61 protein-coding genes, 1 tRNA gene and 2 pseudogenes (1 of these 64 only partly in view) are annotated in these 53598 nt (G+C 60.4%); 34 read left to right on the forward strand and 30 right to left on the reverse strand.

Going from position 1 to position 53598, the window contains the following annotated elements; all coding sequences use genetic code 11:
- Positions 1–146 precede the first annotated feature (146 nt).
- The 3 genes from GIW28_RS10545 to hepT all read left to right on the forward strand — a co-directional run bounded on the left by GIW28_RS10545 (position 147) and on the right by hepT (position 1190).
- Positions 147–236, forward strand: a tRNA-Ser gene (locus GIW28_RS10545).
- A gap of 119 nt (positions 237–355) precedes the next feature.
- Positions 356–751 (forward strand): type VII toxin-antitoxin system MntA family adenylyltransferase antitoxin, encoded by a 396-nt coding sequence (gene mntA, locus GIW28_RS10550; protein WP_017137341.1) that lies wholly within the window; start codon positions 356–358, stop codon positions 749–751.
- A complete protein-coding gene (gene hepT, locus GIW28_RS10555) occupies positions 741–1190 on the forward strand; it encodes a type VII toxin-antitoxin system HepT family RNase toxin (RefSeq protein WP_017137342.1) in 450 nt (149 codons plus the stop codon). Before mntA ends, hepT begins: the two co-directional genes overlap by 11 nt.
- 69 nt (positions 1191–1259) lie before the next feature.
- Here the strand turns inward: hepT and GIW28_RS10560 are convergent, their stop codons facing one another.
- The 4 genes from GIW28_RS10560 to GIW28_RS10575 form a co-directional block, all read right to left on the reverse strand.
- Positions 1260–1547, reverse strand: a complete 288-nt coding sequence (locus GIW28_RS10560) for a type II toxin-antitoxin system RelE family toxin (RefSeq protein ID WP_177032610.1) — start codon at positions 1545–1547, stop codon at positions 1260–1262.
- A complete protein-coding gene (locus tag GIW28_RS10565) occupies positions 1537–1776 on the reverse strand; it encodes a type II toxin-antitoxin system RelB/DinJ family antitoxin (protein ID WP_026013721.1) in 240 nt (79 codons plus the stop codon). Before GIW28_RS10565 ends, GIW28_RS10560 begins: the two co-directional genes overlap by 11 nt.
- A 425-nt stretch (positions 1777–2201) precedes the next feature.
- Positions 2202–3428 carry an MFS transporter gene (locus GIW28_RS10570; protein WP_017137346.1) on the reverse strand — a complete coding sequence of 409 codons (1227 nt, stop codon included), beginning with the start codon at positions 3426–3428 and terminating at the stop codon, positions 2202–2204.
- 367 nt (positions 3429–3795) lie between these two features.
- Positions 3796–4668, reverse strand: a complete 873-nt coding sequence (locus tag GIW28_RS10575; RefSeq protein ID WP_236446336.1) for a DUF6216 family protein — start codon at positions 4666–4668, stop codon at positions 3796–3798.
- 276 nt (positions 4669–4944) lie between these two features.
- Here GIW28_RS10575 and GIW28_RS10580 point away from each other — a divergent pair, with 276 nt between their 5' ends.
- From GIW28_RS10580 to GIW28_RS30780, 6 genes and pseudogenes are all read left to right on the forward strand, one after another.
- The gene (locus GIW28_RS10580) at positions 4945–5199 is read left to right on the forward strand and encodes a hypothetical protein (RefSeq protein WP_236446334.1); all 255 of its coding nucleotides are present in this window, start codon (positions 4945–4947) and stop codon (positions 5197–5199) included.
- 143 nt (positions 5200–5342) lie between these two features.
- Complete coding sequence (locus GIW28_RS10585; protein ID WP_099548644.1) at positions 5343–5894, forward strand: cytochrome b; 552 nt, start codon at positions 5343–5345, stop codon at positions 5892–5894.
- A 40-nt stretch (positions 5895–5934) separates the two neighbouring features.
- The gene (locus GIW28_RS10590) at positions 5935–6486 is read left to right on the forward strand and encodes a tetratricopeptide repeat protein (RefSeq protein ID WP_017137350.1); all 552 of its coding nucleotides are present in this window, start codon (positions 5935–5937) and stop codon (positions 6484–6486) included.
- A 60-nt stretch (positions 6487–6546) separates the two neighbouring features.
- Complete coding sequence (locus GIW28_RS10595; protein WP_099548645.1) at positions 6547–7044, forward strand: RNA polymerase sigma factor; 498 nt, start codon at positions 6547–6549, stop codon at positions 7042–7044.
- Entirely contained in the window at positions 7041–7808 is a 768-nt protein-coding gene (locus GIW28_RS10600) for an anti-sigma factor family protein (RefSeq protein WP_236446332.1), read from the forward strand. Before GIW28_RS10595 ends, GIW28_RS10600 begins: the two co-directional genes overlap by 4 nt.
- A gap of 20 nt (positions 7809–7828) precedes the next feature.
- A pseudogene (locus GIW28_RS30780) lies at positions 7829–8064 on the forward strand (histone deacetylase family protein); the annotation flags it as partial.
- Between the two features lie 92 nt (positions 8065–8156).
- Here the strand turns inward: GIW28_RS30780 and GIW28_RS10610 are convergent.
- Genes GIW28_RS10610 through GIW28_RS10620 form a run of 3 tightly spaced genes read right to left on the reverse strand, consistent with a single transcriptional unit; the run spans position 8157 to position 9813 of the window.
- Entirely contained in the window at positions 8157–9035 is an 879-nt protein-coding gene (locus tag GIW28_RS10610; RefSeq protein ID WP_017137354.1) for a hypothetical protein, read from the reverse strand.
- 50 nt (positions 9036–9085) lie between these two features.
- Positions 9086–9400 carry a type II toxin-antitoxin system RelE/ParE family toxin gene (locus tag GIW28_RS10615; protein WP_177032608.1) on the reverse strand — a complete coding sequence of 105 codons (315 nt, stop codon included), beginning with the start codon at positions 9398–9400 and terminating at the stop codon, positions 9086–9088.
- The gene (locus tag GIW28_RS10620) at positions 9397–9813 is read right to left on the reverse strand and encodes a ribbon-helix-helix domain-containing protein (RefSeq protein ID WP_017137356.1); all 417 of its coding nucleotides are present in this window, start codon (positions 9811–9813) and stop codon (positions 9397–9399) included. The genes GIW28_RS10615 and GIW28_RS10620 overlap by 4 nt, the downstream gene beginning before the upstream one ends.
- Before the next feature lie 210 nt (positions 9814–10023).
- Between GIW28_RS10620 and GIW28_RS10625 the strand changes: the two genes are divergently transcribed.
- Positions 10024–10926: a LysR family transcriptional regulator gene (locus GIW28_RS10625; protein WP_017137357.1), complete on the forward strand. Its 903-nt coding sequence runs from the start codon at positions 10024–10026 to the stop codon at positions 10924–10926.
- Here GIW28_RS10625 and GIW28_RS10630 read toward each other — a convergent pair.
- Both GIW28_RS10630 and GIW28_RS10635 read right to left on the reverse strand, forming a co-directional pair.
- Positions 10918–11676, reverse strand: a complete 759-nt coding sequence (locus GIW28_RS10630) for a substrate-binding domain-containing protein (protein ID WP_017137358.1) — start codon at positions 11674–11676, stop codon at positions 10918–10920. The genes GIW28_RS10625 and GIW28_RS10630 overlap by 9 nt on opposite strands.
- A complete protein-coding gene (locus GIW28_RS10635) occupies positions 11676–12980 on the reverse strand; it encodes an MFS transporter (RefSeq protein ID WP_017137359.1) in 1305 nt (434 codons plus the stop codon). The genes GIW28_RS10630 and GIW28_RS10635 overlap by 1 nt, the downstream gene beginning before the upstream one ends.
- Positions 12981–13177: 197 nt before the next feature.
- Between GIW28_RS10635 and GIW28_RS10640 the strand changes: the two genes are divergently transcribed.
- Positions 13178–13324 carry a hypothetical protein gene (locus tag GIW28_RS10640; protein WP_017137360.1) on the forward strand — a complete coding sequence of 49 codons (147 nt, stop codon included), beginning with the start codon at positions 13178–13180 and terminating at the stop codon, positions 13322–13324.
- Between the two features lie 125 nt (positions 13325–13449).
- Here the strand turns inward: GIW28_RS10640 and GIW28_RS10645 are convergent, their stop codons facing one another.
- Positions 13450–13842, reverse strand: a complete 393-nt coding sequence (locus GIW28_RS10645) for a VOC family protein (protein ID WP_017137361.1) — start codon at positions 13840–13842, stop codon at positions 13450–13452.
- Positions 13843–13873: 31 nt separating this feature from the next.
- A complete protein-coding gene (locus tag GIW28_RS10650) occupies positions 13874–14053 on the reverse strand; it encodes a hypothetical protein (RefSeq protein ID WP_017137362.1) in 180 nt (59 codons plus the stop codon).
- A gap of 129 nt (positions 14054–14182) precedes the next feature.
- On the opposite strand from GIW28_RS10650, the gene GIW28_RS10655 reads away from it, so the two are divergent.
- The 3 genes from GIW28_RS10655 to GIW28_RS10665 all read left to right on the forward strand — a co-directional run bounded on the left by GIW28_RS10655 (position 14183) and on the right by GIW28_RS10665 (position 16762).
- Positions 14183–15118 carry a LysR substrate-binding domain-containing protein gene (locus GIW28_RS10655; protein WP_017137363.1) on the forward strand — a complete coding sequence of 312 codons (936 nt, stop codon included), beginning with the start codon at positions 14183–14185 and terminating at the stop codon, positions 15116–15118.
- Between the two features lie 25 nt (positions 15119–15143).
- Positions 15144–16331 (forward strand): low temperature requirement protein A, encoded by a 1188-nt coding sequence (locus GIW28_RS10660; RefSeq protein WP_017137364.1) that lies wholly within the window; start codon positions 15144–15146, stop codon positions 16329–16331.
- A gap of 68 nt (positions 16332–16399) precedes the next feature.
- Positions 16400–16762 carry a 5-carboxymethyl-2-hydroxymuconate Delta-isomerase gene (locus GIW28_RS10665; protein WP_099548650.1) on the forward strand — a complete coding sequence of 121 codons (363 nt, stop codon included), beginning with the start codon at positions 16400–16402 and terminating at the stop codon, positions 16760–16762.
- Between the two features lie 3 nt (positions 16763–16765).
- On the opposite strand, the gene GIW28_RS10670 is transcribed toward GIW28_RS10665, so the two are convergent.
- From GIW28_RS10670 to GIW28_RS10680, 3 genes are all read right to left on the reverse strand, one after another.
- Positions 16766–17701: a LysR family transcriptional regulator gene (locus GIW28_RS10670; RefSeq protein ID WP_176991233.1), complete on the reverse strand. Its 936-nt coding sequence runs from the start codon at positions 17699–17701 to the stop codon at positions 16766–16768.
- Positions 17702–18075: 374 nt separating this feature from the next.
- Positions 18076–19518, reverse strand: a complete 1443-nt coding sequence (locus tag GIW28_RS10675; RefSeq protein WP_236447730.1) for an aldehyde dehydrogenase family protein — start codon at positions 19516–19518, stop codon at positions 18076–18078.
- Positions 19515–21140 (reverse strand): 5-guanidino-2-oxopentanoate decarboxylase, encoded by a 1626-nt coding sequence (locus GIW28_RS10680; RefSeq protein WP_236447731.1) that lies wholly within the window; start codon positions 21138–21140, stop codon positions 19515–19517. The genes GIW28_RS10675 and GIW28_RS10680 overlap by 4 nt, the downstream gene beginning before the upstream one ends.
- Positions 21141–21251: 111 nt before the next feature.
- Here GIW28_RS10680 and GIW28_RS10685 point away from each other — a divergent pair, with 111 nt between their 5' ends.
- Entirely contained in the window at positions 21252–22124 is an 873-nt protein-coding gene (locus GIW28_RS10685; protein ID WP_236447732.1) for a LysR substrate-binding domain-containing protein, read from the forward strand.
- Positions 22125–22374: 250 nt separating this feature from the next.
- Here GIW28_RS10685 and GIW28_RS10690 read toward each other — a convergent pair whose 3' ends face one another.
- Both GIW28_RS10690 and GIW28_RS10695 read right to left on the reverse strand, forming a co-directional pair.
- Positions 22375–22989 carry an NAD(P)-dependent oxidoreductase gene (locus tag GIW28_RS10690; RefSeq protein ID WP_169985526.1) on the reverse strand — a complete coding sequence of 205 codons (615 nt, stop codon included), beginning with the start codon at positions 22987–22989 and terminating at the stop codon, positions 22375–22377.
- Between the two features lie 33 nt (positions 22990–23022).
- A complete protein-coding gene (locus GIW28_RS10695; RefSeq protein ID WP_176991229.1) occupies positions 23023–23889 on the reverse strand; it encodes an MBL fold metallo-hydrolase in 867 nt (288 codons plus the stop codon).
- Positions 23890–23993: 104 nt separating this feature from the next.
- Here GIW28_RS10695 and GIW28_RS10700 point away from each other — a divergent pair, with 104 nt between their 5' ends.
- Together GIW28_RS10700 and GIW28_RS10705 are read left to right on the forward strand one after the other, a co-directional pair.
- Positions 23994–24899, forward strand: coding sequence for a LysR family transcriptional regulator (locus tag GIW28_RS10700; RefSeq protein WP_236446835.1), 906 nt, complete (start codon positions 23994–23996; stop codon positions 24897–24899).
- A gap of 99 nt (positions 24900–24998) precedes the next feature.
- The gene (locus GIW28_RS10705; protein ID WP_167353682.1) at positions 24999–25175 is read left to right on the forward strand and encodes a hypothetical protein; all 177 of its coding nucleotides are present in this window, start codon (positions 24999–25001) and stop codon (positions 25173–25175) included.
- Positions 25176–25234: 59 nt separating this feature from the next.
- Here GIW28_RS10705 and GIW28_RS10710 read toward each other — a convergent pair whose 3' ends face one another.
- Positions 25235–26110 (reverse strand): helix-turn-helix domain-containing protein, encoded by an 876-nt coding sequence (locus GIW28_RS10710; RefSeq protein WP_017137374.1) that lies wholly within the window; start codon positions 26108–26110, stop codon positions 25235–25237.
- Between the two features lie 190 nt (positions 26111–26300).
- Here GIW28_RS10710 and pobA point away from each other — a divergent pair, with 190 nt between their 5' ends.
- Both pobA and GIW28_RS10720 read left to right on the forward strand, forming a co-directional pair.
- Positions 26301–27485 carry a 4-hydroxybenzoate 3-monooxygenase gene (gene pobA, locus GIW28_RS10715; protein WP_171045816.1) on the forward strand — a complete coding sequence of 395 codons (1185 nt, stop codon included), beginning with the start codon at positions 26301–26303 and terminating at the stop codon, positions 27483–27485.
- Positions 27486–27552: 67 nt separating this feature from the next.
- Positions 27553–29070: an MDR family MFS transporter gene (locus GIW28_RS10720; protein ID WP_169985528.1), complete on the forward strand. Its 1518-nt coding sequence runs from the start codon at positions 27553–27555 to the stop codon at positions 29068–29070.
- Positions 29071–29141: 71 nt separating this feature from the next.
- Here GIW28_RS10720 and GIW28_RS10725 read toward each other — a convergent pair whose 3' ends face one another.
- Positions 29142–29978: a cache domain-containing protein gene (locus GIW28_RS10725; protein ID WP_017137378.1), complete on the reverse strand. Its 837-nt coding sequence runs from the start codon at positions 29976–29978 to the stop codon at positions 29142–29144.
- Positions 29979–30028: 50 nt separating this feature from the next.
- A complete protein-coding gene (locus GIW28_RS10730) occupies positions 30029–30793 on the reverse strand; it encodes a transporter substrate-binding domain-containing protein (protein WP_186618444.1) in 765 nt (254 codons plus the stop codon).
- A 333-nt stretch (positions 30794–31126) separates the two neighbouring features.
- On the opposite strand from GIW28_RS10730, the gene GIW28_RS10735 reads away from it, so the two are divergent.
- From GIW28_RS10735 to GIW28_RS10755, 5 genes are all read left to right on the forward strand, one after another.
- A complete protein-coding gene (locus tag GIW28_RS10735; protein ID WP_169985532.1) occupies positions 31127–32497 on the forward strand; it encodes a glutamine synthetase family protein in 1371 nt (456 codons plus the stop codon).
- A gap of 240 nt (positions 32498–32737) precedes the next feature.
- Complete coding sequence (locus GIW28_RS10740; protein ID WP_017137381.1) at positions 32738–33337, forward strand: class I SAM-dependent methyltransferase; 600 nt, start codon at positions 32738–32740, stop codon at positions 33335–33337.
- Between the two features lie 122 nt (positions 33338–33459).
- The gene (rnd, locus tag GIW28_RS10745) at positions 33460–34593 is read left to right on the forward strand and encodes a ribonuclease D (protein ID WP_017137382.1); all 1134 of its coding nucleotides are present in this window, start codon (positions 33460–33462) and stop codon (positions 34591–34593) included.
- The gene (locus GIW28_RS10750) at positions 34590–34883 is read left to right on the forward strand and encodes a YcgL domain-containing protein (protein ID WP_017137383.1); all 294 of its coding nucleotides are present in this window, start codon (positions 34590–34592) and stop codon (positions 34881–34883) included. Before rnd ends, GIW28_RS10750 begins: the two co-directional genes overlap by 4 nt.
- A 108-nt stretch (positions 34884–34991) precedes the next feature.
- Positions 34992–35924, forward strand: a complete 933-nt coding sequence (locus GIW28_RS10755; protein WP_236446839.1) for a D-2-hydroxyacid dehydrogenase — start codon at positions 34992–34994, stop codon at positions 35922–35924.
- A 152-nt stretch (positions 35925–36076) separates the two neighbouring features.
- On the opposite strand, the gene GIW28_RS10760 is transcribed toward GIW28_RS10755, so the two are convergent.
- Positions 36077–36661 (reverse strand): nitroreductase family protein, encoded by a 585-nt coding sequence (locus tag GIW28_RS10760; protein WP_017137385.1) that lies wholly within the window; start codon positions 36659–36661, stop codon positions 36077–36079.
- Between the two features lie 153 nt (positions 36662–36814).
- Here GIW28_RS10760 and GIW28_RS10765 point away from each other — a divergent pair, with 153 nt between their 5' ends.
- The gene (locus GIW28_RS10765; protein ID WP_017137386.1) at positions 36815–37264 is read left to right on the forward strand and encodes a YcgN family cysteine cluster protein; all 450 of its coding nucleotides are present in this window, start codon (positions 36815–36817) and stop codon (positions 37262–37264) included.
- 13 nt (positions 37265–37277) lie between these two features.
- Complete coding sequence (locus GIW28_RS10770; protein WP_017137387.1) at positions 37278–38498, forward strand: hypothetical protein; 1221 nt, start codon at positions 37278–37280, stop codon at positions 38496–38498.
- A 55-nt stretch (positions 38499–38553) separates the two neighbouring features.
- On the opposite strand, the gene GIW28_RS10775 is transcribed toward GIW28_RS10770, so the two are convergent.
- The 3 genes from GIW28_RS10775 to GIW28_RS10785 form a co-directional block, all read right to left on the reverse strand.
- Positions 38554–38895 carry a YgaP family membrane protein gene (locus GIW28_RS10775; protein WP_017137388.1) on the reverse strand — a complete coding sequence of 114 codons (342 nt, stop codon included), beginning with the start codon at positions 38893–38895 and terminating at the stop codon, positions 38554–38556.
- Positions 38896–38962: 67 nt separating this feature from the next.
- Positions 38963–39430 (reverse strand): RNA methyltransferase, encoded by a 468-nt coding sequence (locus GIW28_RS10780; RefSeq protein WP_003189607.1) that lies wholly within the window; start codon positions 39428–39430, stop codon positions 38963–38965.
- A gap of 162 nt (positions 39431–39592) precedes the next feature.
- The gene (locus GIW28_RS10785) at positions 39593–39967 is read right to left on the reverse strand and encodes a YajD family HNH nuclease (RefSeq protein ID WP_003210675.1); all 375 of its coding nucleotides are present in this window, start codon (positions 39965–39967) and stop codon (positions 39593–39595) included.
- Positions 39968–40118: 151 nt separating this feature from the next.
- Here GIW28_RS10785 and GIW28_RS10790 point away from each other — a divergent pair, with 151 nt between their 5' ends.
- Positions 40119–41039: a ParB/Srx family N-terminal domain-containing protein gene (locus tag GIW28_RS10790; RefSeq protein WP_099548661.1), complete on the forward strand. Its 921-nt coding sequence runs from the start codon at positions 40119–40121 to the stop codon at positions 41037–41039.
- Between the two features lie 204 nt (positions 41040–41243).
- Here the strand turns inward: GIW28_RS10790 and GIW28_RS10795 are convergent, their stop codons facing one another.
- Positions 41244–41930, reverse strand: a complete 687-nt coding sequence (locus tag GIW28_RS10795) for a spermidine synthase (protein ID WP_099548662.1) — start codon at positions 41928–41930, stop codon at positions 41244–41246.
- 78 nt (positions 41931–42008) lie between these two features.
- Here GIW28_RS10795 and GIW28_RS10800 point away from each other — a divergent pair, with 78 nt between their 5' ends.
- Entirely contained in the window at positions 42009–42293 is a 285-nt protein-coding gene (locus tag GIW28_RS10800; protein ID WP_026013726.1) for a hypothetical protein, read from the forward strand.
- Here GIW28_RS10800 and GIW28_RS10805 read toward each other — a convergent pair.
- A complete protein-coding gene (locus GIW28_RS10805) occupies positions 42290–42763 on the reverse strand; it encodes a cyclic nucleotide-binding domain-containing protein (protein ID WP_017137392.1) in 474 nt (157 codons plus the stop codon). The two genes, GIW28_RS10800 and GIW28_RS10805, sit on opposite strands and share 4 nt — an antisense overlap.
- 70 nt (positions 42764–42833) lie before the next feature.
- Positions 42834–44876 carry a S9 family peptidase gene (locus GIW28_RS10810; RefSeq protein ID WP_170040555.1) on the reverse strand — a complete coding sequence of 681 codons (2043 nt, stop codon included), beginning with the start codon at positions 44874–44876 and terminating at the stop codon, positions 42834–42836.
- Positions 44877–44897: 21 nt separating this feature from the next.
- Here GIW28_RS10810 and GIW28_RS10815 point away from each other — a divergent pair, with 21 nt between their 5' ends.
- The 3 genes from GIW28_RS10815 to GIW28_RS10825 are packed head-to-tail and all read left to right on the forward strand — an operon-like array spanning position 44898 to position 46795.
- Entirely contained in the window at positions 44898–45434 is a 537-nt protein-coding gene (locus GIW28_RS10815; protein WP_236446843.1) for an MFS transporter, read from the forward strand.
- Positions 45435–45464: 30 nt separating this feature from the next.
- A complete protein-coding gene (locus GIW28_RS10820; protein ID WP_017137395.1) occupies positions 45465–46241 on the forward strand; it encodes a class II glutamine amidotransferase in 777 nt (258 codons plus the stop codon).
- An 11-nt stretch (positions 46242–46252) separates the two neighbouring features.
- Positions 46253–46795 carry a DUF2937 family protein gene (locus GIW28_RS10825; RefSeq protein ID WP_099548664.1) on the forward strand — a complete coding sequence of 181 codons (543 nt, stop codon included), beginning with the start codon at positions 46253–46255 and terminating at the stop codon, positions 46793–46795.
- Positions 46796–46828: 33 nt separating this feature from the next.
- Here the strand turns inward: GIW28_RS10825 and GIW28_RS10830 are convergent.
- Positions 46829–47742 (reverse strand): annotated as a pseudogene (locus tag GIW28_RS10830) (LysR family transcriptional regulator).
- Between the two features lie 175 nt (positions 47743–47917).
- Between GIW28_RS10830 and GIW28_RS10835 the strand changes: the two are divergent.
- The 3 genes from GIW28_RS10835 to GIW28_RS10845 are packed head-to-tail and all read left to right on the forward strand — an operon-like array spanning position 47918 to position 50270.
- Positions 47918–48658 (forward strand): 5-oxoprolinase subunit PxpA, encoded by a 741-nt coding sequence (locus tag GIW28_RS10835; protein WP_017137398.1) that lies wholly within the window; start codon positions 47918–47920, stop codon positions 48656–48658.
- On the forward strand, positions 48655–49359 hold the full coding sequence (gene pxpB, locus GIW28_RS10840; RefSeq protein ID WP_169985545.1) for a 5-oxoprolinase subunit PxpB: 705 nt from the start codon (positions 48655–48657) through the stop codon (positions 49357–49359). The genes GIW28_RS10835 and pxpB overlap by 4 nt, the downstream gene beginning before the upstream one ends.
- Positions 49356–50270, forward strand: coding sequence for a biotin-dependent carboxyltransferase family protein (locus GIW28_RS10845; protein ID WP_236446845.1), 915 nt, complete (start codon positions 49356–49358; stop codon positions 50268–50270). The genes pxpB and GIW28_RS10845 overlap by 4 nt, the downstream gene beginning before the upstream one ends.
- 106 nt (positions 50271–50376) lie before the next feature.
- Here the strand turns inward: GIW28_RS10845 and GIW28_RS10850 are convergent, their stop codons facing one another.
- The 3 genes from GIW28_RS10850 to GIW28_RS10860 form a co-directional block, all read right to left on the reverse strand.
- The gene (locus GIW28_RS10850; protein ID WP_138816246.1) at positions 50377–51555 is read right to left on the reverse strand and encodes a vWA domain-containing protein; all 1179 of its coding nucleotides are present in this window, start codon (positions 51553–51555) and stop codon (positions 50377–50379) included.
- Positions 51555–52400, reverse strand: a complete 846-nt coding sequence (locus GIW28_RS10855) for an AAA family ATPase (RefSeq protein ID WP_017137402.1) — start codon at positions 52398–52400, stop codon at positions 51555–51557. Before GIW28_RS10855 ends, GIW28_RS10850 begins: the two co-directional genes overlap by 1 nt.
- Positions 52401–52638: 238 nt before the next feature.
- Positions 52639–53598, reverse strand: partial view of a DUF748 domain-containing protein gene (locus GIW28_RS10860; RefSeq protein WP_017137403.1) — the 3' portion only. It continues 117 nt past the right edge of the window; 960 of the gene's 1077 nt are visible here — the last part of the coding sequence; the start codon falls outside the window, past its right edge — the gene reads right to left on this strand; it ends in the stop codon at positions 52639–52641.

The following is a 53598-nucleotide window of genomic DNA, read 5'->3' on the forward strand; positions in this document are numbered from 1 at the left end:
GGCCTCGGTGACGTCATCGAAGCCTACGAAGAAGTCGCCAACCGTCTCGGCGTACCGCTGTAACCGACGCAAGCATCTGATAGCACGGAAAAAAATCGCTTTTTTGGTTTGCTTTCGCGAAACACACTGTTATGATGCGCGCCGTTGGAGAGATGCCAGAGTGGCCGAATGGGACGGATTCGAAATCCGTTGTACCTTCACCGGTACCTAGGGTTCGAATCCCTATCTCTCCGCCATTATTGAATAACGAAAAACCCCCGATAACTTAATTGTTGTTGGGGGTTTTTTGTTTGGGGCAGAAATGTCGAGGCGATTTCTGCTACGGTCATTCATCAGATGACACGTGGAGCGCAACATGAACGTTGAGCAAGTGTTGGCTCACTTATTGGCCGGTATTCCTGATCTGATCGCGGTTTATGTCTTTGGCAGTCAGGCGACAGGCGAGGCACATGCTGACAGCGATCTGGACTTGGCAGTGCTTGTTGCGGGCTCTGTGGATCCGCTGCTGTTGTGGCGGTTAGCTGGAGAGCTTGCTGACATTGTGGCGGTGCCCGTTGATTTACTCGACCTGCGGGCGGCGTCCACCGTCATGCAATATCAAGTCATAACAACAGGGCGCAGGCTCTGGAACAAGGACAGCCAAGCAGGTATTTTCGAGAGTTACATCCTCAGCGAAAAAACCGAGCTGGACACTGCAAGGGCAGGGTTGCTGGCCGATATCCAGAAGGAAGGGAAAGTGCATGGTCGATGATGTGCTCATCAACAAAGCGTCGAGCATTGAGCGTTGTGTCGCTCGCGCTCGCGAGGAATACGACAAGAACCCCACCAGTTTCGCTACTGATTTCACCCGTCAGGATGCGGCGATTCTTAATATTCAGCGTGCGTGTGAGGCCGCTCTGGATATGGGGCAGCATCTAATTCGACGTGAACGACTGGGTGTTCCTCAGGGTGCTCGAGACGTGTTTGAGTTGCTGTCACGAGGCGGTTGGGTCCAATCGTCTCTGCTGACCAACCTGAAAAACATGGTCGGTTTCCGCAATATCGCAGTGCATGAGTATCAAACGCTTCAGTTGCCGATCACTGTTGCAATCATCACTCAGCATTTAGGTGATTTTCTGGCATTTAGCGCATTTATCCTGACTAAGGATGCAGGGCAGTCAGCGGTTGTCGCAGATACTGGGTTCATTTGAACGAGCTTGACTTGGTCCCCCTGGGCTTTCTGTCCAAGCGCAATATTGCGAAGGATGTCAGATCTACTGCTAGCTCAAACGCTCGCCCGCTTTACGATAAGCCTGTTCACGCTCCCGTTTATCAATGGCCACCACCACCACTGTGATTTCCTGATCGATCACCTGATAAACCAGCCTGTAACCGCTGCTGCGTAGCTTGATTTTGTAGCAGTCGGGCAGGTCATGCAGGCGATTGGCTTCAATACGTGGGTTGTTCAGGATGGCCACCAGCTTCTTCTTGAGCTGCTGACGAATGGTGTCGCCGAGCTTTTGCCACTCCTTCAATGCACGCGCATCGAAATCAAGGCTATAGGTCATCTATAGAAACCTTTACCCGTTGAGGCGATGCCAATCGTTCCCGGACGGTGGCCATCAACGCTTCATCTTCCTCAGTCATCAGAACGGGCTTGAAAGGTAGCTGGCCGCGATCCGCCACGTATTGCAGGGCCTGGCGCATCAGTTCGGAAGGCGTAACGCCGAGCTTTTCCAGTTCGAGATAGGCGCGCGCTTTCAGGTCGTCATCGATACGGATGCTTATAGTCGCCATGGGAAAGATCCTCGTGTAATGACGTTGGTCATTACATTGGATCAAGAGGGGCTTATTGGCAAGCCTGTCGGGATGTATGGCGTTCGCATACTCCCTTGTTAGCGCGTCACAATGTCCATGTGTCATAGAGGCTCCTCAGCACACCAGCGATCTTTTTTAGGCTAGCCCAGGGGCTTGGGTACACAAGCTTCATTGTGGGAACACTCATTACTGGGCGTTTCCAAATGCGTGATTACCGGTGGCATTGGCTCTGCAGCTATCATGGGCCTCGCGCAATTGATCGAGAATGCTCAGGCATTGGTCGACGCTGCACTTGAGCGTCATGCCCCAACGGATAAACCAGGCAACTAACCCTCTACCCCTGAAACAAAAAAAGCCTGCCGAGCTCAATGCTCAGCAGGCTTTTTAGTGGTTACCGAGTCGTGTCAGCCCGGCTGCGCAGCCAAGCTATTACTCACATTACGCCCCAACACCAGCACGGTCACAAACCCAAGCCCCACCAGCGCCGTGGCCAGGCTCAAGAGCATTGCGCTGCCCATTTGGTCCACGATCCGGCCGCCAAAGAATGAACCCAGGGCGATGATCACTTGGAACAGGGCAACGAACAGCGGCATGCCGCGTTCGACGTCTTTAGGTGCGACCACAAACATCCAGATACTCGCGCAGGCCGGGAAGGCGCCGAAGGCGAAGCCCCAGAGTGCGATCAGCATCGCGGCGCCGGTCATGCCGGTGGCGAAGTGAGGGAACAGCGCGGTGCTGGTGCCGATCATCAGCGCGACCAGCAGCAGGGTGTGACGCACGCTGCGGTTGGCGGCGAAACCGGCAAAGACGTTGCCCATCACGCCGGCCACGCCATACAGCAGCAACAGAGAGCCGATGGTCGGTCCGTCGAAGCCGGAACTGTTTTTGAAGAACGGCGCGACATAGGTGTAGGCAGCAAAGTGCGCCAGGCCGATCAGCAGCACGGCGATCAAGCCGACCCGCGCTTGTGGGTTGATAAACAAGGCCGGCAGGTCACGGATCTGGATGGCCTTTTCCGGGGTGAGTCGCGGCAGCAGGAACACCTGCGCCAGCAGCACCGGCACGCCGACAATCGCGGTCACCAGGAAGGTCATGCGCCAGCCCATCAGGCCACTGAGCCAGGTGCCGACGGGTACGCCCAGCACGGTGGCCAGGGTCACGCCCATCATGATGATCGAGGTAGCCTTCGCTACGCCTACGCCCTTGGGCGCCAAGCGGCCGCTGAGGGCAATGGCCGTGGCCCAGAAGCCGCCGATGCTGATGCCGAGCAGGACACGGCCGAACAGCAGCAGGCTGAAGTCGCTGGCGTAGGCCACTACCGTGTTGGCGATGATCATGATCAGCGTCAGGCCGATCAGCAGGTAACGACGGTCCATGCCGCCAATGATCACCGACAGCAACGGCGCGGCGAGGGCGGCCATGATGCCGGGCAGCGTGACCATCAGGCCAGCGTGACCGGCACTGATGCCCAGGTCGCTGGCGACGTCATTGAGCACGCCCACCGGCAGAAACTCACTGGTTACCAGGGCGAAAGCGCCTACGGCGACCGAGAGAATCGCCAGCCACTGCTGTTTGACACTTTGTTGATTATGTTCGGGACGGCCGCTGTGGGCCTGGCTGGGGCTTGGCATAGTGTCGGTTCCAGAAGGAATGTCGCCTGAAGCCAGGCGAAGGGGAGGGAAAGTGGAGGCGATTATAGGAACCGGTGCTGGCAATCACACAGGCGCTCGTTTCGATAATAACCATCAGTGCAATCGATTCGACGCTCTGGGACGGCCTTGATGCTCGGCGAGCCAGCCTGCTATGGCAAGTAGCCTTGTGGCGAGCAGGCTTTTTGTGGCGAGCAGGCTTGCCCTGCGTTGGGCTGCGTAGCGGCCCTAAAACCTGCCACCGCGATCCTCCCCCCTGACACTCGGCGCGTGGGATGGGGCGGCTTCGCCGCCCAACGCAGGGCAAGCCTGCTTGCCACACCAGACCTGTTTGCCACAGTGACAGTGTTTACGGTTGAGTGGCGGTCTCTGCGGTCGTATTTGTACTCTGCGCGGTCATCTGGTCATGGAGTTTGCGGGCAACGCCCAAACGCGAGAGCTTGGTCAAAATACAGAAGACCGCAAATATCGACAGGCAGGCGATGAACAGCAAAAAGCCTTTTTGCTCTTTCAACCCGGTTTTTACATTTTCACCATAAGTGGGCGAAAGAAATAGCGTGCAAATGGTATTGATGGTGCTTTCCGAGAAGTCCTCGTTATAGAACTTTTCCAGTGCCGTTGGTGATTTGCACTCGTCCACAGACAGCGTTTCGCTGGGCCAGAAATGGAATTTGGCGTTGTTTTCCGACAGATAGAAAGACGGCACATCCGAGGCTTTTTTCAAGGACACCATCAGGTAGCTGGAGTCAGCCAATGGCGGCGTGATGCTGATAATCGCCAGGAAAAAGGCGCCCAACCCCAAAAACCAATTACGCTTGAAGGGGGTGATCATTGCCTCTTTAAGCGATAACTGAGTGAAGTCTTTCCAGTCAATGTACTTTCTGATCCTGGCCACATCGTTGTAACTGAAGTTGTTGTCAGTGATCCACTGATCGGCTTGCCGCGCGTGTTCCAGGTTTTGCGCGGGGATATTGAATTCGAACCGATAATATTCAACTTCGCGCAGGTCTTTGCGGGTGGCCTCATATTTTGGGTTTTCAAATGTGGTCGAGCCACCGAAGAACCGCCACATCAAGTCACGCAGAAAAATCAGCGAGCCTGAGCGCGAGTAGATATATAAAACCAGCGCACATATTGCCAGGCCACTGAGCAGCCCGACGATGGCGGCATAGTTTTGAAACGTCCATGTGACGATATTATCGTTGAGTACAGGTTGGGACATGCAGGGTCATCCTTGAAGGGTTATTAGAGCGGCGCGTCAGCGAAGTTGCTGTGACTGGTCGGGCGAAAATCTAATAAAAACAAGACGACTTTTCAAACATTATCATTGCGTTGAACTTCGAACTGGGCGGGTACTACATAACGCTGGAATCTTTCTTACGTGTTTTAAAAACAAAGGCTACAGCCAGTTCGTTGCGAACGGATATTTAACTCACTATCTTCTGACTACGAGACGTTCACTCGTAGGCTTTCCCCTCAAACGCAAAGGAAATGCACCATGATCAAAAACACCAAAAAGACCTCCAGCACGATGGCGACGTTGGCCGCCGAAATCTTGAATAATCCAAACGCCTCGGCCATAGCCAAGAGCCTGGCTGCGTCGGCGCTGTCCCAGACCGGTACTGATAAGCAGACGAGTGCACACATGGAGGAAAAGGCCGGCAAAGCCCTTCAAAGCGATAAATACAGTGAGGAAACCAAGTCCTTGGCGGCCTCAGTCCTGTCCCAAGCCAACAAAGAGCGGGGAAACTGAGTCATAAAAACCGCATAAAAACGCCCCGTCGTTGAATCAGCGACGGGGCTCCTTGGTTTCCCGATCAGCAAAAATTATTCGCCCCCCACCGAATAACTTTCACCACTGCGGTGTTCACTTCACAGACCACCCAGGAAACGCCCATGAACACAGCATCCGACCGCTATGACCGCCTGACCCGCAGCTTCCACTGGCTGACCGCCGCCGTGGTGATCTTCATGTTTGCCAGTGCGCATATCTGGGAAAACCTGGAGAAGGGCACACCGCTGCGCAAGGGCCTGCAAGCGCTGCATATCTCTTTAGGTATCGTCATGGCGCTGTTGATTGCCGCGCGGATTGTGTGGCGTATGTTCGGCGGCAATCGGCCCAAGGCCGACAGTCACCCGGCGCTTAACCTGCTGGCGAAATTGGCGCATGGTTGCCTGTACCTGTTGCTGGTGTCGCAGATTGTGTTGGGCTTCCTGTTTCGCTGGGCTCAAGGTGAGCCCTTCAATTTTTTCGGACTGTTTGCCGTGCCCGCGCCTTTTGTGATCGATCATGCCTGGCGGGGCACCTTGGGCGGCCTGCATAACAATGTGGCCTGGGCGATCATCCTGCTGGCGGGCGTGCATGCCATAGCTGCGCTCTGGCATCACTACGTGCTGGGCGACAGCACCTTGCGCCGGATGTTGCCGGGCGCACGCAATGCGCTTTAACAGTGATGTTTCCTCCCTATCATTACGGAGTAAGACAACCATGAAGGCTCGCCACGAACACCCTGTCACCTACCGCACCGCGCTGGTCTTCGGCGCTTGCCTGGCCGCCGCTTTGCTCGCAGGCCAGGCCCACGCCTCCGGCGATGAGTCGGCCCCGCCCAAGCCCAACTGCCCCAAGGGCCAGGTCTGGGACACCAAGACCGGCAAGTGCGTGCTGCAAACCAGCAAGGCCACCTCCGACGCCGACCGCACCGATTACGCCTACCGCCTGGCCAAGGACGGGCGCTTTGATGAGGCGCTGGCCTTGCTCGACACTCTGCAAAATCCCAACACCGCCAAGGCCCTCAACTATCGCGGCTACGCCACGCGCAAGCTGGGGCGCACCGATGAGGGCATCGGTTATTACCTCAAGTCGGTTGCACTCGACCCCAACTACGCACAGGTTCGCGAGTACCTGGGCGAGGCCTATGTGATCAAGGGCCGGGTCGACCTGGCGCAAGAGCAACTGGTGAAAATCAAAGCCTTGTGCAGTACCACCTGCGAAGAATACGAAGACCTGGCCGCAGCCATCGCCGCAGCGCCACAGGCTTGAACGCCGTGAACCTGTCCGCAGGAGGCAGCCATCGTTCGGGACGCTGAGTTTCGCCGCGAGTTGGGCCAATTGTTGCCACGCTTGTGGCGATACGGTTGGGTGTTGTCGCGGCAAAAGCACCTGGCCGAAGATCTGGTGCAAGCCACCTGCGTAAGGGCCTTGGAGCGTGCCGGGCAATTCGTGGCCGGCACGCGCCTGGATCGCTGGTTGCTGGCGATCATGCACTCGATCTGGCTCAACGAACTGCGCTCGCAACGGGTGCGCCAAGGGCAGGGGTTTGTTGATGCCGAGCAGGTGCTGTCGTTTGATGGCGAGCGCCAGGCGCAGGAACAGATACTGGCCGCACAAGTGATCAAGCGCGTTAACGGTTTGCCCGAAGCGCAGCGCGAAACCGTGTTTCTGGCGTATGTCGAAGGGCTTTCATACAAGGAAATTGCCGAAATCCTGCAGATACCTATGGGCACGGTGATGAGCCGGTTGGCGGCCGCCCGCATTAAGCTGGCCGAAGCCGCCTCCCCAACAGCCCGGCAGGATAAAGCCAACGGAGAACGGCGATGAGCCACACTGACACACCGTCCGATGAGCAGTTATCGGCTTATCTGGATGGCGAACTGAGCGCAGACCAACATCAACGGATCGCCGACCAGGCCAGCGCTGACCCGGCGCTTGCCGCACGCCTGGACGCATTGCGCTGCGCTGACTTGCCGTTCAAGGCCGCCTTCGACACGGTGCTGGAACACGCCCCGACTGAACGCCTGCACGCAATGCTCAACGCCTTGCCACCGGCGCCGCCCCAAGCCTGGAGCCGTCGGCGTTTTCTTGCCGTGGCTGCGAGTTTCGCAGTAGCTGGCGTGGCGGCCGATCGCCTGTTCTTGGGGTGGCAACGTACTGAACCCGGCCAAGGCTGGCGGGCCTCGGTGGCCGAATACATGGCCTTGTACACGCCCCAGACCCTGGAAAACCTCAGCCTCGACCCGGCCTCCCACACGGCCCAGTTGACCGCCGTGGGCGCACAACTGGGCGTGTCGTTATCGCCTGAGTCCGTGAGCCTGCCTGGCGCCGAATTCCGACGGGCGCAGATCCTCGACTATGACGGCGTGTTGATCGGTCAACTCACCTACCTCGACCCACGCCACGGGCCTTTGGCACTGTGCATCACCGCCAGTAAAAAGGGCATGCAGCCGTTGGCCAGCGAACAGCGCCGAGGCCTGAACGTGGTGTATTGGGCCAACCCTGCGCATGCTTTTATGCTGATTGCGAGAAACCCGGTTGAGGATTTGCAGCACATGGCCATTGGTGTCGAGAGCCGCTTGCCGGCCTGACCTCGGTGAGTCGTCGTCCGCAGCGCGTCGCCGTGCTCGACACCGACCTGCACCACGGTCAAGGTTTCCAGGAGATTTTCTACGAGCGGGACGACGTGCTGTATGTGTCCATCCACGGCGCCCGTGAAGCCGTGTTCTTCGACAAGCTCGAACTGGCCCTGCGGCGCTGAAGGACTTTTCGGCGGATGCGCTGGGGTTGTCCCTGGGCTTTGAAATTTGCGAGCTGGACCCGCAAAGCAAAGTCGCGGTGACGCGCGTCTGGCGAGAGGTGGTGTCGCGATAGAAGATGTCCTGTTGATTTTATGACAGGTTCGCGAGCATTCAAATTGGCCCGTACTGCAAAATTTTTTAAGGCGACAGCGTGCGAGTCTCAGGCGTCAACTCCAACACCCGATTCCTCCCGCCTTCCGCCAGCAGGTAAGTGCCTCGATTCGTCGGCACAATTGACTGCGGCGCCTTCAGGAACGACAAAATCGTCTGTTGCCGCCCCTGTTTATCAATGAGCAGCAATCTTGCTCGGTGCGTCGAATCTTCATTCACCCACAGCCCGCGCTCATCGCACATCAAGAACGTGGGTTTGTTCAGGCCTGCCAGCACCACCGGATCGCTGCCGTCGTCGGTCAGTTCGCGCACCACGCCTTTTTTCTTTTCGGTGTAGAGCATTCGGCCGTCGGTGCAACGGGTGATGGACTCGCCTTCGTGCAGCTTGTCGCGTATGACAGTCAGCGATTGGTCACTCCAGCGGTAACGCAAAAGTCGCCCGTTGTCTTTGCGGTCTTCGATGGCGTAGAGGTCGTCGCCCTCGACCCACAGGCCTTGCACGTTTTCGCCGCGAAACAGCTCGGTCACCACGCCGTCCTTGAGAAAGCTGACCGGGGCGTCGCCGGTTTCCTGGCTGAATACCCAACCGCCATGGGTGGCGAACATGCCATCGGGCTTGGACAGGCTGCCCACCACCACGTCACGTCGCCCGTCGGGATGGATACGCACGATGCTGCCTTTGGCGTCATTGAGTTCCTGGCTGATCATCAGCGAGCCATCCGGCATGGGCATCAATGACGCGGCTTTGGGCACGTCACTGTGCACGGTTTGCACGCTCCAGCCGGTCGCCGCGCTGACGGGGTAGAAGCTTTGCCAGGCGAAAAAGCCCAGGGTCGCAACAGCCAGCAAGCCGGTCAGGCTTAACACCCAGCGCAAAGGTCGGCGCGGGTTTGGGGTGTCAGTCATTTTTTCTTCCTTGTTTTTGGGCACGCCATCGGTGGGCGTGAGGCCTGCTCTCACCCGTGATTCTGAAATTGAGCGGCGTAATCCTGGCCGCCGTAAAATACGCCCAGGATCGACACGGTTTCAGTCTCGGCGGCCACGCTGAATGCGATGGCGGTGGTGTGCCGGTAATGGGTGATGCGCAAGGCAGGCAGCAGGTCGTTACGGCATTTACCGCGCAATGGAAACACACTGAGGCTGTCGCAGTAGCCGATGATGTTGTCGATAAAACGTGCTGCAGCATCGGGGGCTTCGGTTTTGCTGATGTAGTCTTCAAGGGCGTCCAGTTGGGCTAACGCCTCAGGCGCAAAGGCTACCGTATAGCTCACGGTTTTTCTGTACCGGTTCGCTGGCGTTTGGCTGCCATGTGTTCGCGAACCTGCTCGGTGGAGAGCGCTCGGCCAGGGGCTGCCTCGAGAGCGGCGGCGGCGGGGATCACCTGGTCGCGCAACCAGTCTTCCATGGCGCGATCACGGGCCATCAGCGCCCTGAGGCCGTCGCGTATCACTTCACTTTCGCTCGCATATTCACCGGAGGTGACCTTGGCTTTGACCAGGGCGGCCATCTCGAGTGGCAAGGTAATGCTCATTTGCTGGGTTGAGCGCATGTCGAAGCCTGCGGACAGTGGGTAGGATTCAATCCTACTCGACCACTGGCGTGTTGCAAGGAGCAACTGACCGATGTCGGTGTCCGGCATCTCATCGTCGATCCAAAATAGGTAGGGGTTCTGGCAGGTTTCCATGAGCGTTTCTCTCTCCTGTTGAGTAACTCAGGTTGCAAGTATTGACGCTTTTCAGCGATTGCGTGGCGCCACTCAGCCAATAACGCACTGATATGTATGACTTCATATTTGTAGCAGGGTTATTAACGCCAACCGCCCCCGGCACGCATGGCGCCTTACCCCCGGCCATACGATAATGCCCCCCAAATCGACCACACTGGCCCATCCCCCGTGATCATCAACTTCGACCTCAACGACCTCCAAGCCTTCCGCGCCGTGGTAGACAAGGGCAGTTTTCGCGGCGCCGCCGAGGCCATCCGCATCTCACAGCCAGCCCTTAGCCGGCGTATCGAAAAACTTGAATCGGCCCTCGACGTCAAGCTGTTCGAACGCACCACGCGCCGGGTCAGCCTGACCATGGTCGGGCGCGCGTTTCTGCCTCAGGTGGAGCGCATTCTCGACGACCTCGACATCGCCTTGATGGGTATCAGTAACGTCGCCTCCACGCGCATGGGCAACGTGACCATCGCCTGTGTGCCGTCCACCGCGTATTACTTCATGCCCCACGTGATCTCCGAATTTCACAAGCTATACCCGAAGATTCGCCTGCGTGTGCTGGATGCCAGCGCCGGTGAGGTGTGCAATGCGGTGGAAAGCGGTGAGGCGGATTTCGGCGTGAGTTTCAGCGGCAGCCTGGCCGATGAAGTGGAGTTCGAGTTGCTGTTCCAGGAGCGCTATGTGCTGGCCTGCCGCCGTGACCATGAGTTGGCCGAACGCGACAGCGTAAGCTGGGCCGAAGCCTACGAGCACGACTACATCACCGTCGACAAAACGTCGGGCAACCGCTTCCTGCTGGACCAGGCTTTGCGCGGCGTGCGGGTGAAAAAGCCGAGTATCTGCGAGACCCACCACGTGACCACCATGATCGGGCTGGTGGAGGCGGGGCTGGGCGTGGCGATGGTACCGTCGATTGCGATGCCGGCGTGCGAACACCCGATTCTGGTGAGTGTGCCGCTGATCGAGCCGCAGGTGATGCGCCATGTGGGCTTGATAAAACGCCGCGGGCGGACATTGCCGCCAGCGGCGCTGGAGTTGGAGCGGTTGGTGCGCGAGATGCCGTTTCGGTCAGTGTGAAACCGAGTCCAGGCCGGTGGATTGCACCACCGGTTGCGCTTCGGGCGAGGCCAGGAACTGCAGCAACGCCTTGGCCTGGGCCGGGTGTTCGGCGTTGACCGGAATGCCCGCCGCAAAGCGCGTTACCGACTGCACGTCTTCCGGGATCTTGCCCACGTAGGTCACGCCCGGCACCGGCAACAATTCGGCCACTTGCTGCAGGCCCACCTCGTAATCACCCTTGGCGACCACTGACGCCACCGGGATGCGTTCGATCATGCTGCCCTTGGCGGGCATGCCGAGCTTCTTGAACAGCTCCTTCTCGACATACACACCGCTGGCGCTGTCCGAATACGCCACGGACTTGGCCTGGCTCAGCACTGCCTTCAGCTCGGCATCGGTGCCGATCGCAGGTTTGGCTGCGCCGGCTTTGACCACCAGGCCGATGCGCGAATCCGCCAGTTCCACACGGGACGCCGGGTCGACCTTGCCTTGTTTGATCAAGTCATCCAGGGCATAGCCGACCATGATCACCACATCGGCGTGTTCGCCACGGGCCAGGCGGTTGGGGATCGCCTCCGGCGCCTTGCCCATCGACGGGCCGAGGATGGTGTCCAGGGTGTCGCCGCTGTGCTCGGCATATTGCGGGCCGAGCAGTTTATAGGCGGCGGTGAAACCGCCGGAGGTCATCACCTTGAGCTGTTCGGCCTGGGCCGTCAGCGCCAGGGCGCCGAGGGCCAGGGCCGTCAGGGTTTTCAATAGCGTCTTCATTACACCGCCCCCTGCATGACTTGGCCACGCGTGTTGGCACGTCGGTACAGCGCCAGGGTCGAGCACAGCGCGCACAACGCGGCAAACATCATCCAATAGGCCGGCGAGGCTTTGTCGCCAGTGATGTGAATGAACCACGTGGAGATCGCCGGCGTGAAGCCACCGAAGATCGCCGTTGCCAGGCTATAGGCCAGGGAGAAGCCCGCCACACGCACTTCCACCGGCATGATTTCGGTCAGCGCCGGGATCATCGCGCCGTTGTACATGCCGTACAGGAACGAGAACCACAGCAGGGTTTCGAGCATATGCGCAAAGCTTGGCGCACTGACCACGAACGACAGCGCCGGGTAGGCAGTGATCACGGTCAGGGCGGTCATTGCGACCAGCACCGGCTTGCGGCCAAAGCGGTCACTCAGGGTGCCGCCGATCGGCAGCCAGACAAAGTTCGACACGGCCACCAGCAAGGTCACCAGCAGGGCGTCGGAGGTGCTCAGTTGCAGCACGGTCTTGCCGAAGGTCGGCGCGTATACCGTGATCAAGTAGAACGCGGTGGTGGTCATGGCCACCATCAGCATGCCGCCGATTACCACACTCCAGTTTTTCACCAGGGTCGCCAGCACTTCGCGCATGGTCGGGCGATGCTTGCGGTTGGCGAACTCTTCGGTTTCCTGCAAGTTGCGACGCAGCACGAAGATGAACGGGATGATCACGCAGCCGAGGGCGAACGGAATGCGCCAGCCCCAATCGGCAACGACCGAGGGTTCCATCCACACATTCAGGCCGTAGCCCAGTGCGGCGGCCACTACGATGGAGATCTGTTGGCTGCCCGACTGCCAACTGGTGTAGAAGCCTTTGCGGCCTGGCGTAGCCATTTCAGACAGGTAAACCGACACACCGCCCAGTTCTGCGCCAGCCGAGAAGCCTTGCAGCAGGCGGCCCAGCAGCACCAGCAACGGCGCCCACAGGCCAATGGTCTGGTACCCCGGCACGAGCACGATCAGCAACGTACCGCTGGCCATGATCGACAGGGTCACGATCAAGCCTTTGCGACGACCGACGTCATCGATATAGGCACCCAGGATAATCGCGCCCAGGGGCCGCATCAGGAAGCCTGCACCGAACACGGCGAAGGTCATCATTAATGACGCAAACTCATTAGCGGCGGGGAAGAACGCGGCAGCGATATAGGTGGCGTAGAAGCCGAACAGAAAGAAGTCGAACTGTTCGAGGAAGTTGCCCGAAGTAACGCGGAATACCGCACCAACTTTCGAGCGGGCAGAGTCGGGCCGGGAAGGGCTAGTCATGGTTTTGTGTCTCCAGCGTTCTTTTTAAAGTGCTTGTTTCGCTTAAGACCGCGGATAGTGGCTGACACATTTAGAAATGATAAGTGAGTAATTTGGATGCATTGATGCGTTTTGGCTATCAATCAGCAGGTCCGCCAAAATCTCACTGCTGTTCTATGCTTCAGAAGTGACCAATTTCTTATGGAAGGGAGGTGCGTATGGGTGACGAGCACAAACGTCAGGACGAGCCGGAGCACGAGCAGGCCCGGCGGCAACGCGAAGAAGACAAGCCGCAGACCTGGAAACATCCGGACGACGGCACCGAGCTGTCCGAGCGCGATCAGGAGCGACCGCTCAAGCCGTGAATTCCAAGGCGATGATGATCAAACTGTGGGAGCTGGCTTGCCTGCGATGGCGGCGGGTCAGTCTCTACATCTGTGCCTGACACACCGCTATCGCAGGCAAGCCAGCTCCCACAATGTTTCTGTGTTCAGCCCACTATCGGCGTACACAACTCCACCAGCGTGCCATCCGGGCAGCGCACATACGACACCACTTGCCCCCAGGGCTTGGTGCTCGGTGGCGACAGCTCCTTCGCACCGTGTAACAGCGCCTTGGCATGGGCGACGAATACATCCTCGGTGACAAACCCCACCTCCATCCCCAGCGGCTTTCGGGAGGCGTGCGCCTCGACGTGCCCGCCGTCGAAGTTCATTTCGCCCAGTTCATGCGCGGCAAACGACAGCGTGGTGTCCCCCGTTTCCAGCTCGCCATAAGTGCCGGATTCATGCAAAAACCGGCGACTGAACCCAAAGGCTGCTTCAAAGAATGCCAGTGACGCGGCAACGTCGGGCACATAGATAATGGTGTAGGCGAATTTCAAGATAGGCAGTCCTTGCAGAAAAAGTGACAGTTCATGAAGCCAATACTGAGATAGGAAAACCCCACGCCAGCACCCAATAGGCCACTGCCGCGGCCAGGCATAAGCCAATAAACACCCGCGTCAGTGTCCTGACGGTAGGGTTGGCAATGAACCGGACGACCCAGAGGCAGAGCCCGGCCACGACCATGGCCAAGGCAATAATGACCAGCACGATGGCGTTCCTTTGACCTTCAAGCGCTGATTTATAGTCCCAAAGGCGCCGGATGAACAGTGTTCACATAGACGCAGCCCCGCGGGCTTTCTAAACTGCGGCTTGTCTTGGGGAAAGGGGCAGGCGCCGATGAATCGCAATGAATTACGCAAGGCCGACATCAACCTGATGGTGGTCTTCGAAGCACTGATGCTCGAGCGCAATGTGACGCGGGTGGCAGAGAAGCTGTTTCTCGGCCAGCCGACCATCAGTTCGGCGCTCAACCGCTTGCGCACCTTGTTCAACGACCCACTGTTTATTCGCGTCGGCCACCGCATGGAGCCCACCGCGCGGGCCGAGGAGATTATCCAGCACCTGTCGCCGGCCCTGGACTCTTTGTCGTCGGCCTTGAGCCTGACCCACGATTTCGACCCGACCCAAAGCACCATGACCTTCCGCATCGGCCTGTCCGATGACGTCGAGTTCGGCCTGCTGCCGCCGCTGCTGCGGGCCTTGCGTCAGGAAGCGCCGTTGGTGGTGTTCGTGGTGCAACACGTCGATTACTGGCGCATCCCCGACCTGCTGGCTTCCGGCGATATCACCGTGGGCATCACCCAGACCCGCGGCCTGCCGGCCAATGCCAAGCGCAAGTTGTTGCGGCATATTCGCCCCTGCCTGTTGCGCGCCGATGCCTCGGACACACCGCTGACCCTCGACGAATATTGCGCCCGTCCCCATGTGCTGGTGTCTCACACCGCCAACGTGTCGGGGTTTGCCGACGAGTGGCTGGCCGAGATTGGTCGCAAGCGCCACGTGGTGCTGTCCGTACCTCAGTACAGCGCATTGCCGGCGTTGCTCGCCGGCACCGACATGATCGCCAGCCTGCCGGATTACACCGCCCATGCCATGGCCGCCGGCGGCAACCTGTTTTGCGAGCCGTTCCCGTTCGAAACCCCGACCCTGGACCTGTCCATGGTCTGGCTCAGCCACGTCGACACGGACCCTGCCGAACGCTGGATGCGTTCACGGCTGGAAGCGTTCATGAGTGAACGCGACAGGCTGCCGGTAATCGCGGAAAAATCTTGAGATAAGCCTTCAGGGAGATCCACCGATGACTTCATCCCGTTCTTTGCTGCGTGGGCGCGGCAGTCATGACAGCGGCAAGGTGGGCATGGTCGAGCTGTTTTTCGACCTGGTGTTCGTGTTCGCCGTGACCCAGTTGTCCCACTCGCTGCTGGCCCACCTGAGCCTCGGCGGCGCGGTGCAGGTGGCGCTGATGATGGTCGCGGTGTGGTGGGTGTGGATCTTCACCTCGTGGATCACCAACTGGCTGGACCCGGAAAAAATCCCTATCCGCATCGGCTTGTTCGGCTTGATGGTCGCCGGCTTGTTGCTGTCTTCATCAATCCCCAAAGCCTTTACCGATCGCGGCCTGTTGTTCGCCGGCGCTTACGTCTTCATGCAGGTGGGCCGCACGCTGTTTGCGTTGTGGGCCGTTCGCGGCGAGTCGCTGAACATGACCCGCAACTTCCAGCGGATCCTGGCGTGGATGCTGTGTTCCGGGGTGTTCTGGCTCACCGGCGGCCTGCTCGAAGGCGAGCAACGCCTGGCTTTCTGGGCGCTGGCGCTGCTGATAGAACTGATATCGCCGTCGGTGTATTTCTGGGTGCCAGGGCTTGGGCGCTCGACCCTGGCGGACTGGAATGTCGAAGGCAACCACATGGCCGAGCGTTGCGGCCTGTTTGTGATTATCGCCCTGGGTGAATCCTTGCTGGTGACCGGCGCCACGTTCGCCGAGTTGCCGTGGAGCGTCGAAGGCCTGGGTGCTTTCCTGGTGGCCGTAGTGGGCAGCATTGCGCTGTGGTGGATCTATTTCGACAGCGGCGCCGAGCGCGCCCATCACCGGATTGCCAGCTCCGCCGACCCCGGCCGCCAGGCGCGTATCGCCTACACCTATCTGCATGTGCTGATCGTCGCCGGGATCATCGTCAGCGCGGTGGCCGACGAACTGGTGCTGGTGCATCCAGGGCATGCCAGCCAGGCGGGCGTGCTGGCGATGATTGCCGGGCCGTTTTTGTTTTTGCTCGGCAGTGCGTTGTTCAAGTGGGTGATGAGTGACCGGCCGTTGCCACCGCTCTCGCACCTGGGCGGGCTGCTGATGTTGCTGGTGCTGTTGCCGCTGGGGTTGCAGCATATGTTTTCGGCGCTGGCGCTGGGCGCGTTGACCACGGCGGTGTTGGTGATCGTGGCGTTCTGGGAAAATCGTTCGCTGCGGGGGCTGACCGAAGTTTCACATTGAAATCGGTCTGCCTTCGTTCAACTGCATGCTATATGTAGGTTTCTTTTCAAGCCCACTCGGAGCTTTTCATGCCGCACCTGCACCTGGAATACACCGCCAACCTGACCGGCCTTGCCGTCGAGAAAACCCTGCTGCGCCTGAACAACGTGCTGATGGCGTCCGGGCAGTTCGGTTCCGAGTTCGATATCAAGAGCCGCGCAATCAAGGTCGAGAGCTTCCAGGTGGGCACTTCCCTCAGCCCGCGCGGTTTTATTGCGGTAAAGCTCTCGCTGCTCAGCGGGCGCTCACCGCAGGTCAAGCAGCAGTTGTCGGAAAGCTTGTTGGCGGCCCTGCAGGACGCGGCTGAGTGGCCGGCCGATCTGCAGGTTCAACTCAGTGTGCAGTTGATGGACATGGATCGTGATTCCTACAGCAAAGTCGCTATCGGCTAAGGGTTACAACAAGCATTGATCGGCGCACACCTTGACGATCTGCTCGCGAAACCAGGTATTGGCGCTGTCCTGGCCACTGGTTTCATTCCACTGCATATCCAGGGTAAACCCCGGTAACCCGTTCGGCGCTTCGCAATGGCCGAACACGGTGGCCGGGGCCAGCAGCTTTTGCACGCGACGGGGCAGGGTGACGATAAAGTCGGTGCCACTGATCATCTTCAAGGCGGCACTGTAGCTGTTGGCACGGGCAATCACCTGGCGCTTGTGAGCCTGGCGTGCCAGCCAGCCGTCGATCATGTTGGTGTCGGAGGTCCAGGGCGCGGGGAACACGTGGCGCCGTTCGACAAACGATTGCAGGCTGAAGGCCGGCTCGCGCGGCGTGGCGCGTTTATCAAACACACACACTAAATCGTCTTCCAGCAGCATCTGGGTCTTGAAGTCTTTGTGGGCACGGTGAAAGTGCGGGCCGAAGCAAATCACCAGGTCGAGACGGCCTTCGCGCAGGTCCTCGGCGGGCAGCTCGGTTTCCAGCTTTTGCACATTGATGATCACCGGCAAGTCGGCTTGGTCGAAGTTCTTCAACAGGCGTGGCAGGATCAGTTGCTCGAAGTATTCCGGGGCACAGACATTGAAGGTCACCGCCTGCTGCGTCGGGTCGAAGGCCTGGCTGCCGGCATGGCACAGGTTGATGCTTTCAAGGATCTTCTGCACGTGTTCGTACATGGTTGTGGCCTTGTACGTCGGGCGCATGCCGGCCCGCGTGTTGATAAACAGCTCATCCTCAAAACTGGTGCGCAGCTTCTTCAGGCTGTAGCTCACGGTTGACTGACTGACGAACAGCGTCTCGGACACCTCGGTAACGCTGCTCTGGTCATAGACGGCGATAAACACCATCAAGTCCTGCATATCAAGCTTTCTGAGCAAGTTACTGTTTAGCATCGGTTTCGTCCGTAAACCCTTTGTACCGAACTCAGTACAAGACTGGCAAAAGCTTAACGGAACGGTCGTACCAATAGAAAGCGCTGTAGGGCGTTTCTATGTTTGGTGTGGGACATAAAATGTTGGCAATACGACGTCAGTGAATATGTCGGCTGTAATGCTTTGGGTTCAAGCGTGTGACGATCAGCACAGTGACCACCAGGCCACAGCAGGTCGAGGGGGTTGCGGGCTGAAGATGACTGATCGTTCCCACGCTCCGCGTGGGAACGCAGCCCAGGACGCTCCGCGTCCCAAGAGCGGACGCGGAGCGTCCATTGAGGCATTCCCACGCGGAGCGTGGGAACGATCATCAGCTCCCACAGGGGACCGTGGTGTCAGCTGGCGCGAATCACGTGCTTGATCTCCTGAAACGCCGCCAACCCCCACGGCCCCAGTTCGCGGCCGATGCTGCTTTGTTTGTAACCGCCCCACGCCGTCTGCGGGAAGATCACCTGCGGTGCGTTGATCCACACCAGGCCCGCCTGCAAGGCATTGGCCACGCGTTCGGCGGCTTCGGCATTGGCGCTCACCACACTGGCGACCAGGCCGAAATCGCTGTCGTTAGCCAGGGCGATGGCCTCGGCTTCAGTGATAAAACGTCGTACACACAGCACCGGGCCGAAGATCTCTTCATTCCACAAGGCGCTGCCTGATGGCACGTCGGTAAACACTGTCGGGCGAATGAAAAAGCCTTTTTCCAGATCAGCCGGGCGATCGCCGCCGCACAACAAGCGCGCGCCTTGGTCGATACCACGCTGGATATGCCCCAGCACCCGCTGATACTGCGCACGGTTGATCAGCGCGCCCATCTCCACATCCTCGGCAAACGGGTCGGCCACGCGAATCCCTTCAGCCCGCGCCTGCAAACGCTGCAGGAATTCATCCGCCAGGTTGTCGGCTACCAGCACGCGACTGGTGGCCGAACAGATCTGCCCGGCATTGAAAAAACCACCGCCACAGGTCAGCTCCACTGCCAGGTCGAGGTCGGCATCGGCCAGCACCAGCAACGACGATTTGCCACCCAGTTCCAGGCTCACACCCTTGATGGTTTCGGCGGCGCGCTGCATCACCTGCACGCCCACCGCATTGCTGCCGGTAAAGGAAATTTTCGCCACGCGACGGTCCGCAGCCAGCGGCGCACCGACCGCCAGCCCCGTGCCACACACCAGGTTAAACACACCCGCCGGGAAGCCTGCTTCGGCAATAATCCGCGCCAATTGCAACTCCGCCAGGGGCGTGACTTCCGACGGCTTAAGCACCACGCAGCAACCGGCCGCTAACGCGGGGGCAAGCTTCCAGGCGGTGGTCACCATCGGGAAGTTCCACGGCACGATCAAACCCACCACGCCACAGGGTTCGCGGCGCATGCGTGCGCTGAAATCGTCGCTGGGCAATGCCACCTTGCAGTCTTGACCTGCGTCCATCGCGTCGCAGATTCCCGCGTAGTATTCGAAGGTGGCGATCACGTCATCCACATCAATACTCGCTTCAAACAGCGGCTTGCCGTTGTTGCTCGACTGCAACTGCATCAGTTGTTCACGCTGCTCGCTCACACCTTGGGCGACCTTGCGCAACAGGGCGCCGCGATCACGGCCACTGCTTTTCGACCAGTCGACAAAAGCCGCGCTGGCCGCGTCGACCGCCAGTTCCACTGCTGAGGCATCGCCCACGCTGACATGGGCCAAGGTCGCTTCGGTAGCCGGGTTGATCACCTCCAGCACCTCGTGGCCCGCCTGCCATTGGCCGTTGATAAACACACCGTTCAAGACTGCGCTCATACCGCCATCTCCTGCATCCAGAGCCCTTGGTTGATTTCAATCAGTGTCGGCCCCTGGCGATCCGCGGCGGCGCGCAACGCGCTGCGCAATTGCTCGACGCCCTGGATACTTTCTGCGGCGCAACCCAAGGCCTTGGCTACGCCGATAAAGTCCGGGGTGTAGATGTCCACACCGACCGGTTCGATGGCGCGGTTGAGCATGTATTTCTTGATCTCTTCATAGCCCTGGTTATTCCACAGCAGCACAATCACTGGCACCTGCGCCTCTACCGCGCTGGCCAGTTCCGGCAGGGAAAATTGCAGGCCGCCGTCGCCGATCAGGCACACCACCGGCTGCCCGTCACTTCGGCCCAGCCAAGCGCCGATGGCAGCGGGCAGGGCGTAGCCCAAGGTGCCGTAGCCGGTGGAGGAGTTGAACCAGCGGCGTGGGTGGTCAAGATTCAGCGTCAGGTTGCCGCTGTAGACCGGCTGGGTGGAGTCGCCCACCAGCACGGCGTTGGGCAGCGCTTGCAGCACGGTGTTGAGGAACAGGGTTTGTGCGCGGGTGGCAGCGTCCCAGTTGGGCGCCAGTTCGGCCCACAAACGCGCGACTCGTTCAGCGCCCCAATCGCGGTTGCGGGCAGGCAATGGGGTTTTATCCAATTCGGCGAGCAAGGCGTCGGCGGCTATCTGTGCATCGGCTACCAGTGCCACGTGCGGCGGGTAGTTGCGCACAGTCTGGTCGGGGTCGATGTCGATACGCAGCAGTGCGCCGGGGATCTCGAAGCCGCCGGCGAAGGTCACGTCGTAGTCGGTTTCTGCCAGCTCTGTGCCGATGGCCAGCACTACGTCGGCTTCAGCGACCAGCGCACGGGTGGCGACCAGGGTTTGCGTCGAGCCGATCAGCAGCGGGTGGGTCGATGGCAACAGGCCTTTGGCATTGATGGTCAGTGCCACCGGCGCGCCGAGGGTTTCAGCCAGGCGCGTCAGCTCGGGCGCGGCATCGATGGCACCGCCACCGGCCAGAATCAGCGGGCGCTTGGCCGCGGCGAGCAACTGGCTCATCAGCTTGACCGCCGACGGCGCTGCGCCTGCGCGGGCGACGCTGACCGGCGCGCAGCCAAGCAACGCATCGGCATTCTCCACCAGCACATCCAGCGGGATTTCGATATGCACCGGGCGTGGTCGCCCCGCCTGGAATAACGCAAACGCCCGCGCCAACACGCCAGGCAACTCGGCCGCCGACATCAAGGTATGGGAGAACGCCGCTACGCCGGCGATCATCGCGCTCTGGTTCGGCAGCTCATGCAATTTGCCGCGCCCGCCGCCCAATTGGCTGCGCGACTGCACGCTGGAAATCACCAGCATCGGGATCGAGTCGGCGTAGGCCTGGCCCATGGCAGTGGTGATATTGGTCATGCCCGGGCCGGTGATGATGAAGCACACGCCGGGTTTGCCGCTGGTGCGTGCATACCCGTCGGCCATGAAGCCGGCGCCCTGTTCGTGGCGCGGGGTGACATGGCGGATGCCGGAATGCGCCAGGCCGCGATACAGCTCAACGGTGTGTACGCCGGGAATGCCGAACACCTGGTCCACGCCGTAGCTTTCCAGGAGGTTGACCAATACTTCGCCGCAGGTCGCCATACATGTCGCTCTTGTTATGGATTCGAGGCGCTATTGGAGCGGCTGGCCCGTAGCGGCAACAATCGATAAAAAGTCATACTAGCCATGTCCCCACGTCATGGCTCACGCACGATGAAACGCCTTCCGCCGCTGCCTGCGCTGCACACGTTTTGGGTCACTGCCCAGTGCTGCAACTTCACCCGCGCCGCCGAGCAACTGCACATCACCCAGGGCGCAGTGAGCCGCCAGATTGCCGGCCTGGAAAGCCATTTGGGTTACGCCCTGTTTCAGCGCCAGGCACGGGGCTTGAGCCTCACCGAAGAAGGCCGCGAGTGGTCACTGCGTGCGCAGCAAGTATTCGGCCTGATCGGTGACGCGGTGGAGCAGATCGGCAGCCGCCGCGCGACCCTGCAACTCAAGGCCTCCACCTGCGTGATGCGCTGGCTGCTGCCGCGCCTGTTGCAATGGCAGAAGGAGCGCCCGGATGTGCCGGTGGAACTCACCACCACCGTGGCCTATACCGTGGACTTTCGTCGTGAGCAATTTGATGCGGCGGTGATCTATGCGCCCATCGCCGAGCAGTCGGCTGAGGCACGGCACCTGTTTGATGAGCAACTTACGCCAGTGTGCGCACCGGCGCTGCTCGGCGCTTTGGATACCCCGGCAGACTTGCAGCAACAAGTGCTGCTGCACCCCACGCGGGACGAGCGGGATTGGGCGTTGTGGTTAAAGGCGGCGAATACGCGGTTGAGCAACCTGGCCCAGGGGCATCATTTCGAGACGCTGGACCTGGCCATGACGGTGGCGTCACAAGGCTCAGGTGTGGCGATTGGCGACAGTGCGCTGATTGGTGAGGATGTGAAAGCCGGGCGGCTGGCGACGCCGTTTGAACTGCGGGTGCCGACGGGGATGGGCTATTACCTGGTGTACCCGCCGGGGATTGAGCCGTCGGCTGGGCTGCAAGCGTTGATGGCGTGGCTGGTGAGCGAGGCACACGAGTCCTAACACTGAGTATCCAACTGTGGGAACCGGGTTTGTGTGGGAGCTGGCTTGCCTGCGATGCGGGCAACTCGGTCTATCTGTTAAACCGAGCTGATGCCATCGCAGGCAAGCCAGCTCCCACACAAGCCAGCTCCCACACAAGCCAGCTCCCACACAAGCCAGCTCCCACACAAGCCAGCTCCCACACAAGCCAGCTCCCACACAAGCCAGCTCCCACACAAGCCAGCTCCCACACAAGCCAGTTCCCTCAGAGTCAGTAACCGACGGTGAAGCGTTGGCGCGAGTGCTTCGGCGATTCCACTTCGTCGATCAGGGCGATGGCAAAGTCAGCAAAACTGATCCAGCTACGGCCCTCGGCGCTTACCAGCAGATCATCCTGGCCCAGACGGAATTTCCCGGTGCGCGCGGTTTCAACAAACTCCGCCGATGGCGACAGGAAGGTCCAATCCAGTTCTTTTTCCTGACGCAGCACGTCGAGAAACTCAGCCCCGGCGCTGGCTTCGGCTTTGTATTCAGCCGGGAAACCCTCGCTGTCGATCACTCGACTGCCACCTGGCAACAACAGCGAACCCGCACCGCCCACCACCAGCAGGCGTTTCACGCCGGCTTTTTTTACCGGGCCGATCACGGCGCTGGCGGGCAGGGTGGCGAAGTGCGCCGCACTGATCACCACGTCGTTGCCGCTCACTGCTTGCTGCAAGGCCGTTGCATCAAGGGCGTCGACCTTTTTAACGGTAAGGCCTGGGCGTGCGGCCAGCGTGTCGGTGTTACGCGCAATGGCAGTAACGGTATGCCCACGACGCAGCGCTTCTTCCAGCAGTTGGCTACCGGCACGGCCGGTGGCACCAATGATTGCAATCTTGCTCATGACGTTCTCCAGTACGTTAGGGTTTAAAACCAATCACCACTTCATTTCGCCCTTGGCGACTTTGGCACCCAGTTCCAGGCTGCTTTCGTCTTTAAGGTTCGGGTAACGCTTTTTCATCGCCGCGATCAGCGCAGTCGAATCCTTGGCCTTGGCGGTCTCGATATCGAAGGCCTTGATGTAGTCGGCGGTAAAGGCCACGGACTGCACGGTCGGTGTGCCCAGGTAGTGGCCAGGGATCACGGTGGCCGGTTTCAGGTCCTGGATACGTTGCAGGGTGGCCAGCCAGTCGGTGTGGGATTTGGCGGATTGCGTGTCGGCCATCCACACGTGGGTGTTTTCAAACACCACGACGCCACCGACGACCGCCTTGATCGAGGGGATCCACACAAAGGTGCGCTCAGGTTGCGGACCGTCCAGGCCGATCACTTCCAGGCTTTTGCCTTCCAGCGTCAGGGTATGGCCCTGCAACACCTGCGGGATGATGGCTTTGCTTGGCTTGTCGTCGCCGAGTTTCGGGCTCCAGAATGCGATTTTTTGCTCGACGGTGGCCTTGATATGGTCCACCACCGGCTGGGTGGCCAGCACTTTGGCGTCGGGGAACGCGGCGGTCAGGGTGTCGAGGCCGAAGTAGAAGTCCGGGTCGCCGTCGCTGACGTAGATGGTGGTGAGGTGTTTGCCGCTGCTGCGGATTTTCTGCACCAGTTGCTCGGCTTGGGTCTTGCCGAACTGGGCGTTGACCAGGATGAGGTCTTTTTCACCGCTGACCAGTACCGAGCTGACCGGCATCATGGCCGAGGTGCCAGGGTTGTAGGCATCCAGCTTCAGGTCGGCAGCCGCAGCATGGGCAGCGAACGCCAGGGCGGCCGAAGCCAGGGCAAATCGTTTAAGTACCGAGATCATGTGCAGCTCCAGCAGCAGGTAAGTGATGCACAGAGCTTAGTTGCACCAAACACAACAAAAAATGCGATGCTTGGACATAGTTTGTTTCTAAAAGCGTGCAAATCATGGATCGTCTTCAAGCAATGCGGGTGTTTGTCACGGTAGTTGACCTGGGCAGCCAGTCCGCCGCCGCCGATCAGTTGGACCTGTCGCGGCCGGTGGTCTCGCGCTATCTGGCTGAACTTGAGGATTGGGTCGGTGCGCGCTTGATGCATCGCACCACGCGCAAGCTCAGCCTCACCGCCGCCGGCAGTGAAACGCTGCCGCGCTGCCGGCAAATGCTGGAGCTGTGCAGTGACATGCAGGCGGCCGTCAGTGAGCCGGATGAAGCGCCGCGTGGCCAGTTGCGCCTGAGTGTCAGCAGCTCATTCGGCCAGGCGCAGTTGGCGGATGCCGTGGCCGAATTCGTCAAGCGCTTCCCGTTGGTCAGCATCGACCTGCAGATGCTCGACCGCACGGTAAACCTGGTGGATGAGCGTATCGACCTGGCCATCCGCACCAGCTTTGAGCTGGACCCCAACCTGATCGCGCGCAAGCTCACGCTGTGTCGCTCGGTGATCTGCGCGTCACCGGCGTACCTGCTGGAGCATCCGCAGCCCCGGCAAGTCCACGACCTGGTAGAGCACAACTGCCTGACGCATTCTTACTTCGGCAAAAGCCTGTGGCACTTCACCGAGAACGGCGAGCCAGTGTCGGTGGCGGTGCAGGGCAATATCACCGCCAACGAGGCCACCACGCTGTTGCGGGTAACGCTGGCGGGCGCCGGAGTGGCGCGCTTGCCCAGTTATCAGGCGGGGGACTACATCCGCAGTGGCGAATTGATCCGGCTGCTGCCCGAGGCTGAGCCGCAGCAAATGAACGTCTACGCCGTGTATGCCTCGCGTAAACACATGCCGTTGGCGTTGCGCAGCCTGCTGGATTTTCTGGTGCTGCGGTTCCCGGAAGAGCCGGTGTGGGATATCGGTCTGTAAAGCCGACATAAAGATGTTGAATGACGCCCAATAATGGCAACTCGCCCTGACTGACCTATGCTTTAAACAGCACCGAGTCGATCTATTCAGAGGTGTGCCATGACCCTAAAAATTAGAAAGTACCTGATGATTTTCATCCTGTCCGCGCTGGCCACCGCGCTGTACGGCACGGCCGCCTATCGGGTTGAACAGACCCGTATGCAACCGACCTTTGCGATCAGTTGCCATCAGGATCTGTGTGTGCCGCGTACCGGTAGTTTCAGCGCGCTCAGGTAGGCTGTGATCGTTCCCACGCTCCGCGTGGTAATGCAGCCCAGGACGCTCCGCGTCCCGCGTCAATCGGCCTTCAGTTGCTCGCGAAACGCCTTGGGCGAAAACCCCACCCGGCGGCGGAACAGCCGGGAGAAGTTGGTCGGGTCGGAAAACCCCAACACCTCCGACATCTCATTGATGGTCATGCTGGTGTAGGTCAGCAAGCGCTTGGCTTCCAGCAACTGGCGGTCATGCATGATCTGCAAAGCAGGCTGGCCACCCAATTCCCTGCACGTACCGTTCAGGTGTGAGACCGAGATACCCAGCTTGTGCGCCAGGTCTTCAATCTTCGGGTGTTCGCGGTAATGCTGCTCGACCAACTGCGTAAAGCGCCGAAAATATTCACGCCCACGCGGCGCGCGCGGATGGCGGCGCTGGATCGCCTGGCGGCTGATCCACACCAGCAGCACGCTGACCAGGGCATGCATCATCATGTCGCGGGCCGGTTGTTCATCGGCGTACTCATCCTGCAGTCGGGCGAACAGGCTGTTGAGGTAATCGCTGTCCTTGCCGGCGGGGTAATTGCCCAGGGCCTGCAAACCGTCCACCGTCGCGCCCAACTGTGTCTGCAAATGGCTGACCAGCGGCGCGGCCAGCGTCAGGATAAAACCTTCCACATCTTCAGAAAACCGAAACCCGTGTACACACAACGGCGGCAGCACCTGCAAGGTGGCTTCGCTGAGGGTAGTACGCTGGCCTTCGATTTCCAGCTGCGCCTGGCCTCTGTGTACGTACAGCAACTGGCACAGGTCCGCGTGCCGGTGGGGTTGGATTTCCCACTGGTATTCCCGGCTCCGTCGGGAAATGGTTTCACAGTGCAACAAATCCGGAGTCGGCCATTGCTGACTTTCTCCGTAAAGCTTGAAGACCGGAATCGCGGTACTGGCAGTTTTGGTCATGGTTTCAATCCGATACTCAGGATAGTGGTGCGGTAATCGCCCCAATTGGCAAAAAGCGCAGGCTTTGTCTCAGTTTTCACCTTCTTATGGCGGCCACTCAAGTGAAAAATGATCAGCAACAGGATGAATGACAACTCTTTCACCCTATCCGTTCGGGTGAAGCTTGCGAGCCATAAAAATAATGAAAACGCTGAAAACCCAAGTCGCCATTATTGGCGCCGGTCCCTCCGGATTGCTGCTCGGCCAACTGCTGCATAACGCTGGTATCCAGACCCTGATTCTAGAGCGCCAGAGCGCCGATTACGTGCAAGGCCGTATCCGCGCCGGTGTGCTGGAACAAGGCATGGTCGACCTGCTGCGCGAGGCGGGCGTCAGCCGACGCATGGACACCGAAGGCCTGGTGCATGACGGCTTTGAGTTGGCGCTCAATGGCCAACTGACCCATATCGACCTCAAAGGCTTGACCGGCGGTCAGTCGGTGATGATCTACGGCCAGACTGAAGTCACCCGCGACCTGATGGCCGCCCGCGAGGCTGCCGGGGCTGTGACCCTGTACGAAGCGCGCGACGTGCAGCCCCATGACCTTAAAACTGATCGGCCCTGGCTCACCTTCGAACATGCCGGCGAAACCTATCGCCTGGACTGCGACTACATCGCCGGGTGCGACGGTTTCCACGGGGTGGCGCGCCAGGCGATTCCGCCTGAGGCGTTGCAGGTGTTCGAGCGCGTCTATCCGTTCGGCTGGCTGGGCATCCTCGCCGATACACCGCCGGTGCATGACGAGCTGGTGTATGCCAAACATTCGCGTGGCTTTGCGTTGTGCAGCATGCGTTCGCCGACCCGCAGCCGCTATTACCTGCAGGTGCCGGTCGATGAGCCTCTGGATGATTGGTCGGATGAGCGTTTCTGGGCCGAGCTGAAAACCCGCCTGCCCAGCCAGTTGGCCGAGCAACTGGTCACCGGGCCGTCAATCGAAAAAAGCATCGCGCCGCTGCGCAGCTTTGTGGTGGAGCCGATGCAGTACGGGCGCCTGTTCCTGCTCGGTGACGCCGCGCATATCGTGCCGCCCACCGGCGCCAAAGGCTTGAACCTGGCGGCCAGTGATGTGAGCACGCTGTTTCGGATCATGCTCAAGGTGTACCGCGAGGGCCGCGTGGACCTGCTGGAAAAATACTCGGCCATCTGCCTGCGCCGGGTGTGGAAGGCCGAGCGGTTTTCCTGGTGGATGACCTCGATGTTGCACCAGTTCCCGGACGCCGACGGCTTCAGCCAGCGAATTGCCGAGAGCGAGCTTGAGTATTTCATCCATTCGCAGGCGGGGCGCAAAACCATCGCAGAAAATTACGTCGGACTTCCTTACGAAGCTATCGAGTAGCCTGCTATCGTATCCAGCATTCCCGCAGGCTCTTCCTTGCCTGCGGGCCTTGCTCGAAGGTTCTGCCGTGACCAGCCTCAACCAACCCGCTCAGCCCGTTCCTGCCGTTCGCAGTGTGCTCGCCGCCTTGATGCTGGCGATTTTCCTCGGCGCCCTGGACCAGACCATTGTCGCCGTGTCCATGCCGGCGATTTCCGCGCAGTTTCACGATGTAAACCTGCTGGCCTGGGTGATCTCCGGCTATATGGTGGCGATGACCGTGGCCGTACCGATCTACGGCAAGCTCGGCGACCTGTACGGGCGCCGGCCGATGATGTTGATCGGCATGGGTGTGTTCACCCTGGCCTCGCTGTTTTGCGGCATGGCGCAAAGCATGGAGCAGTTGGTGCTGGCGCGGATTCTCCAGGGCATCGGTGCCGGCGGGATGATCTCGGTCAGCCAGGCGATCATTGGTGACATCATCGCGCCCCGTGAGCGTGGGCGTTACCAGGGCTATTTCAGCAGCATGTACGCGGTGGCCAGCGTGGCCGGGCCGGTGCTGGGCGGCTACATGACCGAATACCTGTCGTGGCGTTGGGTGTTTTTGATCAACCTGCCGCTGGGCGCCGGGGCCTGGTATGTGGCGCACCGCACACTGGTAGGGCTGCCGGTGCCGCAGCGCAAGCCGATTATCGATTACCTCGGCACCGTGCTGATGATCATCGGCCTGACCGCCTTGCTGCTGGGCATCACCGAAATCGGCCAGGGCCATCATTGGCGTGACGAGCAAGTACTGGGGCTGTTGGCCTGCGCGTTGGTGGCCTTGACGGTGTTCGTGTGGCACGAACGCCGGGCGCGCGAGCCATTGTTGCCGATGCACCTGTTCGCCAATCGCAGCGCAGTGCTGTGCTGGTGCACGATTTTCTTCACCAGCTTCCAGGCGATTTCCCTGACGGTGTTGATGCCGTTGCGTTATCAGACGGTGACCGGCTCGGGGGCCGACAGCGCCGCCTTGCACTTGCTGCCATTGGCCATGGGCTTGCCGATGGGGGCCTATTTCGCCGGGCGCATGACCTCGGTGACCGGGCGTTATAAACCGATGATCCTCACCGGCGCATGCTTGAGCCCGCTGGCGATTCTCGGCATGGCCTACAGCGCGCCGCAGGCGGTGGAGCTTACGGCGGTGTTTATGCTGCTGTGCGGGATTGCGGCGGGGATGCAGTTTCCGACGTCCCTGGTGGGTACACAGAACTCGGTGGAGCAGCGCGACATTGGCGTGGCCACCAGCACGACTAACCTGTTCCGCTCGTTGGGCGGGGCGGTCGGTGTGGCATGCATGTCGGCACTGCTGTTGGCGTTGTTGCAGGATTCCAGCTTTGCGCATTTGGCCAGCGGCGCGCTGGGGGCTGAAGGCAGTTCCGGCAACGTGTTGCTCGACGGCCTCAACGCCGCGCCGGGGCCTGCGCAGGATGCCTTGCGCGGGGAGCTGGCGGTGACATTCCGGCATTTGCTGATGGTGAGTGCGGCGGTGTCGTTGCTGGGGTTGGCGGCGGCCATTGCGATGCCCAATCGTGTGCTGCGTGGGCGTGAAGACAAAGCACGTTAACTGACACAACGATGATCAAACTGTGGGAGCAGGCAAGCCAGCTCCCACAATGGATTGCATTCCAACTCAGATCAGGGGCTGTAGTACCCAACCGCCACCATAAAATGCCCGGCCTTGCGCACGTACGCATGCTTGTTCTCAACCTTGTCGGTCACCGGGTTCTTCCACCGGTACTTGTATTCACCCTGATCCTGCTCGGCCATCAGCTTCAGAATGGGTTCACCCACCGGCTTGCCATCCGGGTCTTTGATCTTGCGAAAGTCGGTATTGACCAGTCGCAAGTTGGTGCCATGCGCCACATACCGCCCGGTGTTCAGATCGACCACAAACACATACAAATCATCCTGCAGAAACCCGCCCTGCAATGAGTTGATCGCCTTGAGCGTGCCTGCCTCATCCTTGACCAGCGCCTTCACAGCCTTGTTGCGCAACGCTCGGGCCTGTTCCGGTGTGGCCCGTGGCAGGTAGTAACCCACCGCCAGGATGCGTTCACCCACGCGCTGATAAAACACGTGCTTGTGCTCAACCTTGCCGTCGTTCCAGTTCTGCCAGCGGTAGTCGGCTTGTTGGATGCCCTGGCCTTCGGGCACGGTCAGCGCCTGTTTGAACGAAGCTTGCAGGTCTGGCCCGAGCACCTCGGACACATCACGGCCGATCAATGCGGAGGAAGGCCCGCCGCTGGCTAACAACACGCCCTTGGTGTCGACCACGAACACATAGCGGTCATGGTCGATAAACTCACCCTGGCGGCTGAACGCGGCGAAGGCTTTGTCGCCGTTGCTTTGGAAGTAAGTCACAGCCTTTTCCAGTAGAGCCTTGGCGGCCCGAGCGTCCTCATCCTGAGTGGTCGCGTGCACCTGGCTGAACCCCAACAGCAGCAGGCAGGTGAGTCGGAGCAATCCCTTCATTACCGATCCCTCGTTATGGTTGATGTGAGCACAGCGTAGACGGCTCCTGCTCAGGGCGCCGCCAGCCACTGATTGACGATGCCTTCATACACCCCGGTGGCCATGCTCAGGTGCAGCCACTGGTCGACGTAGCTTTTCCACGCCACATCATCGCGGGGCAGCAGGAAGGCCTTTTCGCTGTATTGCATCTGCCGCTCGGGGTTGACCGCACACAGCCCAGGTTTCTGTTTTTGCTGGAAGCGCGCTTCGCTGGCGTCGGTGATCATCACGTCGGCTTTGCCCGCCAGCAGTTCGTCGAAAATCGTCACGTTGTCATGCAGGCGGATTTGCGCCTTGGCCAGGTGGGCGCGGGCAAACACCTCGTTGGTGCCGCCCGCCGGCTCGATCACACGCACCTGCGGCTGGTTGATCTGCTCGACGCTCTGGTAGCGCTGTACATCGGCGCAGCGCACCAGCGGGATCTTGCCATCGACGCCGAGAGGCTGGCTGAAGAAGGCTTTTTTCTGGCGTTCCAACGACACCGAAATACCGCCCACCGCGATGTCGCAGCGCTGGGCGAGGAAGTCCGGCATCAGGGTTTTCCAGGTAGTGGGCACCCATTTGATGTTGGCGTTGAGGCTCTTGGCCAGGGACTCGACCATGGCGATATCAATGCCTTCGTAGCGCCCGTCGGCTCGCAGCGAGGTGTAGGGCTTGTAGTCGCCGGTGGTGCAGACGGTGAGGGTGCCGTTTTGCAGCACCTCGTCCAGGCGTGAATCGGCCAGGGCGTGGGTGGCCACGCTTGCCAGTAAACAGAAGGCCAGGGGAGCTTTCATGCGGTCAAATCCTTGGGGCATGCTCGGGTCGCCATTATTTCCAGCTATGCGCAGGGATGGCAATTGTTTAGCCAGGCTGCAACCAAACTCCGTCAACCCTGAATTGAACAACCTTTGTGGGCGTGTGACGCTGCCGGGCATCTACCTCACTGTGAATCTCGCATGGACGGCTCCCCTGACACTCACCTCGCGACACTGCCGTCCGCGCTGGCCTTCTGGGCCTTGTTCCACTGCCGACACGCGCGCCCACCGGATACCTTTCTCTTACGTTGATTTGCCCCATGAATGACGCGCACCTGTGCGCCTGCCTGACGCAAACGTATGAGAGTTCCCATGAGTGTTTTTGCCAGCCTGCAAGAAGCCCAGTCTTTTCTTGAACAGCACTCGGACATCGAAATGTTCGAGCTGTTTATCCTCGACAACAACGGCGTGCCACGCGGCAAGTTGCTGCACCGCGATGAGCTGCTGGCGGTGTATGAAAGTGGCCGCCCGTTGCCCAGCACCATCCTGGGCCTGACGATTAACGGCGACGACGTGGAAAACTCCGGGCTGGTGTGGGAAGTCGGCGATATCGACTGCCGCGCCTACCCGGTCAGCGGCAGCTTGCAGCGTATGCCGTGGCGCCTGATCCCCACAGCCGCCGTGCAAGTCAGCATGCACCCCACCGAAGGCTTGCCGGCCACCGTGGCTGACCCTCGGCATTTGCTGGCCAAGGTGATCGACGACCTCAAGGCCGACGGTTATTACCCGGTGATGGCGGCGGAGTTGGAGTTTTACCTGCTCGACCAGAAACCCGACAGCAACGGCCGCCCACAACCGGCACGGGATGTGGACGGCAATCGCCCGCGCTCGACCCAGGTGTACGGCCTGCGTGAGCTGGAGCAAATCGAGCCGTTCCTGGCCGACCTCTACAGCGCTTGCAAGCTGCAAGGCATTCCGGCGCGCACGGCGATTTCCGAGTATGCGCCGGGCCAGGTGGAAATCACCCTGGAACATCGCGCCGATGCCCTGCAAGCCATGGACGAAGCGGTGCGCTACAAGCGTCTGGTCAAGGGCGTGGCGCATAAGCACGCAATGACCGCCTGCTTTATGGCCAAGCCATTCGATGACTTGGCGGGCACCGGCATGCACATGCATGTGAGCCTGGCGGATGCCCAGGGCAATAACCTGTTCGCCAGCGAGGCCGCCGATGGCACGCCGCTGCTGCGCCAGGCGGTGGGCGGCATGCTCAGCACCTTGCTCGATTCGCTGCTGATGTTTTGCCCGAATGCCAACTCTTATCGGCGCTTCCAGACCAACAGCTATGCGCCGCTGGCGGCCACCTGGGGCGTGGATAACCGTACCGTCAGCTTGCGCGTACCGGGCGGGCCGGCTCATTCGCGGCATATCGAACACCGGATTTGCGGGGCCGACGCCAACCCATACCTGGCGGCTGCTGCCATCCTGGCGGGTATTCACCGAGGCATTCGCGAGCAGCGCGACCCCGGTGCGCCGGTGGAAGGTAACGGATACGCCCAGGCCAAGGAGTTGCTGCCCACTGACTGGCTGACCACCTTGCGTGCGCTGGAGGGTTCAAGCTGGGCACGGGAGGCGTTCGGCAGTGAATTCCTCGGCGTCTATTTGGCGGTGAAACGTGAGGAATATCGTCAGTTCATGGGGGAGGTGGGCGAGCAGGATTGGCGCTGGTATCTGCATCAGGCGTGATCCGCTGGCAGCAGATTTGGATACACCGAAGAGCTGCTTTTCTGTGGGCGCTGGCTTGCCTGCGAAGGCATCAACTCGGTGTACCCGATGTACCGAGGTGCCAGCATCGCAGGCAAGCCAGCTCCCACAGTCGAACGTCGGTGTTTTACAGGCGTCACGGTTTCAACCTTTTTTTCACGTTGCAGTGGTTAAGCTGCGGATCAAGGTCGTTCACCACCGTTCCACCCACATGAGCCCGCGATGTCGCCACAACCTCCATCCTCTATCGAGATCGAATTCACCGAGCGCTGTGACCGCGAGCATGCGCAGGTCTGCGGCGACACGCGTCCGCCCGCGCTGCTCAAGCGTCTGGCGGCCTGGCGCGATGAACGGCTGGTGCGCCAAGCGTTGAAAGTGGCCGGTGAGCCTGGGTTGATCCTCGACCTGGCGTGTGGCTCCGGCCGGTTTTGGCCCGTGTTGGCCGAACACGTCAACCGGGTGATCCTGGCATCCGACAACTCCCAGGACATGCTCGACCATGCGCGCACCCATCACCCGGCGGCGTTGCTCAAGCGGGTCAAAACGTTCCAGGGTTCGGCGTTTTCCATCGGTCTGTCGGCCAACGCCGTGGACTGTATTTTCTGTTTGGAACTGTTTCGTCATGTGCCCAGCAGCGACGTACGCATGGCGCTGTTGCGCGAATTCCACCGTGTCAGTCGCGACACAGTGATTGTCGCGGTGAGCTCGCGCACACCGGTGGAGGACGAATTCCGCCAGGCCGGTTTCAAGGTTCTCCATCAGCAGGAGTTCCTGCCGGGCTCCAAGCTGTGGCGTGTCTACGTCTTGCGTAAGAGAGGCTAAGTCCCGCCTGTCGGACTATTCTTCCTCTCTTGTCAGAGTTTTCATGATGGTGTGTGCACTGCGGATGCTCGCAAGTCCCTTTCGCGATATATACTGCGCGCCATTCTTCAAGGGAGAGCCGTGTGGCCATCGATATTCACTGGATCTGCGACAACGATAGCCTCGGCCAGCATTGCGCCGAATGGCAGCAGTTGCCATTCGTCGCCCTCGACACCGAATTCATGCGGGTCGACACCTTTTATCCCATTGCCGGGCTGATCCAGATCGGTGATGGCGTTCGCGCTTACCTGATCGACCCCCTGACCATCGATAACTGGCAACCCTTGGCCGCCTTGCTGGAGAACCCGGCGGTGATCAAGGTGGTGCACGCCTGCAGCGAAGACCTGGAAGTGTTGTTGCGCCTGACCGGCAGCCTGCCGGTGCCGTTGTTCGACACTCAATTGGCAGCGGCTTACCTGAACCTCGGTTTCTCCATGGGCTACTCGCGCCTGGTGCAGGCTGTACTCGACATCGAGCTGCCAAAGGGCGAAACCCGCTCGGACTGGCTGCAGCGGCCGTTGTCCGAGACCCAGGTGAGCTACGCCGCCGAAGACGCGGTGCACCTGGCCGAAGTCTATGTGCGCTTGCGCCCGCAGCTGTCGGATGACAAATATGCCTGGGTACTGGAAGACGGCGCCGAACTGGTGGCCAACCTGCGCCGCGAAGTCGACCCGTATGAGGTGTACCGTGACGCCAAGCTGGCGTGGAAACTCTCGCGTGCCCAGCTCGCCGTATTGCGTGAGCTGTGCGCCTGGCGCGAGCAGCAGGCCCGTGCCCGTGACCTGCCGCGCAACCGCATCATTCGCGAACACTCATTGTGGCCCTTGGCCAAATCCCAGCCGGATAACCTCGCTGCGCTGGGCAAGATCGAAGACATGCACCCGCGCACTGTGCGTCAGGACGGCCAGTTTCTGCTGGACCTGATCAAGCGCGCCGGCAGCGTGTCGATGGACCAGTGGCCGCCCGCCGTGGCTGAGCCGCTGCCGGTGGACGCTGCTGTGCTGATCAAGCAACTGCGCGCCCTCGGCCAGGCCGAGGCCGAGCGCCTGGAGATGGCGCCGGAACTGATGCTGCGCAAGAAAACCCTCGAAGCCCTGGTCAAGAGCGGCTACCCCGATGGGCCTTATACATTGCCAGACTCGCTGCGTGGCTGGCGCCGCGAGTTGATGGGCCAGGCGCTGCTCGACAGCCTGGCCACTGCCGGAGAACAGCCTTGAAACGTATTTGCTCCATTTATCGCAGCTTGAAAAAAGACGGGATGTACCTCTACGTGCTCAAAAGCGATGCGCTGGAGCGTGTGCCGGAACCCTTGATGACTGCCTTCGGCAAAGCCCATCTTGCATTCGAGATGATACTCACGCCGGAGCGCAAGTTGTCGCGCGAGGACATTACCGTGGTCCTGGAAAACCTCGACAAGCAGGGCTACCACCTGCAAATGCCACCGGCCGAGGACGAGTACATCGAGCACTTGCCCGAAGAGCTGCTGCGCCGCAACGACCCGATGTAACCGGTCAGTGCCCTGTCCCGGGCACATTCTTTTATGGACTCGTATTCGTTTGGCGGTGGCCGTAAGGAAGCGGGCGGCCGTCTGCACTGTTTTTGAAAGGTTTGAACCATGCGTGTTCTGATTGCTGAACAGGATCACCCGCTCTACGCCCAATTGCTGAGCGAAGCGGCCCCGGACCTTGAGGTGCTGACCAGCGGCGACTCGGCCGAATTGTCGCGCCTGGCCGCCGATTGCCCGGTTTGGCTGGGCCAGCCGGACCTGCTCGCCACCTTGCTGCGCCAGGGCCATAAGCCGCAATGGTTGCAATCGACCTGGGCGGGTATCACGCCACTGCTGGCCGATGGCTTGCCGCGCGACTATCGCCTGACCCGCGCGGTCGGCATCTTTGGCCAGGTCATGGCCGAGTTCGTGCTCACCTATATGCTCGGCCATGAGCGCGAAGTACTGGCGCGACTGGTCAGCCAGGTCGAGCGCAAGTGGGACAACCGCATGGGCCAAAGCCTGGCGGGACGCAAGGTGCTGGTGGTTGGCACCGGCTATATCGGCCAGAGCGTTGCTGATTTTTTGCTGCCGTTTGGCGTCAAGCTCTACGGGATTGCCAGCAGCGCGCGGGAACAGGCACCGTTTATCGAAGTGGCCGGGTTGGACCAACTGAGCCGGCTGGTGGGCGAGGTGGACTACGTGATCAACCTGCTGCCGAACACGCCTGATACCCATGATTTGTTCAACGCGGCGCTGTTCAAGCAATTCAAGCCGACGGGGTTGTTTATCAACGTCGGGCGCGGCGTGGCGGTGGTCGATGCCGATTTGGTCGAGGCGCTTAAAGAGGGGCACTTGGCCGGTGCGGTGATCGACGTGTGCCGTCAGGAGCCTTTGCCGCAACGCCATCCGTTCTGGACCGCCTGGGGCTTGCTGTTGACCGGGCACAGTTCCGCGCCGACGTCGCCGGGGATGATGGTGGAATTGTTTGTGCAGAACCTGCGGGCTTATCAGGCCAAGGATGCACTGCGCGGGGAAGTCAGCTTCGAACGCGGCTATTAAACGTGTGAGCTGGGCTTATGTGGGAGCTGGCTTGCCTGCGATAGCATCACCTCGGTCTACCTGATTCACCGAGGTGCCTTCATCGCAGGCAAGCCAGCTCCCATACAAACCAGCTCCCACACAAGCCCGCACATATTGGATCTATGCAAGGCTTACAGGCTGAAATCACCCTCGGACACCAGTTCGCTCAGCGGCCGACGCGGGCTTGGCGCTTCACGACCTTGCAGGTACTCCGGCAAGCTCGACTTGTCCCCCAGCTTGCCCACGGCCACAGCCGCGTGCAGGGCATAACCTTCTGGAATCTTCAGCTCTTTGCGGGTCAGCTCCTGATCGAAACCGGCCATGCCGTGGGTGTGCCAGCCGCTGAGGCTGGCTTGCAGCGCCAGGTGGCCCCACGCCGAACCGGTGTCGAAGGTGTGCCACAACGCCGGGGTTTCTTCGCTGGCGCCGGGGGCGGTAAAGTCGGTTTTTGAAGCGATGATCACCAGGGCTGACGCGTGTTGCGCCCAACCACGGTTGAATTCATTGAGCAACCCCAGGAAACGCTCCCAGTTCGGCGTGTCGCGGCGCGCGTAGAGAAAGCGCCATGGCTGCGAGTTGTAGGCCGACGGCGCCCAGCGTGCGGCTTCGAAGAAGCTCAGCAGCGTCTCCTGCGGGATGCTTTCGCCGGTAAAGGCGCGGGGCGACCAACGTTCGGTGAATTGGGTGTGGATCGGGTAATCGGCAACGCGTGTCATGGGCAGTTCCTGATCGTCAATTCGGCCTTCAAAGCTACTGCGCGCCCACTAGACTGACAAGTGTTGTTACACCGCCAGTCGTAAGCGCTTGGCCCCAGGCGCCTTGGGCACTAGACTGGCGGCCTTTTCACCTTCCGATACTGATGTAGAGCCATGGCCGCCAAAGTCGAACCTTTCTGGATACGCAAAACCCTTGAACACCTCGACCAGGAGGAGTGGGAGTCGTTGTGCGACGGCTGTGGCCTGTGCTGTCTGCAAAAGCTTGAGGATGAAGAAGACAACAGCGTCTATTACACGCGCATCGCCTGCAAATTGCTCGACCTGAAAACCTGTCAGTGCAGCGACTACACCAACCGCCGCGCCTCGGTGCCCGATTGCATCCAGCTCACGCCGGGCCAGGCCGACCAGTTCAAATGGCTGCCGCCGACCTGCGGCTACCGCCTGGTCAGCGAACGCAAGGACTTGCCGCTGTGGCATCACCTGGTGTGTGGCGACCGCGATGCTGTGCACCATGAACGCATTTCCCAGTCCGGGCGCATGCTCGCCGAAGGCAGCGTGCCCGAAGATGACTGGGAGGATTACCTGATCTTCCGCGCAGGCTGAAAAAGGAGTGTGTATGAGGGTGGCAACCCGGCTGGCGGCATCCTTGGTGCTGCTGGCACTGAGCCTGCCTGCGTGGTGCGCGAAGAAAGTCGACCTCGATTATCACGTCAAGCTGCTGCCCCAGAGTGATCAGGCCGAGGTCCGCGTGAGCCTGTCCCAGGGCTCGGCTGTGCGCAGCCTGAACTTCGACCTGGGCCGTGACGGCGACTACAGTGACTTCAAGGCCGACGGCCAATGGCAGGTCACCGGCAGCCGTGGCCTGTGGCAACCCAGCGCCGACAAAGCCAGCCTGACTTACCGCGTGCGCCTCGCCCATGCGCGCAAGGCGGGCGTGTATGAGGCGCGGATGACGCCGAGCTGGGCGCTGTTTCGCGGCGAAGACCTGGTGCCGGTTGCGCGGCTGGACCAGCAGGACGGTACCGAGTTGGTGTCGCGCCTGATGTTTGAATTGCCGGCCGGCTGGAAGAGCGTCGAAACCGCCTGGCCGCGTATCGGAAAGCACAAGTTCCGTATCGACAATGTGTCCCGCCTGTTCGACCGGCCTACCGGCTGGATGCTCGCTGGCAGCCTCGGCAGTCGTCGCGTGCGCCTGGGTGAAACCGACGTCACCGTGGCCTCGCCCAAGGGGCAGGCCATGCGCCGGATGGACGTGCTGACGCTGCTGACGTTCGTCTGGCCGCAAGTCGAAGCCGCACTGCCACGCCATCCTGCCAAGCTGTTGATCGTCGGCGCCAGCGACCCGATGCGCCGTGGCGCTTTCTCATCGCGCGATTCGATCTACCTCAACAGCCGCACGCCGCTGATCAGCGAAAACGGCAGCAGCCCGTTGCTGCGCGAAGTGGTGCAAGCCATTGGCCGTTTTAACGACCACGATACCAGTGACTGGATCAGCGAAGGGTTGGGCGAGTATTACGCCATTGAACTGCTGCGGCGTGCCGGCGGCATTACCGATGAGCGGTATGCGGCGATACAGACGCGGTTGGCCAAGGAGGGCAAGGGCGTGATCAGCCTGCGCGGCAATCAAGTCAACGCTGCGACCGTGGCGCGGGCGGTGCTGGTGTTGCAGGAGCTGGACCGCGAGATCCGCGTAAAGACCCACAACAAGCGCTCGCTGGATGATCTGGCGCAGGCGGTGATGCGGGCGAACAGTGTTAATACGGCGCAGTTTGTGCAGTTGGCTGAAAGTGTGATCGGCGAGTCGTCGGTGGTGCTGGACAACAAATTATTGCGTTGACCCAAAACAACTGTGGGAGCTGGCCAGCTCCCACGGTTGATTGGGGTTGGCCGGGCTATTTAGTGGCTTTCTCCGCCGCCACTTCAGCCTTGGTCTTCAAGTTCTTCAACTCTTCGCCCGCGCGTTCGATCTTGGTGCGCACACTGTTCATTTCCTGGCGGCCTTGCTCCAGCTTGTCCTTGAGCGAACTGTGCCCGGTCACGCCGCGCACCAGCGCCACGCCACCAATCGCCACCTGGATCAGCCCGAAGATGCCGCCACGGCGCAGGCCTTTGCCGACCATCATCACACCGCCGGCCACCGAAAGAATGCGTTCCGACCCGTGTACGTTTTGCTCGCTTTTGGGGGCTGGTTGCAGGTGTTCGATGATAGGTCGCAGGGTTTTGCTGTCGCTCATGGTTTGTCTCCAACAAAGGCAAGTGTAAGTAGCTGACTGTTTGCAGGCGCCGGATGTTCCCGAAATATCAGTACTTGGGGCCTGAGCGGGTGTTGTTGCCCTTGGCCAGACGGTCGTACAGCACCACATTGACGGTGGCGGCAAGGTTCATGCAGCCGGTGGTCGGGATGTACACCACGTCTTCACACCAGTCGCGGATCTCTTTGTCCAGCGAGCCGTCTTCGGGGCCGAAGATGTACAGCGCGCGGTCCGGGTGCGTGTATTCGGGCAGCGGGCGGGCGCCTTCCACCAGCTCTACGGCGACCGGGATACAGCCCAGCGGCAGGATCTTTTTCAAGTCATCGATGCCGATCAACGGAATGTCGTGGTGGACCTTCTTGGTGTCGGTGATGAAGTCCCGGGCGCGCTCGTAACGCACGCCGGTGTAAAACACCGAGGCCACGCCGTAGCAGCCGGCGGCGCGCATCACCGAGCCGACGTTTTCGGGGGATTTGGGGTTATACAGACCGATGCAGCTGTAGCGTTTATTGCCCACGGGGAAGGGTGCCTTGGAGGAAAACCGCGATTATACGGCCTTGGAGGCATGTGTTGCTTGGGCGATCGCTATCGCGGGCAAGCCCGGCTCCCACACTTGGGATGCATTCCCCTGTGGGAGCTGGCTTGCCTGCGATGCGGCCCGCACAGGCAAAGAAGGGCTTCAGTCGTCCTTCTTCATCAACCCCGCCAACGCCGCAAACGGGTTGTGCGTCGCCTTGGCAATCGTCGGGCTGCTGGTGGAGCCTTCGCCGAAATACTGCTGGTCGGTGTAGCGCGAGTGTTCGTTGTCGTGGCAGTACAGGCACAGCAACTCCCAGTTGGAACCGTCCTGGGGGTTGTCATCATGATTGTGGTTGCGATGGTGTACGGTCAGTTCGCTCAAGCGTTTGCCGGCAAACTCACGGGCACAGCGGCCGCACACGTGCGGGTACATCTTCAAGGCTTTGTCGCGGTAGCCCATTTCCCGGTCGCGCTGGGCATCGGCGAGGATGCGGTCCAGCTTGGCGGTGTGGGAGGGCGGGTTGGTCGAGCTCATCATGGCTCCTGGCTATTTGGGGGTTCACGGATAGGGTTGATTCTAGCCGCTCGCGAGGCAAATGACCGCTGGCTTTTTCAGCCGCGGTACAGCTGCGCTTGAGCGAACGTTTGTAGTATCGGCATATTCACTTCACAAGGATCTGAAACCTATGCGTGTGTACACATGGACCGCAGCCCTGCTGCTCAGCGCCCTGGCCGCTCAAGCCCAGGCGTTCTCCACACCCAAGCCCGGCCAGGTGATCGAGGTGGCCCTTGAGCAACTGCACCCGACCCAGGCCGTGGTGGGCTTTGACCAGATCTACTACAGCCTGGGGCTGTTCGCCGACAAACCGGCCAAGGTGTTCGACGAATACTGCGAAACCAACGGCCAGGGCGCCGCCGACAACGTGCCGAAGAAAGCCGACCTGCACCAACCCGATAGTTTCACCTGCAAAGACCCGGTGGGCACCCACCCCGACGACATGAAAACCGTGGTGGTTGGCCCCGGTGGCCAGTTGTACCTGACCGACGGTCACCATAGTTTTACCACCTTGTGGGAAGTGCCCGGCGGCGGCCCGCAGCTGAAAATGTGGGTCAAGGTAACCGATGACTTCAGCAACAGCGCCGACATGAATACCTTCTGGCAGCGCATGGAGGCGGCCCGCAAGGTCTGGCTCAAGGACAATCAAGGCCAGACCCTGCCGCCGCAACAGCTGCCTGCGCACCTGGGCTTCAAGAACCTGCAGGACGACACGTTTCGCAGCCTGGTGTATTTCACCCGCAAGGCCGCCTATGGCAAGCCGGACGATGGCGCGATTGCGCCGGAATTCCTGGAGTTCTACTGGGGCAATTGGCTGCGTACGCAGATTGATTTGAAGGCGTACAACCTGAACAAGAAGGGCGGCTATAAGGACGCGATTGAGGCGGTTGCCAAGCGCATGGTCAGCCTGGCGCCGGGTTCACAGGTGGGCAGCAGCGGTTTTACTGCCAGGCAACTGGGCGGTATGACCCAACTGGACCAGGGCGAGCTGGACAAGACCTTCGAGAAAAAAGTGCCGTATGTGATCGACTATCGAAAATCCCGGGGCTGACACGGGACCAAAATGTGGGAGCTGGCTTGCCTGCGATGCTGGCACCTCGGTGATTCAGGTAGACCGCGGTGATGCTATCGCAGGCAAGCCAGCTCCCACACAAGCCAGCTCCCACACAAGCCAGCTCCCACACAAGCCAGCTCCCACACAAGCCAGCTCCCACACCAGCGGGCTCCTACAGGTTTTTTTTTGTGTCAGCGGGCCTCAGCCCTTGAGCTTCTCGGCAATCCAGATGGTATGCCGGGTGCCCTTGTTGCCATGGGCGAACACCTGCACTTCCTCGGCCTTGAACCCGGCCTTGCGCAGTTTGTCGCTGAACAGCTTGTCGGCGCTGGCTGACCACACCGCCAGCACGCCTTTAGGCCGCAGCGCTTTGGCACACGCGGCCAGGCCACCGGCCGAATACAGCCAACTGTTGGCTTTTTGCGTCAGGCCTTCGGGGCCGTTGTCCACATCCAGCATGATCGCGTCAAAGCCTTGCGGCTCGGCCTGCAGCACCTTGGCCACGTCTTCCATGCGGATCACCGTGCGTGGGTCCAGCAGCGGGCGGCCGGATTTTTCCCCCAGTGGGCCACGGTTCCATTCCACTACGCCAGGCACCAATTCCGCTACCACCACTTCAGCGCCCTTGCCCAAATGCTTGAGTGCCGAGGCCAGGGTAAAGCCCATGCCCAGGCCGCCGATCAGCACCCGCGAACCCGGCCGACCGGCGACTTTACGGCAAGGAATCTCCGCCAGCGCGTCTTCGGAACCATGCATGCGCGTGTTCATCAACTGGCCGCCGTCACCGCCCTGGATCTTGATGACAAAATCCTCGCCGTATTCGAACAGGCACAAGGCACCGCCGTTGTCGGGGATTGGGGTGGTGTCGAGCAGAACGAAACGTTTCATGGAAATCTCATTGGGAAGGGCATTCTTGCGCGGTTGGGAGTAGCCTTACGACATTCCGGTCAGGCCATGGAGCCATCGATGAAGTGCAGCATTCTAACGGTCATTGCGTTGAGCGCGCTCACATTGGGTGCGGCGCAGGCGCAAGAGGCGCAAACGGTGCCCGTGGCGCCTACGCCAACCCCCGGTGCGCCGGGCACGCCGACGCCCACCTTGTACCCGCAAGTCACTCCGCCCGTGGCGCCCAAAACCACCGCGAACGGCTCACCGGCGCTGGTGCCGATTGTGTTGCCAACGCCGCCCAAGGATCAGACGGTGCCTGGCCTGCTGCAAAATGACAGCAAGCCGAAGACGCCCGGCGGTTAAAATTGCTGGGACAGTAATTGCCCGTCGGCCATGCGCAGGCGCTTGGACAAGGCAATCGCAATCGCGCGAATGATCTTGGCCGCTACCCTGGGGGCTTCGTTGAGCATTTTTTCCAGCGCATCTTTGCCCAGGTTCAACAGCACGCAATCACTGGCGGCCACGCAACTGGCGGAGCGCCGCTCGCCGTCAAGCACGGCCATCTCGCCAAAAGCCCGGCCACTGCGCAGGGTGGCGATGGTCAGGCGCTGGCCGGTGTGATTGGTTTTTTGCACGGCCACCTGGCCGCTGTGCAGGATGCACATGAAGGTGCCCGCATCGCCCTCGAGGAAAATCACCTCATCGCGGGCAATGCTGCTGATATTGAAGTAGCCGGCGGCCACGTGAAAATCTTCCGGTAACAGCGGGTCGAACAGGCCGCAATCCATGAGCATGTCGCGGATTTCGTTGTTCATCAGAGTCGGTAGTGGCATAGCTGCAATCTTGGTCCATCAATCAAGTCGGGCGGTCTTGTGTTCAGACAGGACCGCCTTGCTAAGTTCCTTAAACGAGCCCCAGGGCCTTGAAGACAAATCCATATTCGAGCGCTACGTCACGTAATCCCTGGTAACGCCCGCTCATCCCGCCATGGCCGGCACCGAGTTCAGTCTTGAGCAGCAACAGGTTGTGGTCGGTTTTGGTGTCGCGCAATTTGGCCACCCACTTGGCCGCTTCCCAATACTGCACGCGGCTGTCGTTGTAGCCGGCAATCACCAGCATGTGCGGGTAAGCCTGGGCCTGGACGTTTTCATAGGGCGCGTAGGCCTTGATGCGTTCATACACCTCGGGCTCTTGCGGGTTGCCCCACTCGTCGTACTCGGTAATGGTCAGCGGCAGTTCCGGGTCGAGCATGGTGTTGAGCACGTCGACGAACGGCACTTCGGCAATCGCCGCCTGGAACAGCTCCGGGCGTTGATTGAGCACCGCGCCGATCAACAGGCCGCCGGCACTGCCGCCGCTGATAGCCAGCTGCTTGGAGGTGGTCAGCCCTTCGGCGATCAAGTGCTCGGCGCAGGCGATAAAGTCGCTGAACGTGTTCTGTTTGTGTTCCTGCTTGCCATTGCGGTACCAGGCTTCACCCAGCTCACCGCCGCCGCGTACATGCGCGATGGCAAATGCCACGCCACGCTCCAGCAAACTCAGGCGCGCATGGGAAAACCAAGGGTCGAGGCTTGAGCCGTAGGCGCCGTAGCCATAGAGGTACAGCGGCGTGGGTTGGCCAAGCTGATCACGCTTGACCACCAGGCTGATCGGCACCTGAGTGCCATCTGCAGAAGTCGCCCACAGCCGTTGGCTGACATAATCGTCGGCGTTGAACACACCGAGTACCGGGGTTTCCTTGAGCACCACCTGCGCGCCGCTGGCCAGTTCAAGCTGGCGCACCTGGGCCGGACGGTTCAGGGCTTCATAACGCAGGCGGATCTTGTCGCTGGCAAATTCCAGGCTGTTCTGCACGTAAAGGCTGTAGGCGGCGTCAGGCAATTCCACGCGGTAGGCGCTCGAACCCTGCGGGTGCACTTCGATCACCGGCAGGCCGCCGATACGCAGACTCAAGGTCATGGCGCTGGCATTGAGGGTCACGCCGTCGAGCATCACGTCATCGCTGTGGGGGACCAGGTTCTGCCATTGATCCTCGCTTGGCACACTGCCAGTGTCGGCGGCGATGAACAGCGCATAGTTGATGCCGTCACGGTTGCTGCGGATAAACCAGGTCCATTGGTCATCCAGCATGCCGTGGTCGACATCGTATTCATGGTCTTCGACCCGTGGCGCCAGGCAGGTGAAAGCCTGCTGTGGCTGGTCGGCGTCCAGCGCCCAGATTTCGCTGGTGGTCTTGCTGCCCAGGGCCAGCAGCAATTGGCGCTCGGAGCTGGAGCGGTAGCAATGCAGGAAGAACCGCCCGTCGGGCTCGTGGAACACTTCCTGCGCTGCCGTGCCATCCAGGCGGTAGCGGTAAAGCTTGTGCGGGCGATGGGTGTCGTCCAGTTCGCCGAAGAACAGCGTCAGGCTGTCGTTGGCCCAGGTCATGCTGCCGTCGCAGTCTTCAAACTCCAGTTCGCTGACCTTGCCGGTGGCCAATTCCTTCACGTACAGGGTGTAAATCTCTTCACCGCTGGTGTCGAGGCTGTAGGCCAGGCGCAGGTGGTCGGGGCTGATGCTGAACGCGCCCAGGGAGAAAAAGCCGCCGTTTGCCAGCACATTCGGGTCCAGCAGCAATTCTTCGCTGCTTTCGTCCACCGTGTTGCTGTCATCCGCCGGGCGACGGCAGCGGTAGTGGCGGGCGTATTCATCACCGGCGGTGGTGCGTGTGTAATACAGGTACGGGCCCCACGGCGAAGGCAACGACAGGTCGGTTTCCAGGATGCGGCCCTTGATCTCTTCGAACAGGCTTTGACGCAGGGCTTGCTGGCCGGCGAGCTGGTCTTCCTGCCAGGCGTTTTCGGCTTTGAGGTAATCGAGGACTTCAGGTGTGTCACGTTCCTGCAGCCAGGCATACGGGTCCGGGCCTTGGGCCTTGCGGGCGATCGGGGCAGTCGATATAGGCATGGATCACTCTCTGTCTGGCGGATGGTGGCAGGCATTGCAGCCGAGACACGCAAAAGCCGTTATCATAGCCGCCTCTTTGCCAGCCTTGCCATGGACACCATGACCGAGAACGACTATCTGACCGCTTGGGGCCTTTACGCCTTCGCCGCTTTGGGCTGCCTGTTGGTGTGGTGGCGCATGACCCGCTGGATCTGGCGCTGGCTGCGTGAGCCGCTGCAATTGCTGATGGCGGTGTTGCTGTTCAGCCCGACCATCGTCGACCCGGTCAAGACCCAGTTTGCGCCAGCCGTGGCCATTACCGCCCTGGACCTGGTGCTGCACGTGGGCAATAACGCCTGGCGGGCCATCTCCGACCTGTTCATGTACACGATGATCGCGTTTGGCGTTTATATCGTGTTCGTGTTGATCCGCTGGCCCATCGAGCGTGCCGCCAACGCCCGCTGTGAGCGCAAGGCCGCCGCCGACGCCGCACTGGCCGCCGAGCCGGTAGACGAAGACGACGAACCTTTCCGTCGCCCGCCGCCTGCCGGCAATCTGCGGGTTGAGCCGCGTCTTTAACGTTGTAAGCCCTGCAGCGAGAGCCCTGGCATGTGTGAATTATTGGGCATGAGTGCCAACGTCCCCACCGATATCGTGTTCAGCTTTACCGGGCTGATGCAGCGGGGCGGGCGTACCGGCCCCCACCGCGACGGTTGGGGCATCGCGTTTTACGAAGGCCGTGGCCTGCGGCTGTTCCAGGACCCGGCCGCGAGCAGCGAGTCGGAAGTCGCCCTGCTGGTGCAGCGTTATCCAATCAAAAGTGAAGTGGTGATCGGCCATATCCGCCAGGCCAATGTGGGCAAGGTGAGCCTGGCCAACACGCACCCGTTCGTGCGTGAACTCTGGGGCCGTAACTGGTGCTTTGCGCATAACGGCCAATTGGCCGACTTCAACCCGCGCGCCACGTTCTACCGGCCGGTGGGCGACACCGACAGCGAAGCGGCGTTCTGCGACCTGCTCAATCGCGTGCGCGAAGCCTTTCCGGAGCCGGTGGAGATCGAGCAGGTGCTGCCGGACCTGATCGCCGCCTGCGCCGAATACCGCAGCAAAGGCGTGTTCAACTGCCTGCTCAGCGACGGCGACTGGCTGTTTTGCTACTGCTCGACCAAACTGGCGCAGATCACCCGGCGCGCCCCGTTTGGCCCGGCGCGTTTGAAAGATGTCGACGTGATCGTCGATTTTCAGGCCGAAACCACGCCTGATGACGTAGTCACGGTGATCGCCACCGAGCCCTTGACCGACAATGAAAACTGGACCCGCTACGAACCGGGCCAATGGAGCCTGTGGCGACGCGGTGAATGCGTCAGTCAAGGCGTTACCGAGTAAGGATATCGACCATGTTGCTCAGTTATCTGCGGTTGGTGCTGTTTGCCATTGGCTTGTTGGTCGGCGTGCAAGTGCCGGGGTTTATCAACGACTACGCCAAGCGCGTTGAAGCCCATTTGATCGAAGCCCAGACCGGCCTGCGCGGCTTTGATGCCACGGCGCAGCAGTTCTTCAATGGGGACTTGCAGGCGTTGGTGGCCCATTACCGCGCCAGTGATGACCCGGTGTTTCGCAGCGATGCCAACAGCCTGGGCACTTTGCTCGATCGTCAGGTGGCGTTGGACAAGCAGTTCCAGGCCATGCAAGGCCCGTGGTACATCCGCGCGCTGCAAGTGGCGGTGGCTGCCGACCCGGATATCCGCCTGGAAACCTGGAATGGCTACAGCTACCAGATTTTGCTGACGCCTGAGGCGATGGGCTGGGGTTTGGGCGGGGCGATGCTGTTGTCGTTCGGCATCGAATGCCTGTTTCGCCTGATCGACTGGGTGGTGTTGGGCGGCAAGCGCCTGCGCCAGAGCCGGCCGATCGAAGAGCGCGACCTTAAAGGCCTCTAAAGATGATCGTTCCCACGCTCTGCGTGGGAAAGATCATTGGCTTAGTACCATCCTTTCTTCGCCCACTTCCTCGGCATACCGCGCCACCACCTTCTGGCACAACCCCACAATCTCCTCCACCAACTCCACCCCCACACGCCACGACACCACCACCTGCAAGTTCGGCAAGCGTTGCGCCATTGGCAGCATCACCAACTCCCCACTGGCCAATTCCTCCATCACCAGCACCGGCGGTAACGCGCCAATCCCGAAGCCATCGCGTAGCAAGCGGGTAATCGCCGACACCGAGTTCACACAGTTCATGCGTGGCGAGGCCACCCCGTTGGCCTGCATCAGGCTCAGCACATCCTGGTGTGGGTGGGAATTTTTCGAGTAGGTGATGATGCGCTCCTGGGCCAGTTCGGCGAGGGAGGCGTAGTCACGGTTGTAGATGGAGTGGCTGGCGACTATCCAGGCCATGGGGTGGCTGGCCAGCTCCAGGCTGCGCACTGTTTCCAGGCGCAGCAGGTCGGTTTGCAGGATCAGGTCGAGGAAGCCTTTTGCAGCTGATCGCTGAGGTTAAGCGCCGTATCGGCGACCAGTTCGATTTCTACCCGCGGGAAGTGATCCATCAATTGCGCCACCAATGGGCTCAGCCAGGTGTGGATCACCGTGTCCATGGCACCGATGCGGATGCGCCCCACCTTGCTGCTGGTGGTCTCCAGGGACTGCTTCAAGCCCTGCATTGTGACCATCATCTGCTCGGCATAATCGAGCACCTTCAAGCCTTCCGGGGTCAGGCTGACGCCGCGTGAATCGCGCAGAAACAGCTTCACACCCAGTTCGCTTTCGAGCACGGCGATGCGGCTGGAAATCGAGGCCTGGGTGGTGAACAGCTTTTCGGCGGTCAGGCGAAAGCTCTTGAGCTTGGCCACCCAGACGAAAGTTTCGAGGAACTTCAAATTCATGGGATCAACTTTTCTTATGCTTGGATCGGTTTTTATTAGTTGGACGCCGCACCCGGCAAACGCCAAAAATCGAGGCATTCCACGATAAGCGCCGTTAGGGTGTCAGGACAAGTTGCGAGTTCTGCGTAAAAAATCCCACACTACAAAAAATACAAAGCCTACAGGAGCAACCACCGTGAGCCGTCTGCTTTTGAATTGCGACATCGGCGAAAGCTTTGGTAACTGGACCCTGGGTCTGGACGCCGAGGTCATGCCGTTCATCGATTGCGCCAACGTGGCCTGTGGTTTTCATGCCGGCGACCCGAGCATCATGCGCCAGACCGTCAGCCTGGCACTCAAGCATGGCGTGCAAATAGGTGCGCACCCGGCCTACCAGGACCTGCAAGGGTTCGGCCGCCGTTCCATGGCCTATACGCCGCAGGAAATCCAGGACCTCATGCACTACCAGATCGGCGCCCTTGAGGGCATCTGCCGTGCGCAGGGTACCCGCGTCAGCTACGTCAAACCCCATGGTGCGCTGTACAACGACATGATGGCCAAACCGGCGCAACTGCGAGCGGTGATGCAGGCTGTGGCCGCGTATGGCGATTTGCCCTTGATGTTGCTGGCCAAAAGCGACAACAGCGAAGCCCAGGCGATGGGCGATGAATTCGGCCTGACACTGTGGTTCGAAGCCTTCGCTGATCGCGCCTATGACCCTAAGGGCCATCTGGTTTCGCGTCAGTTGCCGGGCGCGGTCCATCACGACGCCGACACCATCGTGCAGCAAGCCCTGACCATTTCCCGTGGGCAAGCCCTGACGGCCAGCGACGGCAGCGCTCTGGTGTTGCAGGCCAACACCCTGTGCGTACACGGCGACAACGCCAGCTCGATCGCCGCTGTGCAGCGCATCCGCGAGGCGTTGAAACCAGCATGAAGCCACGCATTGAAGTGGTGGCCATCGACTGCCTGATGGTGCGTCTGTTTGAGGTGATTGCGGAAGCCAACATGCCGTGGATGCTCGCCGCCACCCAACGTCTGCGTGAAGGTTTTGGTGACGCGCTGGTGGATCTGGTGCCGTCCTACACCACCTTGATGGTGCATTACGACCTCACAGCGTTAAGCCCGGCCCAGGCGCGGGAACTGATCGACCGCGCGCTGACTGACTTGCAACCCCAGGCGCAGGGCAGCGGCCAGTGCCACGTGTTGCCGGTGTGGTACGACCTGAGTGTCGGCCCGGAACTGACGTTGCTCAGCCAGCGCAGCGGGTTGTCGATCGAGCAGGTGATCCATCGCCACAGTGCCCACGAATACCAAGTCTTTGCCCTCGGCTTCGCGCCCGGTTTTGCCTTTATGGGCTTGGTCGACGAAATCCTCGCCACACCACGCCTCAACACGCCGCGTAAACGCGTGGCGGCCGGCAGTGTCGGCATTGCCGAGCGGCAAACCGCCGCCTACCCGGTGGTGTCGCCGGGCGGCTGGAACCTGATCGGTCGCACCCCGGCCAAACTGTTCGACCGCGAGCGTGACGGCTACAGCCTGATGCAGCCGGGCGATACCGTGCGTTTCGAAGCGGTCGGCCACGCCGAATTCATCCATTTGGGTGGCGATGACACGCCGTTGGAGGCGCAGGCATGAGCCGCTTGTTGATCGAGGCCAGCACGCCGCTGTGCCTGTTACAGGACGCCGGACGCTTTGGCGTGCGCCACCTGGGCGTGACCCAGGGCGGTGCGCTGGACTGGGTGTCGATGTCTTGGGCCAATTGGTTGCTGGGTAATACGCTGGATGCACCGGTGGTGGAAATCACCTTGGGCGGGTTTACCGTGCAGGCCGAAGACTATTGTTTGCTGGCATTGGCCGGGGCGGATTTGGGCGCCTATATCGACGAACGCGCCATCAGTCCCGGGCGCAGTTTTATCCTGCAAAAGGGTCAGCGTCTGCGCTTTACCCAGCCATTCAGTGGTGCGCGGGCTTACCTGGCGGCGCCCGGCGGGTTTGATGCGCCGGCTGTGCTGGGCAGTTGTTCCACGGTGGTACGTGAGGCATTGGGTGGGCTGGACGGTTTCGGCAAGGCCTTGGCCGAAGGCGGGCGGTTGGTTTATTTCGGTACGGGCGGCGCGATGAACGTGCTGAGCACGCCTGATCTGCCGGCAAAAGCGCCGCTGGACGTGATTGTCGGCGCGCAGATCGGCCAGTTCAGTGGGCAGAGCCTGTTCGATGCATTCAATACCGACTGGTCGCTGGACAGCCGCGCCGACCGCATGGGCATGCGCCTGCTGGGCACGCCGTTGCAGTACCAGGGGCCGTCGTTGATCTCTGAAGGCATCCCGTTGGGCGCGATCCAGGTGCCGCCGGATGGGCAGCCGATTGTGTTGCTCAATGATCGGCAGACCATTGGCGGCTATCCGCGTTTGGGCGCACTGACGCCGTTGGCGTTGGCGCGGCTGGCGCAGTGTTTGCCGGGGGAGAAGGTGAGGCTGGCGCCAGTGGTGCAGGAGACCGCGCATCGGCAGCACATCGAGTTTTTGCAGCGGTTTTTGAATCGCTAAAAGCATCGCAGGCAAGCCAGCTCCCACAGGGGAATGCATTTCAACTTTGGAATGCACTCCCCTGTGGGAGCTGGCTTGCCTGCGATAGCGTCAGTGAATACACCACCTACTTAGACAGAAAACGCATGCCTTCTTCCAGCCCACGCAACGTCAGCGGATACATCTGATCCTCCACCAACTCGCGCACAATCCCTGTCGACGCCGTATAGCCCCAAGTGTCTTTCGGGTACGGGTTAATCCAGATCAGCTTCTTGTACTTGGCCATGAAGCGCTGCATCCACACATACCCAGGCTCCTCGTTCCAGTGCTCGACACTGCCGCCGGCCTGGGTGATTTCATACGGCGCCATCGACGCATCGCCGATAAAAATCACTTTGTAGTCGGCGCCGTACTTGTGCAGCAGGTCCTGGGTAGAGGTGCGCTCTGAAGTGCGGCGCTGGTTGTTCTTCCACACCGACTCGTACACGAAGTTGTGGAAGTAGAAGTACTCCAGGTGCTTGAACTCGGTTTTGCACGCCGAAAACAGCTCTTCGCAGATCTTCACGTGAGCGTCCATCGAGCCGCCGATATCGAACAGCAGCAACAGCTTGATGGTGTTGCGCCGCTCCGGGCGCATCTGGATATTCAGCAAGCCGGCATCCCGCGCCGTGTGGTCGATGGTGCCGTCGATATCCAGCTCTTCAGCCGCACCCTGACGCGCAAATTTGCGCAGGCGGCGCAGGGCGATCTTGATATTGCGCGTGCCCAGCTCGACCTGATCGTCGAGGTTCTTGTATTCGCGCTGGTCCCAGACCTTTACGGCTTTGCCCTGGCGTTTGCCGGCATCACCAACCCGGATACCTTCCGGGTTGTAGCCGCCGGAGCCAAACGGGCTGGTGCCCCCGGTGCCGATCCACTTGTTGCCGCCGGCGTGGCGTTCTTTCTGTTCTTCCAGGCGTTTCTTGAATTCTTCGATCAACTTGTCCAGGCCGCCAAGGGACTGGATCTGCGCGCGTTCCTCATCGGTCAGCGAGCGTTCGAATTCCTTGCGCAGCCATTCTTCAGGGATCAACGCCTGCAGGTGGTCGTCGAGCTTTTCCAGCCCATTGAAATAGGCGCCGAACGCACGGTCGAATTTGTCGAAGTGCCGTTCGTCCTTGACCAGAATCGCCCGGGCCAAGTAATAAAACTCGTCCATGTCAGCGAAGACCACGCGCTGTTTAAGCGCGTTGATCAGGTCGAGCAGCTCGCGCACCGACACCGGCACCTTGGCGGCGCGCATCTCATTGAACAGGTTGAGCAGCATCAGCGATTACCGCGACGGCTCATGAACGCCAGACGCTCCAGCAACTGCACGTCTTGCTCGTTCTTGACCAGGGCACCGGCCAGCGGCGGAATAGCCTTGGTCGGGTCGCGCTCGCGCAGCACCGCTTCGCCGATGTTGTCGGCCATCAGCAGCTTGAGCCAGTCGACCAGTTCGGAGGTGGACGGCTTTTTCTTCAGGCCCGGCACTTTGCGCACGTCGAAGAACACGTCCAGCGCTTCGCTGACCAAATCCTTCTTGATATCGGGGTAGTGCACGTCGACGATCTTTTGCAGGGTGCTGCGGTCGGGGAACGCAATGTAATGGAAGAAGCAGCGGCGCAGGAACGCGTCCGGCAGCTCTTTTTCGTTGTTGGAGGTAATGATGATGATCGGGCGTTTCTTGGCCTTGATGGTCTCGTCGATTTCGTAGACGTAGAACTCCATCTTGTCGAGTTCTTGCAGCAGGTCGTTGGGGAACTCGATGTCGGCCTTGTCGATTTCATCGATTAGCAGGATCACGCGCTCCTCGGACTCGAAGGCTTCCCAGAGCTTGCCCTTTTTCAGGTAATTGCGCACATCGTGGACTTTCTCGTTGCCCAGTTGCGAGTCGCGCAGGCGGCTGACCGCGTCGTACTCATACAGGCCCTGATGCGCCTTGGTGGTCGACTTGATGTGCCAGGTGATGAGCTTGGCACCAAAGGACTCGGCCAATTGCTCGGCGAGCATGGTTTTGCCGGTGCCCGGTTCGCCCTTGACCAGCAGCGGCCGCTCCAGGGTGATGGCGGCGTTGACGGCCAGTTTCAGGTCATCGGTAGCCACATAGGCCTGGGTGCCTTCGAACTTCATCGGTCATTCCTCGAATTCATCAATGCCCGGACTATACCGCGCAGCCCCGGCGACTGTGAACGCAGACGGGTTATTCAGTCTCTGAATGGCCGGTCACATCGCAGGCCAACGGGCGGGGGTTATGCTGATGCTTATGTGGGAGCTGGCTTGCCTGCGATGCGAGCACCTCGGTGATTCAGGCAGACTGAGTTGATGCTATCGCAGGCAAGCCAGCTCCCACACAAGCCAGCTCCCAGGGTTAGTTGGCGGAAGGCTTGGGTTGTTCGTAGCGCGCATTGAACGCCTGGATGAAGCCATTACGCAAAATCGCCAAAAATGCGGAGAACGCGCTGATATCTTGCTGATGCACGCTGCCACTGAGTTCCACGCGGGTGGCAAACTGGTTTTTGTTCTGGTTCTTGAGCACGGTTTCGCTGGTGCCTACCACGGCTTCCCAGATCGAGCGGAAGATGTTTTTGTCCTTGTTCTCCACGTCCTGTTTCCAGTCGAACACTTCTACATCGCGCAGCAGCGGCTTGATATAGCCAGTGAGCTGGCCTTTTTCCGCTTGGGCTTCAATCACCACGTCGCCGGTGCCAGCCTTGAAGTCGAATTTGCCATAGGCCGAGGCGAAGTCGTTCATGCGTTTAAGTTGCAAGTCGCGGGCGCGGAAGCGGAATTCGAAGTCTTCAAAATTATTTAAAGGATCAAAGGTTGCGTTGGCCTCCATAGGGGCCTGGCCCTGCAGCAGGGCCTTGCCTTCGAATCGCGCGTCGCGTTTGCCTTTGAGGTCTACCACGTTGGTCAGGTTGTACAGACTGGCATTGACCTCGGTGGCCTTGATGTTCACCTGGGGCTTGGAGCTGAAATTATGAAAGGCGATCTTGCCATCTTCAATGCGCACTTCATTCAGCGTGATCGGCAGCAGTTTTTTCAACTGTTGCTGCCAGTCGGTGCCTTTACCGGTTTGGGACGCCTGTTTGTTGGCACCGCCGTCGACGAAGTTGATTTCAGGCTTTACGAAATGGCCCTCGGCGACGACGGCATGGTCGTACCACAGCGAGTGCCAGCTGACGGCAAATTCAATCAGCGGCGCGTTGACGAACGGCACAGGTACTTTACCGTCGACCTTGACGATTTTCAGGCCATTAATGCGGTAGGCGCCACGCCACAAGGCCAGGTCCACGTCAGTGACCTGGCCACGGTAGTCGCCCATGTC

This window comes from Pseudomonas sp. PA-5-4B (assembly GCF_021606215.1).
GTDB lineage: Bacteria > Pseudomonadota > Gammaproteobacteria > Pseudomonadales > Pseudomonadaceae > Aquipseudomonas > Aquipseudomonas edaphica.

Bases quoted from the DNA above. Each gene is read 5' to 3' on its own strand.
- GIW28_RS10790 (WP_099548661.1), top strand. From the start codon at position 40,119: ATGCGTGTGTACACATGGACCGCAGCCCTGCTGCTCAGCGCCCTGGCC.
- GIW28_RS10770 (WP_017137387.1), top strand. From the start codon at position 37,278: ATGAGGGTGGCAACCCGGCTGGCGGCATCCTTGGTGCTGCTGGCACTG.
- GIW28_RS10680 (WP_236447731.1), bottom strand. From the start codon at position 21,140: ATGGCGACCTGCGGCGAAGTATTGGTCAACCTCCTGGAAAGCTACGGC.
- GIW28_RS10710 (WP_017137374.1), bottom strand. From the start codon at position 26,110: ATGACCAAAACTGCCAGTACCGCGATTCCGGTCTTCAAGCTTTACGGA.
- GIW28_RS10590 (WP_017137350.1), top strand. From the start codon at position 5,935: ATGAAGGCTCGCCACGAACACCCTGTCACCTACCGCACCGCGCTGGTC.
- GIW28_RS10570 (WP_017137346.1), bottom strand. From the start codon at position 3,428: ATGCCAAGCCCCAGCCAGGCCCACAGCGGCCGTCCCGAACATAATCAA.
- GIW28_RS10660 (WP_017137364.1), top strand. From the start codon at position 15,144: ATGACTTCATCCCGTTCTTTGCTGCGTGGGCGCGGCAGTCATGACAGC.
- GIW28_RS10800 (WP_026013726.1), top strand. From the start codon at position 42,009: ATGAAGTGCAGCATTCTAACGGTCATTGCGTTGAGCGCGCTCACATTG.
- GIW28_RS10755 (WP_236446839.1), top strand. From the start codon at position 34,992: ATGCGTGTTCTGATTGCTGAACAGGATCACCCGCTCTACGCCCAATTG.
- GIW28_RS10655 (WP_017137363.1), top strand. From the start codon at position 14,183: ATGAATCGCAATGAATTACGCAAGGCCGACATCAACCTGATGGTGGTC.
- GIW28_RS10730 (WP_186618444.1), bottom strand. From the start codon at position 30,793: ATGAAAGCTCCCCTGGCCTTCTGTTTACTGGCAAGCGTGGCCACCCAC.
- GIW28_RS10620 (WP_017137356.1), bottom strand. From the start codon at position 9,813: ATGGAAACCTGCCAGAACCCCTACCTATTTTGGATCGACGATGAGATG.
- mntA (WP_017137341.1), top strand. From the start codon at position 356: ATGAACGTTGAGCAAGTGTTGGCTCACTTATTGGCCGGTATTCCTGAT.
- GIW28_RS10735 (WP_169985532.1), top strand. From the start codon at position 31,127: ATGAGTGTTTTTGCCAGCCTGCAAGAAGCCCAGTCTTTTCTTGAACAG.
- GIW28_RS10705 (WP_167353682.1), top strand. From the start codon at position 24,999: ATGACCCTAAAAATTAGAAAGTACCTGATGATTTTCATCCTGTCCGCG.
- GIW28_RS10810 (WP_170040555.1), bottom strand. From the start codon at position 44,876: ATGCCTATATCGACTGCCCCGATCGCCCGCAAGGCCCAAGGCCCGGAC.
- GIW28_RS10690 (WP_169985526.1), bottom strand. From the start codon at position 22,989: ATGAGCAAGATTGCAATCATTGGTGCCACCGGCCGTGCCGGTAGCCAA.
- GIW28_RS10685 (WP_236447732.1), top strand. From the start codon at position 21,252: ATGAAACGCCTTCCGCCGCTGCCTGCGCTGCACACGTTTTGGGTCACT.
- GIW28_RS10665 (WP_099548650.1), top strand. From the start codon at position 16,400: ATGCCGCACCTGCACCTGGAATACACCGCCAACCTGACCGGCCTTGCC.
- GIW28_RS10695 (WP_176991229.1), bottom strand. From the start codon at position 23,889: ATGATCTCGGTACTTAAACGATTTGCCCTGGCTTCGGCCGCCCTGGCG.
- GIW28_RS10820 (WP_017137395.1), top strand. From the start codon at position 45,465: ATGTGTGAATTATTGGGCATGAGTGCCAACGTCCCCACCGATATCGTG.
- GIW28_RS10815 (WP_236446843.1), top strand. From the start codon at position 44,898: ATGGTGGCAGGCATTGCAGCCGAGACACGCAAAAGCCGTTATCATAGC.
- GIW28_RS10670 (WP_176991233.1), bottom strand. From the start codon at position 17,701: ATGCTAAACAGTAACTTGCTCAGAAAGCTTGATATGCAGGACTTGATG.
- GIW28_RS10845 (WP_236446845.1), top strand. From the start codon at position 49,356: ATGAGCCGCTTGTTGATCGAGGCCAGCACGCCGCTGTGCCTGTTACAG.
- GIW28_RS10630 (WP_017137358.1), bottom strand. From the start codon at position 11,676: ATGAAGACGCTATTGAAAACCCTGACGGCCCTGGCCCTCGGCGCCCTG.
- pxpB (WP_169985545.1), top strand. From the start codon at position 48,655: ATGAAGCCACGCATTGAAGTGGTGGCCATCGACTGCCTGATGGTGCGT.
- GIW28_RS10580 (WP_236446334.1), top strand. From the start codon at position 4,945: ATGATCAAAAACACCAAAAAGACCTCCAGCACGATGGCGACGTTGGCC.
- GIW28_RS10825 (WP_099548664.1), top strand. From the start codon at position 46,253: ATGTTGCTCAGTTATCTGCGGTTGGTGCTGTTTGCCATTGGCTTGTTG.
- GIW28_RS10740 (WP_017137381.1), top strand. From the start codon at position 32,738: ATGTCGCCACAACCTCCATCCTCTATCGAGATCGAATTCACCGAGCGC.
- GIW28_RS10675 (WP_236447730.1), bottom strand. From the start codon at position 19,518: ATGAGCGCAGTCTTGAACGGTGTGTTTATCAACGGCCAATGGCAGGCG.
- GIW28_RS10700 (WP_236446835.1), top strand. From the start codon at position 23,994: ATGGATCGTCTTCAAGCAATGCGGGTGTTTGTCACGGTAGTTGACCTG.
- GIW28_RS10855 (WP_017137402.1), bottom strand. From the start codon at position 52,400: ATGAAGTTCGAAGGCACCCAGGCCTATGTGGCTACCGATGACCTGAAA.
- GIW28_RS10575 (WP_236446336.1), bottom strand. From the start codon at position 4,668: ATGTCCCAACCTGTACTCAACGATAATATCGTCACATGGACGTTTCAA.
- GIW28_RS10725 (WP_017137378.1), bottom strand. From the start codon at position 29,978: ATGAAGGGATTGCTCCGACTCACCTGCCTGCTGCTGTTGGGGTTCAGC.
- GIW28_RS10640 (WP_017137360.1), top strand. From the start codon at position 13,178: ATGGGTGACGAGCACAAACGTCAGGACGAGCCGGAGCACGAGCAGGCC.
- GIW28_RS10850 (WP_138816246.1), bottom strand. From the start codon at position 51,555: ATGCTGCTCAACCTGTTCAATGAGATGCGCGCCGCCAAGGTGCCGGTG.
- GIW28_RS10775 (WP_017137388.1), bottom strand. From the start codon at position 38,895: ATGAGCGACAGCAAAACCCTGCGACCTATCATCGAACACCTGCAACCA.
- GIW28_RS10805 (WP_017137392.1), bottom strand. From the start codon at position 42,763: ATGCCACTACCGACTCTGATGAACAACGAAATCCGCGACATGCTCATG.
- GIW28_RS10795 (WP_099548662.1), bottom strand. From the start codon at position 41,930: ATGAAACGTTTCGTTCTGCTCGACACCACCCCAATCCCCGACAACGGC.
- GIW28_RS10765 (WP_017137386.1), top strand. From the start codon at position 36,815: ATGGCCGCCAAAGTCGAACCTTTCTGGATACGCAAAACCCTTGAACAC.
- GIW28_RS10760 (WP_017137385.1), bottom strand. From the start codon at position 36,661: ATGACACGCGTTGCCGATTACCCGATCCACACCCAATTCACCGAACGT.
- GIW28_RS10600 (WP_236446332.1), top strand. From the start codon at position 7,041: ATGAGCCACACTGACACACCGTCCGATGAGCAGTTATCGGCTTATCTG.
- GIW28_RS10565 (WP_026013721.1), bottom strand. From the start codon at position 1,776: ATGGCGACTATAAGCATCCGTATCGATGACGACCTGAAAGCGCGCGCC.
- GIW28_RS10560 (WP_177032610.1), bottom strand. From the start codon at position 1,547: ATGACCTATAGCCTTGATTTCGATGCGCGTGCATTGAAGGAGTGGCAA.
- GIW28_RS10610 (WP_017137354.1), bottom strand. From the start codon at position 9,035: ATGACTGACACCCCAAACCCGCGCCGACCTTTGCGCTGGGTGTTAAGC.
- GIW28_RS10635 (WP_017137359.1), bottom strand. From the start codon at position 12,980: ATGACTAGCCCTTCCCGGCCCGACTCTGCCCGCTCGAAAGTTGGTGCG.
- GIW28_RS10785 (WP_003210675.1), bottom strand. From the start codon at position 39,967: ATGAGCTCGACCAACCCGCCCTCCCACACCGCCAAGCTGGACCGCATC.
- GIW28_RS10585 (WP_099548644.1), top strand. From the start codon at position 5,343: ATGAACACAGCATCCGACCGCTATGACCGCCTGACCCGCAGCTTCCAC.
- hepT (WP_017137342.1), top strand. From the start codon at position 741: ATGGTCGATGATGTGCTCATCAACAAAGCGTCGAGCATTGAGCGTTGT.